Here is a 56,235-nt window from a genome sequence, read left to right on the forward strand (position 1 = left end):
TCGGTCAACGGACCGAAGAACCCGAAGGAGACTGAACCTGCCCCGATGGCCGCAGCCGTATCGATCACCCGGTGACCATAGGCGAGATAGTCGTCACCATGAACAGGATCGATGACGCTGCGACGCGCAGTCGAGATCCCCGGCATGGTCAGGCCGAGATCGCGCGTCAATGCGACGAAGCTTTCGAGCCGTGCCGGTGACAAATCGGCAAGACGGATCCAGCTGTCGGTCGGGTCGAGTTCGGTGAAACCGGCATCGACGACGTCATCGAGCGTCAGTGCCCACTCCTCGACCGACTGGTCCTGAACCGAGCGGCCGTCTGCCAGCATGTTCGGATACTGGATCATGGCGGCAGCGATCGGCCAGGTGTCACGGTTCCATTTGCGCGGCGCGTTTGCCATGGCGTTTCCCCAATTTTTTGAAGTTTGGTGCGGCGGCTCCGTCAAGCCGCCGCGCTACCGTCGCCCGGCGATGTTGCATCATCGTCCTTGCGCTTGCGAACCAGGGCGATCAGTCCGAAGACGACAGGCGACAGCAGCATTGCCAGGCCAAGCGCCATCAACGACGAAACCAGCGCATTTGACCAGAAAATATTCAGCGATCCGCTCGACAGAAGCATCGACTGGCGGAAGGCATCCTCGGCCTTGTCGCCGAGCACCATGGCCAGAACCAGCGGCGCCAGCGGATAGTCGAGCTTCTTGAAGACGTAGCCCAGCACGCCGAAGCCGATGACCATGAAGATGTCGGAGACGGAATTTGCCACCTGATAGGCGCCGGAGAAGATGACGGCGACGATGATCGGGCCGATGATCGAGAACGGCACGCGCAGGATCGAGGCATAGAGCGGCACGGTGGCAAGCACCAGGATGACGGCGACGACATTGCCGAGATACATCGAGGCGATCAGGCCCCAGACGAAGTCGGGCCGGTCGGTAAACAGCATCGGACCGGGGGTCAGGCCCCAGATCATCAGGCCGCCCATCATGACGGCAGCCGTGGCCGAACCTGGAACGCCGAGCGCCAGCATCGGCAACAGTGCCGAGGTTCCGGCCGAATGGTCGGCGGTCTCGGGTGCTACGATGCCACGCGGGTCGCCCTTGCCGAACTTCGACTTGTCGCGCGCCGAACGACGGGCGACGCCATAGCTCATGAAGGAGGCTGCGGTCGGGCCGGCAGGCGTGATGCCCATCCAGATGCCGATGATGGTCGAGCGCGCGATCGTCAGCCAATAGCGCGGGATCTCGACCAGCGTACGGCCAATTTCGGCGAGCCTGACGCGCGCCTTGATGCCTTCGAAGCGCAGCCCCTCTTCCGTCGTCAGCAACAGTTCGCCGATGCCGAAGAGGCCCATGACGGCGATCAGGAAGCTGACGCCCTTGATCAGGGTCGGGATGTCGAAGGTCAGGCGCAGATCGCCGGAGATTGTGTCCATGCCGACCGATGCAAGCGCAAAACCAACCATCATCGACACGAGCGTCTTGAACGGCGATTGCGCCCCCATCGAGATGAAGCTTGCAAAGGCGAGGAAGTAGACCGCGAAATATTCGGGCGAGGAAAAGCGCAGCGCGAAATTCGCGACCCAGCCCGACAGGAGCGTGATCATCACGACGCCGGCAAGTGCGCCGATGCCGGCCGAGACGAAGGCCAGCGTCAAGGCGCGGCTCGCCTGGCCTGCCTTGGCCATCGGATAGCCGTCGAAGGTGGTTGCGACCGACGAGGGCTCGCCTGGAATATTGAACAGGATGGATGTCGTCGAGCCGCCGAACAGCGCTCCCCAATACATGCAGGAGAGCAGGATGATGGCGGAGATCGGATCCATGGAGAAGGTCAGCGGCAACAGCAGCGAGACGCCGTTGGGCGCGCCCAGGCCGGGCAGAACGCCGACCAGAATGCCGAGCGTGACGCCGACCATCATCAGCAGGATGTGATTCCAGCTGAGGATGTGGCCGAAGCCATCGATCAGAAGACCGATATTTTCCATGTCATTCCTCCCGGGGAAACTTTAAGCGGTCGGGATCAGTAGATCCCGAACCATGCCTCAACCGGCCCCTTCAAAAGCGGAACCTTGAAGCCGATCTCGAATACGATGAAGAAGAAGAGCGAAACGGTAACGCCCGCCGGCATTGCGATCCACCACTTGTAACGCCCCTGGAAGAGCATCGCGCCGGCGATATAAAGCGCCGTCCCGACATAGAGCCCGAGCCAGGCGGAGACGCCGGCAAAGGCGACAAGAGGCAAGAGGAATGAGGCAACGACGCGGGCGCGGGCACCGTCGATGAAGATGTCACCCGTGCCGCGATGCTTCACGAATGCACCGATCGCATTCGCAATGCTTCCCAGAATGATCAGAACGCCGATGTAGAATGGAAAGTAACCGGCCTCGGGGCCGAAATCGCTCCATCCGGCGCCGACATCGGAGGCGCCATAGCAGACGGCTGCGCCAAAGATACCAGTCAACGCCGCTACGCCAAGCTCCACCGCGAAGCGGGAGAGCCCATTCGCACTGTTCTCACTCATGATCGTGACCTTTCAAACCGGTTGACGGGCGCTCCCGTTAAGCGCGTCATACTTGACGCGCGGCGCTGTCGAGGCGCCCGTCCCGATATATCGCCTGTTTTAGTTGGCGAGCCAGCCTTCGCGCTTCAGAACTTCGCCGACTGCGGCGCCGTCCATTTCGATGGCGGCCTTGAAGTCGTCGCCAGCGATGTAAGCGGGAGACTGCGAGGTATCGGCAAGATACTTCGCCCACTCCGGCGTTTCGGAAACCTTGCGCATCAGGTCCGCATAGAACTTGACGGCATCGGGCTCCACGCCAGCCGGCAGCCAGACGGTGCGCGGCATGGAGTAGTTGTCGATGGCAATGCCCGTCTCCTTGCAGGTCGGGATGTCGCTCCAGCCCTTGTCGCCGGCAACCTTGGCGTCGTTCGTCAGCTTGACGCTCTTGAAGACGCAAAGCGGCTTGACCATGCCGGCCTGCCACTGGCCGAGGTTTTCACTCGGGTTGTTGACGTTGGCGTCGAGGTGTTCGCCGGCGAGCTGAACAGCCGCTTCGCCGCCGCTCTTGAACGGGATGTAGTTGATGGTCGCGCCGGTCGCCTCGTTGATCATCGAGGTGAGGATCTGGTCGACGTCCTTCGACTGGCTTCCGCCGATCTTCAAGCCGCCTTCCTTGGCCTTGGCAGCAAAGTCGGCAGCCGTTGCGTAAGATGCCTTGCCGTTGACCCAGAGAATGAATTCGTCGGAAGCAAGTGCTGCAACCGGCGTCAGGTCCTCGGCCTTGTAAGGCACCTTGGCGCGGACCGGCAGCAGGTAGGCATTGTTGGTGCCGAATGCCAGCTTGTAGGCGTCGCCCTTGTTGGTCGCCGTGTAGACGAAACCTTCAGCGCCGCCGGCGCTGCCCTTGTTGGTGACGACAACAGGCGCCTTCATCAGTTCGTACTTGCCGATGATCGCCTGGATCGTGCGGGCAAAGATGTCCGTGCCGCCGCCCGGGCCGGCTGTAACGACGAATTCAACCGGACGGTCCGGCTCGAAGGCCGATGCCGGAGCGGCGACGCCGAATGCGGCTGCCATGATGCATGCGAGTGAAACGGATTTCTTCATGTCTAATCCTCCCGTTGAGTGAGATGCGGCGCAAGACCTCCTCCTGCGCCGGTAGTGCTTGAAAGCGTGCGAAATCAGGCGGCGGCCGAAAGGGTAGCCTTTTTCTTCGCCATGCGAACGGCGAGCAGAAGCGCCTCGCGGCTTGCGCCGACATCGGCAATACCCTTGCCGGCAATGTCATAGGCCGTGCCGTGTGCGGGGGTGCAGAGCGGGAACGGCAGGCCGCCCATCATCGTCACGCCCTTGTCGAAACCCATGAGCTTCATCGCGATCTGACCCTGATCGTGGTACATGGTCAGGACGGCATTGAAGCCTTCCTTGAGTGCGCGCACGAAAACGGTGTCGGCCGGGAACGGGCCGTCGACGTTGTAGCCGAGCACCTTGGCCTTCTCGACCGCCGGCTCGATGATGTCGATCTCTTCCATGCCGAAGCTGCCGCCGTCGCCGGCATGCGGATTGAGGCCTGCAATCGCGATCTTCGCCTCCTCGTAGCCGGCTTCCTTGAGGCAGGCCTGGGTCAGTTCGACCTCGGCCAAAATGCCTTCGACCGAGAGATTATCGGCCACTTCCTTCAGCGGAATGTGCGAAGTGACGCGCGCATTCCAGACCTTTTCGAGGACGTTGAATTCGCGAACCTTGCCGGTGAAGCCGAGCACGTCGGCGACGAAACGGATTTCGTCGTCATAGCCGGGATAGGCAAAGCGCATGGCCTTCTTGTTGAAGGGCGTGAAGCACACGGCCTCGGCCTTGCCGGCGTGGGCAAGCTCCAGCGCGGTGCGGAAGTTGCGTGTTGCAAACGTGCCGCCGGCGAGCGTCGCTTCGCCGCGATCAACGTCTGCCGGATCGAGATGACCGAGATCGACGAATACGTGGCGGGCGGTTCCGGCCTTGTCGAGATCCCCAAGCGTCGAGGGTTCGAGATCAAGCGTCAGGCCGGCGGCCTTGGCGCCTTCGTCCAGAATGCGGCGATCGCCGATCGTGATGATGTGTGCGGCCTCGCGAATATCGGGAAGGGCCAGCAGCCGCGCGGTCAGCTCGGGGCTGATGCCGGCGGGATCGCCCATGGCAAGCGCGATGACAGGACGCGCGCCGTTACCGGCAGCACCATTGGTCGTCATGTGAGATGTCCTCCACTTCATGCTTTTCGCAGGCTGTCATACGTTATTCAAAATTCTGCATCAAGTCTTTTGTATTCTGTATGCAGCATTTTCTGTTGACGATGACGAGCCCTGTCTCCATGCTTCAATCAGATAGTGCTGATTCAATCGGCACGCACGGGGAACGGATGGCCGACACGCGGCCACCAAACGCAGAAGCAAAATGATGAACGAAATCACACCACTGGAGAGACGCGCCGACGGCGGCCCCGGCCCGATCAGGCGAACCGCTCTGCATGACACTCTTGTCAGCCACCTGCGCGACATGATCATCGAAGGTGACCTTTCGCCCGGCACGCGCCTGCATGAGGGCCAGCTCGGCGAGCAGCTCGGCGTGTCCCGTACGCCCTTGCGCGAAGCCATCAAGTACCTGGCGAGTGAGGGATTGGTCGAACTCGTGCCCAGTCGCGGCGCCGTCGTGAAGCGCTTCAGCGCCAAGGACGTGCACGACATGCTGACCGTGTTGCAGACGCTGGAGGAACTTGCGGGCAAGCTTGCCTGCGATGCGGCAAGCGACGCCGGCATTGCCGAAGTCCGCGCGCTACATGACGAAATGGTCCGTCGCTACAAGGTCGGCGACCGGCTGCAATACTACAAGCTCAACCAGCAGATTCACTCGGCGATCGTCCAGCTCGCCGAAAATGCGGCGCTCGCCGACATGCACAGCGTCTTGCAGACACGGCTGAAGCGCATCCGCTTCATCGGCCACGAAGGCCCGGAAAAATGGGCGGCCGCGGTTGCCGAGCATGACGAGATGATCGTTGCGCTCGAAGCCCGCGACAAGGCCAAGCTGTCCGAAGTGCTCGGCCGTCACCTGATGAACGCCTGGGAGCGCGTTCGCGCTTCGGTTTGAAGAAGCGTCGCAGTCGCGTTCTAAGCTAACGGGCTCTTTCTTGCCCTGGGTCCTATTCTCAGGATCGACCCCATATATTGAGCGGCCCCGCCCCGTCCGTCGCCCCACCCCATGTATGGCGGCGCCGAGATGACATGTCCGTGATCCAACTTGATGCGTATCCGGGATACGCATATTTTGGCGAGGAAGGGGATCGGCGATGGCGTCTCGAGACAGGATGAAAAGGCACCCTGAGCGTAGTGGCGCAGCTGACCTCGTTCGAGCGGAAGTGCTGGTTCCGCGCGATCGACGCAATGATATTGTCAGCGCCGCCGCAGGCATGCGCGAAGATCACAGAATGCGCAAGGATCGTTTAGCGGAATATCTCAAGCTGGCGGCCGAGCGTTATGGCTTGCGAATATTCGACAATATCGACGTCGAGAGGCTCGACGATGTCCCAAGTCGGTCACGGGTCGTAGCGAATGCGCTCATCGAAAGAGGCGACGCCAGAGCCTTTGCGATGGGAAGGAAGATGTTGTCCATACTTGACGACATTGAGACCCACGCCGTTTGACGCTTTCACTCCACGGCAGAGACAGCTCGGTCGCGCTCAAACCTTAGGGCCGCAAAAACTGCGCTCAATCGCTTCAGTGAAGTCCGCCGACGCCCAGCAATCGCTCGACGGCGTCGTGGTCGCTTGAAAGCGCCTGCGGCGTGCCTGCCCAGGCAATGCGTCCGCGCTCCAGCACGATGGCTTGATCGGCGAAATCGAGCGCGCTCTGGATGCGCTGCTCGACCAGTACGATGGTCATGTCGCCGGTCTTGGCGAGTTCGGCAAAGGCCTTCATTAGTTCCTCGCAGATCACCGGGGCGAGCCCCTCGAGCGGCTCATCCAGCAGCAGGACCGACGGACGACCGAGGATCGAGCGGGCCGTCGACAGCATCTGCTGCTCGCCGCCGGAAAGCTGGCTGCCGAGGTTTCGCCGCCGCTCGTGAAGCCGTGGAAACATGTCGTAGGCTTCCTGCAGCGCCGCCTTCGGCCGGCCCTTGAGGCCGACGAACAGGTTCTCCTCGACCGTTAGTGTCGGAAACACGCAACGCGCCTGTGGCACGAACCCTAAGCCCTTGCGAGCGCGTGACGCGCTTGGCAGTGCTGTCACGTCAGCATCACCCATGCGAATGCGCCCGTCATAGCGTTTCGTCTGGCCGGCAAGCGTCGCCAGCAGCGTGGTCTTGCCCATGCCGTTGCGGCCGAGAACGGCCAGGCGCGCGCCCGCTGGAACCGAGAACGAAATACCTTCGAGCACCCGCGTCGGCCCATAACCGGCGGACAGATTTTCCACCTCAAGCGGCGTGGCTGGCATTGGCATAGCTCCCCAGATAGGCTTCTCGCACCCGCGGATCCTGGGTGACATCAGACGGCGAACCGTCAAAGATAATGGCGCCAGCCGCCAGAACGACGACGCGCTTGGCAAAACGGAAGACCAGATCCATGTCGTGCTCGATCATCAGCACGGCCAGATCCGCCGGCAGGTCGGCGAGCGCCTGCTCGATGCGACCGGTATCGCTCTGCGGCACGCCGGCGGCCGGCTCGTCGAGCAGCAGCACCTTCGGCTTCAAGGCAAGCGCCACGGCGATTTCAAGCAGGCGCTGCTGGCCATAGGCGATCTCACTGACCTTGCGATGCATCAGTTCGCGAAGCCCGAGCTTGCCAAGCAGTTGCCCGACTTCATCCATCACATCAGGCATCGAGAGAAAATTGCCGAACAGACGACCGGAGCGGCCGTCACGCTGCAAAACGGCGAGCGCAACGTGCTCGGCCGGCGTCATATCGAGAAACAGGCGGGTGACCTGGAAGGAGCGCACCAGCCCTCTCTGCACCCGTCCGATGGCATCGATACGGGTGACCGTCTCGCCGCCAAGGCGAACCTCGCCGGAATCAGGGGCGAGATTGCCTGTCACCAGATTGACGAATGTCGTCTTGCCGGCGCCGTTCGGGCCGATCAGCGCCACACGGTCGCCCGGTGCCATACTGAGGCTTACGTCATTGGTGACTGCCAGGCCGCCGAAGGCGCGCTTGAGGTTGCGAACTTCAAAGATGGGCTGCATCATCTTGCCTCCCGGCGGCGGCCAACGAAGGCGGCTGCCGTCCCGTAAAGCCCCTTCGGCGCGAAGAGGACGACAGCAATCAGCAGAGCGCCGACCATCGTCAGCCAGTGGAACGGATTGGCGGCGGAAACGACGTCTTCGAAGAACATGAAGACAATGGTGCCCGTGAGCGCGCCGAACAGCGAACCGGTGCCTCCGAGAACAAGCATCACCAGGCTTTCGGCCGACATGGTGAATGAGAGGCTGTCGAGACCGACCACCTGCGTCGAGATGGCGTTGAGCGCACCGCCGACACCGGCGACGGCCCCGGAAATGACATACATCTTCATCAACGCGCCCTTGGGCGACGCCCCCATCGAGCGGATGCGGATGGGATCCTCCTTGATCGCCCGGCACAGCATGCCGAACGGCGAGCGCACGATCAGCCGCAGGACGGCGAAGACAAGCACCAGCAGCACGACGCCGAAGACGTAAGCCGTGCGTCCCCACAGGTCAAACTCGTAAAGACCGAGCAAAGCGCTCGGCGCGATGCCGGACAGGCCATCACTGCCGCCGGTCCAGGACGACGCCTTGTTGGCGAACTCATGGAAGAGGTGGATGAGGGCGATCGACAGCACCAATTGCGGCAGGCCGTGCGCGCGCAGGATCACCACGCCGCAAAGGAGGCCGGCAACGGCGCCGGCGGCGATGCCGAAGGCGAGCATCGCGAAGGGATCGTTGATGCCGTAATGCGCTGAGACGATCCCCGCGGCATAGGCACCGGCGCCGAACAGCGCCGCGTGCCCGAGCGTCGCCACCCCGCAATAGCCGGTGACGAGGTCAAGCGAGAGCACCAAAAGCGCAATTGCGATGATGCGCGTCAACAGCGCCAGGTTGTTGGGAAACAGGAAGTAGCCGACGATAGCGAGCGCCAGAATGACGCCGAGACCGATCAGGTCGCCGCCGCCGAAGCGGCGCTTGCCCGCCGTCTGTGCAATCAGGTCGTTGGTGGTGGTCATGGTCATCCCTTGGCTCTCCCGGCAAGTCCGCGCGGGAAGACGCAGATGATTGCGATGACGGCCAGATAGAAGAAGAATTCGCCGAACTCGGGCATCAGGTAGCGGCCGGTCGTGTCGATGCCGCCGAGCAGCAGGCAGGCGACAAGTGCGCCGGGGATCGAGCCCGCACCGCCGACCGACACGACGACCAGGAACGTCACCATGTAGCGCAGCGCATAATAGGGTTCGACCGGCAGAAGTTCGGCACCGACCACTCCACCGAAGGCGGCAAGGCCAACGGCAACCGCGAAACTCACGGCATAGACGATCTCGGTGCGCACGCCGAGTGCAGCGGCCATGGCGGCATTGTCGACCGAGGCCCGCAACTTGACGCCGAACGCCGTCCTTTCAATCGCGTACCAGAGGGCGATGGCTACGGCGAGGCCGCAAAGGATCGCAAAGAGCCGATGCGTGGCGATCGCGCGGAAACCGAGATCGACAGAGCCCTGCAGTTGCCCCGGCAGCGGCACGGTCTTCAGCGTCGGCCCGAAGACATAGTTGGCGATGCCGATGATGCAGAAGGTGATGCCGATCGTCATCAGCACCTGGGTCAGTTCCGGCGCCCCATAGATGCGACGATAGAGCAGACGCTCGATCGGGATGGCGATCACGATCGTGCCGAACACGGCAAGCACGATGGCAAATCCATAGGCAAGGCCGAGGTCGCGCGCCGCATAGGAGGCGATGTAACCGCCGATCATGGCAAATGCGCCATGCGCAAGGTTGACGACGCGCATCAGCCCCATGGTGACGGAAAGCCCGATGGAGATGACGAAGAGCACCATGCCATAGGCAAGGGCATCGATCGCGATGCTGAGGACTGTTTGCATGGGGCTATCCGATGCCTTTCGTTATCACTGACGGCTGAGCGGCGGGACGAGACGAACCCATCCCCGTCAAACAGCTGCACCCGCATGGTTCGTTTCCGCCTTCAACGGAGGCACCGAAACGCTCCATCTTTCCATTTCAGGTATTCCCGGATGGAAAAACGCATCGCGCCTTTCCAGGAAATGCGTCCCTATCTTAGGCATTCCCTGACGGAAAACCGCTTCGCACTTTTCCTGGAAATGCATCCCTATCTTTTGCATTCCCTTCACGGAAAACCGCTTCGCACTTTTCCTGGAAATGCTTTGGGGCGCCCGGATCGCTCTATTCGCCGGACGCCGGTGTTTTGCGGCCAATGTGGGCGGGGCTCAACGGGAACCCAAATTGCCCAAAAGCCTATTTCAGCGCCGCCAGACCGGGATCGCCCTGCTTCTCGAAGGTCTGAACTTCCTTGTTGTAGTAGGTGCCGTCATCAGCCTTGGTTACCTCGCGCAAATAGATATTCTGCGTGATGTGGCGCGATTCCGGATCGATGGAAACCGGGCCCCTCGGGCTCGTCCAGGAAAGACCCTTGACTGCATCGACGGCCTTCTGCGCGTCCTGCTCGCCGCCGGTCGCCTCGATCATCTTGTAAATCACATGCATGCCATCATAGGCGCCGACCGAGGGGAAGGAGAGTTCGGCCGGATTGCCGATGGCCTTTGCGGCCGCTTCGACAAAAGTCTTGTTTTCCGGACTGTCGTGCGAGACGGCGTAGTGGAACGTCGTCTGGATGCCGAGCGCCGCTTCGCCAAGCGCCGGCAGATCGGATTCCTGCGTCAGGTCGCCTGGAGCAAAGAACTTGATGCCGCCGCTCTTCAGGCCGTTTTCGTTATAGGCTTTGACGAAACCAAGCGTGGTCGGGCCCGACGGCAGGAAGGCGAAGACGCCTTCGGCACCAGAGTCCTTGATGCGCTGCATGATCGGCGAGAAGTCGTTGGTGGCAAGCGGCATGCGAATGGCTTCGACGACCTGTCCACCGGCCGCCTCAAAACCGGCCTTGAAGGCATGTTCAGCATCGACGCCCGGGCCGTAGTCGCTGACCACCGAGATGACCTTGGAGACGCCCGCATCCTTCGCCACCTTGGCGATCGGCGTCGAGGTCTGCCAGGTGGTAAACGAGGTACGCACCACCAGCGGGCTTTTGGTCACGATCGCCGACGTCGCCGCGTTCATGATCACCAGCGGCACGTTGGCCTGTTCCAGAAGCGGCGTGACGGCCATTGCATCGGGGGTGAAATAGAAGCCGGCCAGATACTGCACGCCTTCCTTGACAACCAGTTCCTGGGCAAGCGCCTTGGACTGCGCCGGATCGGCCTGCGGCACGTCGCGATAGATGATCTCGATATCATCGTCGCCGACCTTGCTGCCGTTCAATGCCATATAGGCGTCGATGCCAGCCTTGAAGTTCTTGCCCTGCAGCGCGAAGGGACCGGAAAAGGGTCCAACGACGCCAATCTTGATCGTGTCCGCATAGGCAGCACCACTCAAGGCCAAGGCCGCAAGCGCGGCCAGAATTGTCCGTTTCATATTTCCTCCCTGTGGCACCGTCCACTCCCGCTGCGGGCCGTCATCGCAAAGCAATTCGATTTTGATGTCTGTCAGTTTGCCATGCGAAACGGTGATGCAAAAATGAAATATGGGGTGGAAATCATAATTCAACAGTTATGTTTTGTCTTGGTTTTCGGTGAGCGTTTAACTATGGCACTAGCACCGGAGACCTGGGTCCAAAGCGTGTTGAACAAAGCGCTGCCCGGCGAAGACAGAGATTTAGCGCTTAACCCAAGGTGCGTACCGATTCCTCCCGGCACCGGCAGAATCTCGCCGCGTGACCAACCTTTGAATTCGAGATCTTCGGTGCGGAATACTTCTCAGGGAGCGCACTTCCACGCATGAATTCACGCAGGAAATTCGTGCTGCGGCGAAGCGAGCGCAGCTTCTACGCGATCCTGCAATAGCAGCGGTGACTTCCAGCTCCACGAGGAGAGCGATGGTCGATAGCGCACCATCTGGCGCAGCGATCAACTGGTTCGCGTTCGCAGATCGGTTCAATCAAAAAAATTGAACACTTCATTCGTTCGCACAAACTTTGGTTTGGCGGCAGTCGTTCCGACCACCTGGGAAGAAGCCTAACGCCAATGCGCGCTCGGCCGTTCATAATACCGTAATCGAACTTTCATCGTTTCATCATTCGATTTGGCAGGGAATGTCACACTCAACTGTTAGCAAGCGCTCCGGCTCATTCGTGTCGCCGATTTTGGTGACCGCCATTCTGCAAGGAGCGTTTGCAATGAGAGACTCCGCCACCACGTTCGCACTTATCAGCCTGATGGCAACCGCCGCGTTTGGCCCTTCACCAGCAGCAGCTGAAACGACGAAATTCGAATTCTGGTACGGTCTTTCGGGTGATCTTGGAGAGCGGGTTCAGGAAGCGTGCAAGAAGTTCAACGATAGCCAGCCCGAATTCGAAATCGTCTGCACCACGCAAAACGGATACGACACGACCCTGCAAAACACTATTGCGGCATACCGCGCCAAAAAACAGCCCGCGATCACGCAGATCTACGATGCCGGCACCCTGGACATGATGCTGTCCGGCGCGTTCGTGCCGGCCAAGAAGCTGATGGCCGACAACGGCTATACGATCGATTGGAACAATTATTTCGGCGGCATCGCCAACTATTATGCGACCGCTGGGGGCGAACTGAATTCCTTCCCCTTCAATTCCTCGACTGCAATGTTCTATTACAACGTCGATGCGTTCCAGAAGGCCGGCGTGGACTTCAAGCCCGACACCTGGGAACAGGTCGAGGAAGCGGCCCGCAAGCTGAAGGCCGCCGGCTTCGAATGCCCGCTCGCTTTCAACTTCGACACATGGCCGCTCATGGAGCAGTTTTCGGCCATTCATAACCAGCCGATCGCCACCAAGGCGAATGGTTACCAGGGGCTGGATGCCGAACTCGTCGTCAACAAGACCAAGTTCGTCGATCACGTGATGTTCTTCAAGAAAATGGCAGACGAGAAGCTCTTCGTCGTCAAGACCAAGCAGCTTGGCATGGATACCGTCCCTGCCTTCACGTCCCAGACCTGCCAGATGATACAGACCTCGATCGCCGACCATGGCACCATCGGCAAGTCCCTTCCCGAGGGCGTGAAGTGGGATGTCGCCATGTTGCCGGTATGGAAAGGCACAGAGCGTCAGAATTCGCTGGTCGGCGGCGCATCCCTTTGGGTGCTGGCTGGCCGTCCGGAAGCGGAATACAAGGGTGCAGCAGCATTCCTCAACTACATCGCGACACCGGAAATGGCCGAGTGGTGGTCGACGGTGACGGGATACATTCCGGTAACGAAGACCGGTTTCGACGCGATGAAGTCCAACGGCTTCTACGACAAGGCGCCCTACAAGGGGCGTGAATTTGCCATCCAGAGCCTCTCGTTCACGCCGACGTCGGAAAATACCCGTGGCATTCGCCTGGGCGGCTTCACTCAGATCCGCAAGGAATTCGCAACGGCCCTCGAAGCGATCTTCATGCAGAATGCAGACGTGCAGGCCGAGCTCGACAAGACGGTCGAACGTGGCAACGCAGTGCTGCGTCGCTTCGAGAAAACCTACGCCGGTCAGACGCTGAACTAAAATCTGATCCGTCGGGAGCCTGCCTGAGCGATGGCAGGCTCCCATACCTGTTCTTACGCACGGAATTTGCACACATGGACAAGCGCGCGGCCTTTCGTAGCTGGTGGCTGCCCAGCCTATTCGCCCTGCCGCAGATCATCCTGATCCTGTTCTTTTTCTACTGGCCGGCGGTCGCGGTGTTGCGCTGGGCATTCACGCTCGAACCGCCCTTCGGTGGAACTGCGGAATTCGTCGGACTTGCCAATTTCAAGGAAGTGTTCGCCGACCCGCTCTACTGGAATTCCGTTGGGGTCAGCCTGGCGTTCGCCCTTTGTGGCACCTTGGCTACGATCTTTATCGGCCTTGTTCTTGCCCTGGCGGTTGACCGCCAGCTACCGGGTTCCGCGCCCTTCAGGTTCCTCTACATCCTGCCTTACGCGATTGCGGGACCTGCTGCCGGCATGGCCTTCCGTTTCATCCTGTCGCCAGAGCGCGGGCTGATGGCATCGGTCAACGCCGCCTTTCCGGACTTCTGGAACCCAGCCAAGTATGGCAGCCATGCCCTTATTCTCGTCATCGTCGTGTTTGCCTGGAAATGGGCGGGCTACACTTTCATCTTCCTTCTCGCAGGTCTGCAGTCTGTCCCGCGGTCGCTCATCGAGGCTGCAGCGATGGACGGCTGCGGCCCGATACGCCGCGCGCTCGACATCCAGATACCGATGCTTGCGCCCACGCTTTTCTTCCTGCTCGTGATCATGATGACCGAAGGTTTCGTCGGTGCGGACACTTACGGCATCGTCGCGCGTACGACGGATGGCGGCCCGAACCACGGCACGGATGTGATGGTCTTCCGCATCGTCGAGGAGGCGTTCCGTGGACTGAACTACTCCGGCGCGTCGGCCCAGAGCCTCGTGCTCATCGGCCTCATCATGATCTTCACCTTTATCCAGTTCCGCTTCATCGAGCGCCAGGTCCATTACAAGTGAGGCAGTCATGATTCAGCGGACCCCTTTCGCAAACGCCCTCACCTATGGCGTGATGATCTTCGGCTTCCTCCTGCTGATAGGTCCCTTCATCGTCATCGTGTCGGGCGCGAGCCAAACGTTTCAGCAGGTCAACGCCATACCCTTCAGTTTCCTGCCGCAGGATCGCCTGTTTGAGAATATGAGCGCCGCCTGGACGCGGGCGAACCTCGGGACGGCGATGTTGAACAGCTTCGTGATGGCCAGCCTCGTGACTGTCGGGAAGGTCGCACTGTCAGCGTTGACTGCCTTTGCCATCGTATTCTTCCGAACCCCGCTGAAGGGCTTCTTTTTCTGGATGGTGTTCATCACGTTGATGCTGCCGCTTGAGGTGCGTGTCGTGCCCACCTACGCAGTCGCTGCCGATTTGTTTCAGCCCGTACGGCTTCTCATCTCCGCTGCGACTGGTTTCGAGGTGTCCCTCGACTGGAACCTTCTCAACTCCTACGCCGGTCTCACGCTGCCGCTAATCGCAACGGCCACCGGAACATTCCTTTACCGCCAATTCTACCTAACTCTACCCGATGAACTGGCCGAGGCCGCGCGAATGGACGGGTCGGGCCCGGTCCGTTTTTTTATCGATATGCTCTTGCCGCTCTCGCGCACCAACATGCTCGCTCTGACCACGATCATGTTCGTCTACGGCTGGAACCAGTATCTCTGGCCGCTCCTGATGGTGACGGACCCTGCCTATAAGACCACGATGATGTCGCTGGTCGCACTCCTGCCGGCCGACAACGGCACGCCGGATTGGAATGTGACGCTCGCCGGATCGCTGATCATCATGCTGCCCCCATTGGTCGTCGTTGCCGTCTTGCAGCGCTGGTTCGTACGGGGCCTGGTGGCCACCGAAAAATGAAACCGCTTCCCCCATCTGCAGAATAAAAGAGGTCCTCGTTCATGGCTGACATCGCAATTCGCGCCGTGCGTAAATCTTACGGCAAGACCCCCACCTTGCATGGCATCGACCTTGTTTTTGCGTCGGGAGAATTCGTGGTGATCCTCGGCCCATCAGGCTGTGGCAAATCCACACTTCTCAGGATGATCGCGGGACTGGAGGAAATCACCGCGGGTGAGATCGCCATCAACGGACGGGTCGTTAACAGGCTTGAACCGCGCGAACGCGGTTGCGCCATGGTGTTTCAGAATTACGCCCTCTATCCGCACATGACGGTCGCGGGAAACATCGGCTATGCCCTGAAAGTCGCTGGCGTACCAAAGGCAGAGCGCCTTCGCCGCATCGAGGAGACCGCCAAGATCGTCGGGCTCGCCGACTATCTCGATCGCAAACCCGCGGCCCTCTCCGGTGGCCAGCGGCAACGGGTTGCCATGGCGCGCGCGATCATCCGCGAACCGAACGTATTCCTTTTCGACGAACCGTTGTCGAATCTCGATGCCAAGCTTCGTGTCACCATGCGCGCCGAGATCCGCAAGCTCCATCAGCGCCTGTCGGCAACGTCCGTTTTCGTCACGCATGATCAGGTAGAAGCGATGACTCTCGCAGACAAGCTGGTCGTCATGAACAAGGGCGTCGTCGAACAGGTGGGCCAGCCGCTTGACATCTACCACCGCCCAGCAAGCATTTTCGTCGCCTCCTTCATCGGTTCGCCGGCGATGAACCTGTTTGACGCTCACATCAACGTCGATGACGCCTGCCTTGCGTTCAGCGGCACGAAGATGCCGATCGACAGGGCTCTTGCCACACGCTTGGGTGAAAGACGTGTGACCGTGGGCATTCGTCCGGAACAGTGTGTTGTTGCCACTGGGGCAAGAGGCATCTCGATGAAAGTGGACTTTGTAGAAGAGCTCGGAGCTGGCCGCGTCATCCACTCGGAATTGGATGGCCAGCCCTTTGCAGCCTGTGTCGATGAAGAGACGTACGTAAGGCCTGGCGACCGGATCGCGCTGGAACTGCCGCTTGCACATTTGCATTTGTTCGACCGAGAGACTGGTCGGCGTATCGAGCTTGAAGTCGAGCCTCGCAGTGGCCGCAATGCGCGGCAGGTGCTCGAAGCAGTCTGATCATCGCAACATCGAAGGAGATGGAAATGAACGAGTTCATATCCGCTATTGGCTTTTGCAACCGGACGGGCAAGGGAGATCTGTCGAGCCTTGACGCTTCTTTGCGCGAAATCGCCGATACGGGCGCGGATGCCTGCGAGATCGGGATCTATGGCGAGGAGATCATCAGCCGAGGTCGCCTCATCGAGGATCGGCTCCAGCGCGTCGCCGACATCACGCGCAAGTACCGTTTCAAGAAGCTTTCGCTGCACGGTCAGATCGTATCCAACTTCATGGATCGCCAGCATCACGATTTGCAGAAGAAGGTCGTGAGAGCGATGCTCGAGCTGTGCGATCGGCTCGGCGCGGGAATCCTTGTCCATCACTCCGGCGCGGCGCAGCTTGCCGCCGGAGAGAGCGCCGCTGATCTCGACAAGATGGAACGCGACGCACTCGCAGAGATGTCGGATATCGCAAAAGGATATGGGGTACGCATCGCGCTTGAAAACATTTTCACGACGGAAACGGGACAGTATCGGCAAACACCGAGCCAGGTCGCCGAAACAGTCCGTTCGATCGGCTCCGACAACGTCGTTGCGCTTATCGACTTCTCGCATGCCTACATCGAGGCCACGCATCGCGGGCTGGATTTTCGCGAGCAATTGCGGGCAATGGCACCGGTGGCAGGCCACCTGCATGTTCACGACAGTTTTGGGCTGCCCTACTCCATGAACCGCTTCTATCATCCAGCTGAGGCGACGGCACTAGGCATCGGAGATTTGCATCTGCCAATTGGTTGGGGCGATATTCCTTGGGATGACATCTTCGCCGAACTGATCTTCCTTCCAGACACGGCATTAATCATGGAAATAAACGCCGAGCGTTTTGCCGATCAGCAACCTGCGAGCCTGGAACGGGCAAGGCGTTTGGCTACCGTGGTGGGCCTTCGATCAGCTGCCTGACGAAGTTCCGGATAGCGCGTTACCATCCATGTTGATTGGTTGTCCGGCCGCACATGTGCGGCGGGACAACTGCACCATCCCTAGAAGCGCGTTCGTCAGACGGCCCGTTTGATCGCTATTACGAACCGATACAGACCGACGCACGGCGGAACTCAATCCGGCACGCCGGCGCTTTCCGGGGCGCAGTTTCTGACTTGGCAGTGATCAGAAAGCGATACTGCTCCGCTCACTCCGAAAGCAGCACCCGCGTGAGGGCGTGTCCGACGTCGGCGAGGCCGTCGATAACGTTGAAATGATGTTTGTCCGGTTCCGCGGTCGCGGCCGTTGTTGCACCCAGTCCGGTCCAGATATTGGCCAGCAGAGCGCTCTGGCGCAAGAACTCGGCCCGTTCGCCGCCCCCGACCCAGCAGGTGATGCGGGCATTTGCCATGGGGCGCAGCAGAGCCGGGCTTTCCGAAAGCGCCTCGCTCTCGTCGATCGCAAGCCTCTCGTTCATCGTGGTTGCCATGATCGGACGCAGGTCATGAACGCCCGAGATCGAGACGACGTTTCGAATCCGCTGCTGTACATGCGGCGCCAGCGGCGCGGTCGTCGTGATCATCCGGCTGACGAGATGCCCTCCGGCCGAATGCCCGGTCAAATTCAGCGGCCCATCGACCAGCTTCGAGGCCTCGCCGATGGCCGCAGCTACCTCTTCGACGATCCCAGCGATGCGAATTTCGGGGCAAAGCGTGTACGAGGGGATGGCGACGGCGTAGCCGCTGGCAACAGCGCCGGCGGCCAAATGCGACCAAAAGCTCTTATCGAGTTGCAGCCAGTATCCACCATGCACGAAGACGACAAGGCCCTTGGCTGAGCCATCAGGGAAAAACAGGTCCATGCGGTTTCTCGTCCGCTCGCCATAGCGGAGGTCGAGTTTTGCACGCCCCGCTGCCCGAAGGGCACTGCGAAAGGCTTCGGCTGGCTTGACCCAGGCTTCCGGCCATAGGTCGCCACGAGCGATATTCGAGCCATTCGCATAGGCGTCGTCCCAATCGGTAATGCGGCGTTCCAGCATCGATTTAATCCTCCTAGTTTTCTCCTCAGGCGTAGCAATCGCCTGCCAGACCGGTAAACACAATGCCATCATCCAAAAAAAACTTTAGGCTTGAAATAGTTTTTGAGCGGTGCGATGCTGCCCCATGTTCAGCCGAGAAGTGGAGGTCTCGCTGTGCCTATCACGATCATTGGAGTCGTCTCAGCGACGACGCGCTTCATCGGCAACGATCCGGCGACGCCCGCAACCGGTTTGCACGGCCGGGCTCCGCACGAACGCAAGAATTATAGCCGGCTTTAAAAATGCCTGAGCAACAGGCAGGAACGGAACAGGGGATTAGCCGCCACATGCTTGGACCGACTTCACACGTCGATACGTTTACCCGTGACCATCTGCCTCCGCCGGAAGAATGGCCAGACTTCCTTCTCGAAGGCTTCGACTATCCGGACCACCTCAACGCCGCCGTCGAACTGACCGACGCCATGGTCGCCAAGGGCTTTGGCGACCACACCGCCCTGATCGGCAACGGTCGTCGGCGAACGTACAAGGAACTTTCCGACTGGACGAACAGGCTGGCCCATGCGCTTGTCGAGAATTACGGCGTCAGACCCGGCAACCGCGTGCTCATACGCTCCGCCAACAACCCCGCCATGGTCGCCTGTTGGTTGGCGGCCACCAAGGCCGGCGCCGTCGTCGTCAACACGATGCCGATGCTCAGAGCCGGCGAGTTGACCAAGATCATCGACAAGGCCGAGATCAGCCTGGCGCTCTGTGACACACGTCTGATGGACGAGATGATCGCCTGCGCAAAGGATAGCCACCACCTGAAACAGGTCGTCAGCTTCGACGGGACCGCAAACCACGACGCTGAACTTGACCGGATTGCACTCGACAAATCCGTCCTCTTCGAGGCGGTGCACACCGGTCGGGACGACGTGGCGCTTCTCGGTTTCACCTCGGGCACGACCGGGATCCCGAAGGCAACCATGCACTTCCATCGCGATCTGATGATGATCGCAGACGGCTACGCCAGTGAAGTCCTAGGGGTCACACCCGACGATATCTTTGTCGGCTCGCCTCCACTTGCATTCACCTTCGGCCTCGGTGGCCTTGCGATCTTTCCCTTACGCTTCGGGGCGGCAGCAACGCTTCTTGAGCACGCGACGCCCGCGAACATGGTGGAGATTATCGAGAAATACAAAGCAACGATCTCGTTCACCGCCCCTACCGCCTATCGGGCGATGATGAAGGCGATGGACAACGGCGCGGACCTTTCGTCCCTGCGGGTTGCAATTTCGGCCGGCGAGACACTGCCGGGCCCCGTCTTCGAGGAATGGACGAACAAGACTGGCAAGCCGATCCTCGATGGGATCGGCGCGACAGAGATGCTGCACATCTTCATTTCCAACCGGTTCGAGGACCGCAAGGCCGCCTCGACCGGGAAGCCCGTCGGTGGCTACGAAGCACGGATCGTCAACGACGAGATGCAGGAAGTTCCTCGCGGCACGATCGGCAAGCTTGCAGTGCGCGGCCCGACCGGCTGCCGCTACATGGCCGATCCGCGCCAGCGTGACTATGTCCGCGATGGCTGGAATCTCACGGGTGACGCCTTCTATCAGGATGAGGACGACTTCTTCCATTTCGCCGCCCGATCCGACGACATGATCATAACCGCGGGCTACAACATCGCCGGCCCAGAAGTCGAAGCGGCCTTGATCTCGCATCCGGAAGTCGTTGAGTGTGCCGTCGTCGGTGCACCCGACGCCGAGCGCGGCGAGATCGTCGAGGCCTATGTCGTGCTGTCGGCCGGCGTGTCGGCAGACGAGGCGACGATCAAGCGCTTGCAGGATCACGTGAAGGCGACGATCGCGCCCTACAAATATCCACGGTCGGTAAAATTCCTGGACAGCCTGCCGAAGACAGCCACGGGCAAGATCCAGCGGTTCCGATTGCGGTTGGAGAACTGAAATGAGCGAACCATACGATCCTTCCAAGGAAGGCGCCCAGATGTCGTTTAAGGGGCGCATGTCCTACAGCGACTACCTCATGCTGGAGAAAGTGCTGGACGCACAGGAGCCGCTCTCAAAGGCTCATGACGAGATGCTGTTCATCATTCAGCATCAGACGTCTGAACTCTGGATGAAACTCGCGCTGCACGAGATCAACGCGGCTGTCCGGTCGATCCGTGAAGACCGGCTGGAACCCGCCTTCAAGATGCTGACGCGCGTGGCGCGCATCTTCGAACAGTTGAACAGCGCCTGGGACGTGCTTCGCACGATGACGCCCAGCGAATACACGCAGTTCCGCGAGTCTCTGGGGCAGTCATCCGGCTTCCAGTCGTGGCAATACCGGGCGATCGAGTTCCTCGCCGGCAATCGCAACGTCGCCATGCTCGGACCACACACGCATCGTCCCGAGATCCTTAAAAAGCTGGAAGCGATCTTAGCCGCACCGTCGCTCTATGACGAGGCGATCCGGCTCCTGTCTCGCAAAGGGTTCGATGTCGGCGAGGAAGCAGACAGGACGGATTGGCGCGAAACGCGCACGGAAAGCGACAAGGTCTTTGCGGCCTGGCAGACGGTCTACCGCGATCCCGAGCGCTACTGGATGCTCTATGAGCTCGCCGAGAAGCTGGTCGATTTCGAGGATTACTTCCGTCGATGGCGCTTCAACCACGTCACGACGGTGGAGCGCATCATCGGCATGAAACGCGGAACCGGGGGAACATCCGGCGCGTCCTACCTCAAGAAGATGCTCGAGGTGGAACTCTTCCCAGAGCTCTGGCATGTGCGCACAGGTCTCTGATAGAACACAACTCAAAAGGGAACCTACTAGGAGGAGAACAGCATGAACCGCATTCTGGCAGCGAGCGTTTTTGGCCTCGTGCTTGCGACGTCGAGCCTTGCCTACGCCGAGCCGGTGAAAATCGGCGTCATCACCACGCTTTCGGGCGGCGGCGCCGGTCTCGGCATCGACATGCGCGACGCATTCACGCTTGCGATCAAGCAATCGGGCAACAAGGACGTCGAGCTGGTGATCGAAGACGATGCCCAGAAGCCGGAACTTGCGGTGCAGATCGCCGAAAAGATGATCCAGGGCGACAAGGTCGACCTGATGACAGGGATCATCTGGTCGAACCTCGCCATGGCCGTCGTTCCGAACGCGGTAGCACAGGACGTGATCTATCTCTCGCCCAATGCCGGCCCTTCGGCGCTTGCCGGTGCGAACTGCAACCCGAACTATTTCAACGTCGCCTATCAGAACGACAACTTCCATGAGGCGATGGGACAATACGCCAACAAAGACTACAAGAACGCCTTTGTCCTGGCGCCCAACTATCCGGCCGGGAAGGACGCGCTGACCGGCTTCAAGCGCTACTACAAGGGCGACCTTGCCGGCGAGATCTATACCCAGGTCGGCCAGACGGACTATGCCGCAGAGATCGCCCAGATCCGCGCCTCCGGTGCCGATAGCGTCTATTTCTTCCTGCCCGGCGGCATGGGCATCGCTTTCATGAAGCAATATGCCCAGTCGGGCGTCGGCATCCCGGTTATGGGGCCCGGGTTCTCCTTTAGCCAGGACGTTCTGCCGGCGATCGGCGACGCGGCCCTTGGCGTCAAGAACTCGGCGACCTGGTCCAAGGATCTCGACAACGAAGCCAACAAGAAATTCGTCGAAGCCTTCAAGGCCGAGTACAAGCGCCTGCCCTCGATCTACGCGGCGCAGAGCTGGGATACGGCGAACCTGATCCTCGCAGCGCTTTCAAAGGCGAGCGTCAAGGACAAGGACGCCTTCCGTGCGGCGCTCAAGGCAGCGGATTTCAAGTCCGTGCGCGGCGAGTTCGCCTTCAACAACAACAACCACCCGATCCAGAACATCTACGTTCGCGAGGTGGTGAAGGAAGATGACGGCGTTCTGACCAACAAGATCATCGCGACTGCCTTCGAGCATCACAAGGATGCCTACGCCGAGAAGTGCGGGATGTAAGACTTGCACCTGTCGTCGCCCGGGTGCTCGGCTTTCATGCTGACATCCGGTCGATGATCCATGCGCCCCTCACACCAAGCTTGGACCGGTCTCTTGTTCACCGCACTCCTGATCGAACAACTGCTCAACGGGCTCCAGCTCGGCGTGATGCTGTTTCTGATGGCCGCCGGCCTGACGCTGATTTTCGGCGTCATGGGTCTGATCAATCTCGCCCATGGCTCGCTCTACATGATCGGCGCCTTCGCCTGCGCCACCGTCGCAGCCGCGACCGGCTCCTTCTGGCTGGGGCTGATCGCCAGCCTCACGGCCGCCGCCGGCGTCGGTGCGATCATCGAGGTCGCCGTCATCCGCAGGCTCTACGACCGTGATCATCTCGATCAGGTGCTTGCCACCTTCGCGCTGATCCTGATCCTGTCCGAAGGTGCGCGCTGGATTTTCGGCTCGTTCCCGCTCTATCTCGATATACCGCCCCTGCTTCAGGGCGCTGTGCCGCTCCCTGGCGGCGGTCAGTATCAGCTCTATCGCCTGGCGATCATCGGCGTCGGCATCGCGGTGGCCGTCGGCCTTTATCTGCTGATCTCCAGGACCCGGCTCGGCATGCGCATCCGGGCGGGCGAGTCGGACCGCGAGATGATCGCAGCGCTCGGCGTCGATATAGCCACGCTTTACACAGTCGTCTTTGCGCTCGGCGCAGCCCTTGCAGGCCTTGCCGGCGCCTTGGTCGGGGCGCTGCAGTCGGTGCAGGTCGGAATGGGCGAACCGGTGCTTATCCTCGCCTTCGTCGTCATCGTCATCGGCGGCATAGGCTCCATCAAGGGTGCGCTCGTCGGCGCTGTGATCGTCGGGGTCGTCGATACCATGGGCCGCTTCCTGCTGCCCTCGCTGCTGGCTTTGACCATGCCCGCATCGCAGGCAACCACGATCGGGGCGGCGCTGGCCTCGATGCTGATCTATGTCGTCATGGCCCTCATCCTCGCCTTCAGGCCGAGCGGCCTGTTTGCCGCGCAGTCGTGAGGTCCCGATGAACCGCGAAACGACAGTCAATCTGCTTCTGGCGCTCCTCCTACTCGGCGCACCGCTTGTCGCCGTCGGCATGGGCGAACCCTTCTATGTGACGCTTGCAACCCGCGTCGCCGTGCTGGCACTTGCCGCCGTCGGCCTCAACCTGGCGCTCGGGCTCGGCGGGCTGCTTTCCTTCGGCCATGCAGCCTTCTTCGGCCTCGGCGGCTATGTCGCGGGTATCCTTGCGACGCACGCCTTCAATGGCGAACCGCTGTTCGCCGACATTCCGGCAACGACGTCGATGCCACTCATCTGGATAACGGCGGTGGTGGTCGCAGGGCTCGTTGCGTTGCCCATCGGTGCGATCAGCCTGCGCACGACAGGCGTCTATTTCATCATGATCACCCTCGCCTTCGCGCAGATGATCTACTATTTCGCAATCTCCTGGCCGGCCTATGGCGGCGAAGACGGCCTGTCGATGTCGGTGCGCAACGCCTTTCCCGGCGTCAATACCGCCAAGCCCCTGCCCTATTTCCTGGTCTGCTACGCCGCGCTGATGGCAACGCTTCTCCTGTTCCGCATCGTCGAGGGTTCACGCTTCGGCAGCGCCCTGCAGGCAGCGCGACAGAACGGCACCCGCCTTGCCGCCGTCGGCATCGCGCCCTTCAACATCCGGCTCGTCGCCTTCGCGGTCTCCGCGATGATCACCGGATTTGCCGGTGCGCTCTATGCCGATCTCAATCGCTTCGTCGGCCCTTCGATGCTGTCGTGGCACATGTCGGGCGAACTGATCGTTCTCATCATTCTCGGCGGCAAGGGCCGGCTGTTCGGGCCCGTCGCCGGCGCCATGATCTTCGTGTTCTTCGAATATGTGCTCGGCGGCATCACCGAGCGCTGGCAGTTCTTCCTCGGCCTCATCCTGCTCGGCATCGTGCTTTTTGCACGCGGCGGGCTGCTGGGCCTGCTCTCGGGAAAGCCGCGCCATGTCTGAGCCAATTCTTGAAATCCGCGACCTCAGAAAATCCTTCGGCGCGCTCAAGGCCACCGACGGGGTGAGCCTCGAGCTTCACCCGGGACAAATCCATGCGCTGATCGGTCCGAACGGCGCCGGAAAAAGCACGCTGATCCACCAGATCGCCGGCTCGCTCAAGGCCGACAGCGGGACGATCCGCTTTCTCGGTCAGGACATCAGCGGGCACGACATGGCCGCCCGTGCGAGGCTTGGACTTGCGCGCAGCTTCCAGATCTCCTCGCTGGCGCAGGAGTTCTCGGCCCTTCGCAACGTCATGCTAGCGGTGCAGGCAAGCCGTGGCAGCAGCTTTCGTTTCTTTCGCCAGGTGGTCGATGACAAGGACCTGACCGAACCGGCAATGGCGATGCTGGAGCGCGTCGACCTCGCCGCGCGCGCCCATGTACCCGCAGCCGAACTCTCGCACGGAGAACGCCGGCAGCTTGAAATCGCCATTGCGCTGGCGCTTTCGCCGAAGGCCTTCCTCTTCGACGAGCCGATGGCCGGCATGGGGCCGGAGGGCTCCAAACGGCTGACGTCTTTCCTCGATGGGTTGCGCCAGCAGGCACCGATGCTGCTTGTGGAGCACGACATGGACGCGGTCTTTGCACTGGCGGATCGGATATCCGTGCTTGTCTATGGCCGCATCATCGCGACGGGCACGGTCGAGGAAATACGCAGCGACCCGGAAGTGCGCCGCGCCTACCTGGGAGAAGCCGCGTGAGCCTGCTGGAACTGAAAGGTCTCGAAACCTTCTATGGCGCTTCCCAGGCGCTCTTCGGCGTCAATCTCGATGTGCGGGAGGGCGAAGTGGTTGCGCTCATGGGCCGCAACGGCATGGGCAAGACGACGACGATCAACTCCATCCTCGGCCTTGTGCGCCCGCGCTCAGGTGTGATCAGCTTCGCGGGCAAGGCGATCTTCGGCATGCGGCCGCACCGGATCGCCAGACTCGGCCTTGGCCTCGTGCCCGAAGGACGGCGCTGCTTCCCGAACCTCACCGTCATGGAAAACCTCGTTGCCACCGCTCGTGGCAGCGAGTGGACCTTGGAGAAGGTGGTCGCGCTCTTTCCCCGCCTCGGCGAACGGCGCGACCAATATGCCAATACGCTTTCCGGTGGCGAGCAGCAGATGCTTGCCATCGGCCGGGCGCTGATGACCAATCCCAGCCTGCTCATTCTGGACGAGGCGACCGAGGGCCTGGCGCCAGTGATCCGGCAGGACATCTGGTCGGCGATCCGTACGCTGAAGACGGCCGGCCAATCGATCCTCGTCGTCGACAAGACGCTTTCGGAATTGCTACCCCTCGCCGACCGCTGCTTCGTGCTGGAGAAGGGCGCGACGGTGTTCACGGGATCGCCGGCAGCGCTGACGCCGGCGCTTCAGGATCGCTATCTCGGCGTCTAAGCTTTCAGTCAGGCGGCGGGAATGCCGCCACCAAGCACGACGGAATAGGCCACAGCGTCGATATTGCCGCCGGAAATCACGCAGACGATGTTTCCCTTAAGGTCCGGTCGGGCGATCGCGGCGGCAAGTGAGGCGGCGCCCGCACCTTCTGCCACGATCTTGGCCTTCCTGAACAAAAGCCGCATCGCGTCTGTCACCTCAGCGGGACTGACGGCAATGGCCCCGTCGATCAGTTCGCGTGCGACCGGCCAAAGCTGCGGGACCAGCGACGGAGCGCCGATGCTCTTGATGAAGGACGGGCGGGTTTCGATCATCACAATCCGCCCCGCCTCAAGTGCGGCGCAAACCGGGGCGGCGCTGTCGTCTTCGACCGCAAAGACGCGTGCCGGCCGGGAACCGGTCTTGATGGCACTGGCGACCCCGGTGGTCATGCTGCCGCCGCCATAGGGGGTCAGCACCACGTCGACATCGGGCAGGTCCTCGACGATTTCCATGCCGATCGAGCCGTTGCCGGAAAGCACCGCCTGATCGGTCACCGGATTGATCAGCAGTTCCGGCGCATCCGGCCTGTCCGCGCTGACAATGTAGTCCCACCAGGTCTCCGCGCTCACGAAGCGCACCTCCCCGCCAAGGTCGCGCACGCCCTCGATCTTGGTCTGTGGCGCTCCGCGGTACATATAGGCGACCATCGGAACACCGATGAGGCGCGCGGCCCAGGCCATGCCGTAGGCCATATTGCCGGAACTCGTGACCGCGACGCCGCCCCGCAGAGCAGCAGGGTCGCGCGACAGCACTGCATTCAGCGCTGGGCGGAGCTTGAAGGCGCCAATCGGAGAAAGCGTCTCCAGTTTCAGGAAGATTTGCCGGTCCGAAAGTCCGAGGTCGAGCCTGACCAGCGGCGTGCGCGCGACGTGGGGAGCGATGCGGCCACGCGCCTCGGCGATTTCGTCCAATGTCGGCCGGTGTGGTGCAGCGGTCATTGCGAAAGTCCCCCTGGGCGGCGCGATCTTTATCGGCGTCTCAGTGTGACGCTGCGGGCGGTATGCCGCCCGCAGCTTGTCGATGCTATCAGATCAGGTCACGGCCGCACGAACGGCAAAGCGCGCATCCTGCCATGTACCGGTGCGCAGGATCTCTTCCAGAATTTCGACCGCCTGCCAAACGTCGGCGTAGCTTACATAGAGCGGGGTGAAACCGAAACGAATCGTCGACGGCGCGCGGAAGTCGCCGATGACGTCGCGGGCGATAAGCGCCTGCATAATCTCGTAGCTGTTGGGATGGCTGAACGAAACCTGGCTTCCGCGCCTCGCGCCGTCACGTGGGCTCTCGAGCTCGAGGCCGTAGGCGCCGCATTTCGCCTCAACCAGCGTGATGAAGAGGTCGGTGAGCCGGATGCTCTTCTCACGCAACTTGGTCATGTCGACCTCATCCCAGACGTCGAGTGCGCCCTTGAGCGCCCGAAGCGACAGGATCGGTTGCGTTCCGCAAAGGAAGCGGCGGATCCCCTCGCCGGCCGCGTAGTGCTTCTCGAAGGCAAAGGGGCGCGCATGCCCCCACCAGCCACTGAGCGGCTGGCGGATATCGCCATGGTGACGCGTCGCGGCATAGATGAATGCTGGTGCTCCGGGACCGCCGTTCAGGTACTTGTAGGTGCAGCCGACGGCAAAATCGACATCAGCGCCGTCAAGATCGATCGGCAGCGCGCCTGCCGTATGGCAGAGATCCCAGATGATCAGCGCGCCATGCTCATGCGCCTTGCGCGTCAGCGCCGCCATGTCGCGCAGTTCGCCGGACTTGTAGTTCACGTGGTTGACCAGAACCACGGCAACGTCACTGTTGATCAGGTCTTCGATCTCGGGCGCGTCGACCCCTTCGAGACGCAGCGCCGCACCCGGACGCGTCGAGACCACGCCCTCGGCCATGTAGAGGTCGGTCGGGAAACTGCTGCCTTCGCTGACGATCACCGAGCGCTCCGGCCGCAGCGCCATCGCCGCATGCAGGGCCTTGTAGATGTTGATCGATGTGGTGTCGCAAACGACGGTCTGGCCGGCCGCCGCGCCAATCAGTCGGCCAACCCGGTCCCCGAGCGCAAGCGGCATCTCGAACCATCCGGCCGTGTTCCAGCTTCGGATGAGATCCTGGCCCCATTCCTCCGTCGCCGCCATGCGAAGCTCGTCGAAGGCAGCGGTCGAAGCAACGCCGAGCGAGTTGCCGTCGAGATAGATGAGGCCCGGTGGCAGGATGAAACGATCGCGCATCGGACGTAGCACGTCGGCCGCATCCATCGCCTCGATCGCTGCAAAATCAGGAACTGCACTCATGAAGATGGTCCTTGGTTATTCACGAACGGTTTCGCGGGCTGGTGCCGGCCCGCGGCTTCGCTTGAGGCTCGGAAGAGCCAGCATGGCGAGAACGAAGAGGCCAGTCGCAAGTTTCAGATCCGGTGGTGGCATGCCGGCGGCCAGGCAGAAGGAGACGAGCTGATAGTAGACGACCGCGCCGACAAACGGGGCGGCGAGTTGGCGCAACACGCTTTGCTTTCCGACGATCGCCTCGCCGATCATCAGCGCCGCGAGCCCATTGATAAGGATGCCGAGGCCCATGTTGACGTCGGCAAAGCCCTGCGACTGCACCATCAGCGCTCCGCCTGCCGCCGAAAACGCGCCGGCAAGCCCGACGCCGCCGATCGTCGCCAGCCAGACGTTGATGCCCTGCGCTTCCGCCATGTCGGGATTGGCACCGACGGCCCGGATCGCCGTTCCCTTCTCGGTCCTGAAGAAATGATAGAGCAGGAAGAAGACGATGAGTGCGATGAGGCCGGCGACAACGATCTTGCTTGCCGGGAAACCCGGCTGCAGCCCTGGCACCCAGTCGAACATCGTCGGCGCCCCGAAAACCGATAGGTTCGACCGGCCCATGATGCGCAGATTGATCGAATAGAGCATCGTCATCATTAGGATGCCGGCAAGCAACGTGTGAATGCGGAATCTCAGATGGATGAACGCCGTGCAGCAGCCGGCGACAAAACCGGCGAGGAGTGCGATGGCGATCGCGGCGAGCGGCGACATGCCGGCCGCCATCAGTACACCGCAGACGCAACCGCCAAGCGGGAACGCGCCCTCGCTGGTCAGATCCGGGAAGCTCAGCATGCGAAACGGGATCATGATCCCCAGCACGACGAAGGCAAGGATCAGGCTCTGGGCCAGCGTGACGGGAACGAGCGAGACGAAACTCGCGATTGTGTTTTGAATAATATCCATGATCGTCAGCTCGCCAGGAACATGCGGTCGGTTTTGACGGAGAAATGGCCGATCAGGTCCGGCACCGTCGTCTGGGCCTTGTCCTTGCCATCGATTTCGAGGCGGACGCGCCCGGCATCGAGCATGACGACCTTGTGGCCGAAATCCACGGCATGCTGCATGTTGTGCGTCACCATCAGCGTCGTCAGCTTCAAGGCTTCGACGGCGCGGATCGTTGCTTGCATGACGATGTCGGCAGTGCGCGGGTCGAGCGCCGCGGTGTGTTCGTCGAGCAGCAGCAGCTCCGGCGAACCGCCGACCGCCATGATCAACGACAAGGATTGCCGTTGGCCACCCGACAGTAGCTCCACGCGCGTGTCGAGACGCTTTTCGAGGCCGAGGCCCAGAAGCGACAGGCGCTCCTTGTAGGCGGTGAGCCTTGCCGCGTTCAGCCCGCGGCGCAGGGTGCGCTTGTTGCTTCGAAGCTCGGCGAGCAGCATGTTTTCGGCCACCGTCATGCTGGCGGCGGTACCGCGCATCGGGTCCTGGAACACGCGCGCAAGCCGCATGGCGCGTTTGTGCACGGGCGTCGCCGTCACGTCGTCCCCATTGATGACGATCTGGCCGCTATCGAGCGCGAGCGCCCCGGAGATGGCGTTGAGCATGCTGCTCTTGCCGGCGCCGTTCGAGCCGATGACGACGCCGAACTCGCCTGTTGCAAGGCTGAGGCTGAGGCCGTCGAGTGCGACCTTTTCGTCTGCCTGCCCCTTGTAGAAGACCTTGCGGGCCGATCTGATTTCCAGCATTGGCTCCCCCTCATAACCCATGAAGTGACGGCGCTCCCGACGCCGTCACCTATTCGCCCAAAATCAGTCGACCAGGCAGCCGCAATCGGCGAGCGATGCCGGTATTGCGATGCCGAAGGCCGCCGCCGCTTTCTTCGAGATCAGCGGTGCATGGTCCTCATAGCTCGGACGCGACGGCGCGATCGTCTTCGGGTCCTTGCCCCCAAGGATCTCCGCGGCAATCTTGCCGGCATTCATGCCGACCTGCTCGTAGTTGACGGCAAAGCTTGCCGGCACGACGCCGTCGCGCACAGCACCATCGTCGGAGTTGACGATCGGGATCTGCGCCTGGCGTGCAGCCGCCGAGACGGCGCCGATTGCCGGCTGGAGCAGGTTGGATGCGGGCGTATAGATCACGTCGGCCTTGCCGGCGAAGGAGGCAATGCGCTGCTGGATGTCGTTGACGTTGTCGACGCCAACGGCCACGACCTCAAAGCCGGCGGCCGGTGCAGCCGCCTTGATCTTGTCGAGCAGAGCCGTGTCGTTCGCCTCGCCAGGGTTGTACGGCACGCCGAAGCGCTTGGCCTCCGGAAGGAGCTTGCGGGTAAAGGCCATCACGGCAGCCACGTCCTGAAGGTCCGTCGCGCCAGTCATGCCGTCGTCACCCGCCCCCCAGGACGGAACCAGCTTCGCGGCCACCGGATCGGTGACGGCGGAAAAGACAACCGGAATACCGGATCCGGCGAGCGCCTTTTTGGCGATCTGCGAGACCGGCGTTGTGATCGTGTAGATCAGTTTCGGCTGCTCGGCCTGCAGTTTGGCAATCATCTGCGGAACAAGCGAGGCGTCGAAGTTGGTGTGGCTTTCAGTGTAAACGACATCGGTGCCCTCGACGAAGCCGTTTTCAGCCAGTGCCTTCTTGAAGCCGGCGATCGACGCACTCAATTGCGGATGTTCGCCGAAATTGGCGATGCCAATACGGATCGGATCAGCAGCGGCCGTTCCCGCTCCCCACGCCAGCGCGCCGGCGACAACCAATCCCGAAAGCCAAGTCCTCTTGCTCATACATCCCTCCCAGAATTTGACGAGCGTTACCGCCCTCCTCGGCGGCGTGGGTGGATGATGGAGACGGTCAGACTTCTTGTCAAATAAATATATATATTTTCATCAGAGTCGCAGAACTATATATATTTGTATCGATCCGATGCGGGCGTTAAGGGAACTTGATGCAAGACCACGAACAGTCGACCAAAACCGAATTGGCCTACCGGCTGCTGCGACGCGATATCCTGGCGACGCGTCTCAAGCCTGGCGCGCCGATGAAGCTGAGTGTGCTGCGCGAAAGCTACGGAATCGGCTGGACACCTCTGCGCGAAGCACTGTCGCGTCTGGAGGCGGAAGGCCTGGTCACGGCCATCAGCAACCGCGGCTTTGCCGTTGCTCCGGTTTCACGCGAGGAACTGGACGATCTCACACGCGCGCGCCTGGCCGTCGAAATGCCGTTGCTTCTCGAGTCGATCGAGAACGGCGACAGCGCATGGGAATCGGCCGTCGTCACCGCGCATTACCGGCTGTCCCGCTGCAAAGTCTCGGTCGAGCATTTCTCCGAAAGCGAGATCGACGAGTGGGACGAAAAGCACGCCGCCTTCCACGCAGCACTGATCGGTGCGGCACGATCGAACTGGTTGACCCGCTTCCAGTCAACGATTTCCGATCAGCTTCGTCGCCACCACCGTTTCCTCAGCCTGGCCCCGACATTGAGGGCTGCCGCAGGGATGAGCAAGGGATACGAGGAAGCGGTCGCCGCCTTGCAAGACGCGATGGCGATCGAGCATCACACTGAGCTGATGGAGGCGGCACTTGATCGAGATTTCGAGCGCGCCAGGACGCTGATGGCCGACCACATCGGCTTTACCGTCAATGTCTATGTCCAATCCGAGGACGGTGGCCGTTCTCAATCTTCCGGGCACCCGTCGTTGCCGGGGGTTGCGTCCAAATGACGGCCCAACGCAGCCTGTCCAAGAGCCGGAAACATCTCTAATAAGGGCAAGGCGGCAGTATACGCCTGCAGCTTTGCGAAAGTGGACGTTTGGTATGATGGGTGAAGACAAGTTCGACATCTCGCCGGAATGGGTGGATGGCGAGACCAAGGCCCTCGAGGCTCCCGGCGATCACCGTGTCGAGCTCAGGCTCTGGCTGCGTCTGCTGACGTGCTCGACACTGGTCGAGAGCGAAGTCCGCCGGCGGCTCCGGGAAGAATTCGACTCCACCCTGCCACGTTTCGACCTGATGGCCCAGCTCGAGCGAGCGCCTGATGGCATGGTGCTGGGGGAAGTCTCTAAGCGCATGATGGTCTCACCCGGCAACATAACGGTTCTTGTGGAACGGCTGACCGAGAGCGGTCACATCAGCCGTACGACACTGCCGACGGATCGACGTGTACAGATCATCGCGCTGACGCCCTTCGGCCGCGCCGAATTCGAGAAGATGGCGGCAAGGCATTCCGACTGGATCTCCGACCTGTTCGCTGGACTTTCAGCGAAGGAGGGCGGTGTGTTGATGGACGAGCTTGCCAAGCTCAAGCGATCCATCGTTGCTGCGTTGGCCCGGAACACTTAAGGCACTGCGCCTTTCTTTCCGCCGTCTCCCGAGATGCTCCGAAACGGTTCGCCACTCGCGCACCGCACTCCGGACGCATGTAGCGTCGTCACATTTGTCGAAACAATTTTAAGCTTGAAATTTCTCTGGAACGAGTCCACCCTGCTCCTCGCAGTCCGGGATGACGGTCGACGCCATCTGGACGGTGACACACGCAGCCGGAGCTCGGGAGGAGAACGACATGCGGATCGTCTGTATCGGTGGCGGGCCAGCCGGCCTCTATTTTGCGCTGCTGATGAAGCGCCAGCACCCGGAACACCGCATAACGGTCGTCGAGCGGAACCGCGCCTTCGACACCTTCGGGTGGGGGGTGGTCTTCTCGGATGCGACGATGCAGTCGATGCGCCAATGGGATCCGGAGACTGCCGAGGCGATCGAGGTCGCTTTCAACCACTGGGACGACATCGAACTGGTTTTCAAGGGCCGTAAGATCAGGACGACGGGCCACGGCTTCGTCGGCATCGGCCGCAAGAAGATGCTCAATATCCTCCAGGATCGCTGCCTCGAACTCGGTGTCGAACTCGCGTTCGAGCACGACGTCGAAAGCGACGAGGAATTCGCCGATGCGGACCTCATCATCGCCTCCGACGGCGTCAACTCGAGGATCCGCAATAGATACGCCGACGTATTCCAACCCGACATGGTCGTTCGGCCAAACCGTTATGTCTGGCTCGGCACGGACAAGCGCTTCGACGCCTTCACCTTCGACTTCCAACGCACCGAACACGGCTGGTTCCAGGCGCATATCTACCGCTTCGATGAGAACACCTCGACCTTCATCGTCGAAACCACGGATGACGTCTTTCAGGCCCATGGTCTCGACCATATGGACCAGCAGCAGTCGATTGAGTTCTGCGAAAAACTCTTTGCCGAGACGCTCGACGGCCATAGGCTGATGACCAATGCGCGGCACTTGCGCGGCTCTGCCTGGCTGAACTTCGGCCGGCTGATTTGCGAGAAGTGGAGCCACTTCAACGGCAATAGCCACGTCGTCCTGATGGGGGACAGCGCCCACACGGCGCATTTCGCCATCGGCTCGGGCACCAAGCTTGCGATCGATGACGCCATCGAGCTTACCCGACAATTCGATATCCTCGGCCACGACGAAGCCAACATCCCGGCTGTGCTCGCGGCTTACGAGGAGATACGCCGGGTTGATGTCGCCCGCATCCAAAATGCGGCGCGCAATGCGATGGAGTGGTTCGAAGTCGCCGGCACGCGCTATGCCGATACGCTGGAGCCGGAGCAATTCATGTATTCGATGCTGACCCGCTCACAGCGTATCAGCCACGAGAATCTTCGCCTTCGCGACAAGGACTGGCTCGAAGGTTTCGAACGCTGGTTCGCCGAACGTGCCGGCGCCGAGCCGGCGTCGAATGGCACGGTTCCGCCGCCGATGTTCACGCCTTTCAAGCTTCGCGGCCTGACGCTCAGGAATCGCATCGTCGTTTCGCCAATGGCGATGTATTCGGCGACCGACGGCGTGCCCAACGACTTTCACCTGGTGCATCTCGGTGCGCGCGCCATGGGCGGCGCAGCCCTCGTTTTTCCTGAAATGACGTGCGTGTCGCCTGACGCCCGCATCACGCCCGGATGCTTGGGACTCTGGAACGCCGAACAGACGTTGGCCTTCAAGCGCATCGTCGATTTCGTGCACCAGCAGACGCCTGCCAAGATCGGCATCCAGCTTGGGCATGCCGGAAGAAAAGGTGCGACCAAATTGGCCTGGGAGGGGATCGACCAGCCCTTGAACGAGGGCGCCTGGCCGCTCATTTCCGCGTCGGCCCTGCCTTACCTCGCGCATTCGGATACGCCGCGCGAAATGACCCGAGCCGACATGGACCTCGTCGTCGCCGACTTCGTGCAGGCGACCGGACGCGCCCGTGACCTCGGTTTCGACATCCTCGAACTGCACGTGGCGCACGGCTACCTGCTGTCGAGCTTCCTGTCGCCGCTCACCAACCTCCGCACGGACGACTATGGCGGCGACCATGCGTCCCGCGCCCGCTTTCCGCTCGAAGTGTTCCACGCGATCCGCAAGGCGTGGCCCGAGGACCGACCGATGTCGGTGCGCCTTTCGACGCATGACTGGCACGAAGGCGGCAACACTCCTGACGATGCGGCGATTTTCGCCCGCCTGTTCAAGGAAGCCGGCGCCGATATGATCGACTGCTCCTCCGGTCAGGTGGTGAAGGAAGAAAAACCTGTTTACGGCCGGCTGTTCCAGACACCATTTTCCGACAAGATCCGCAACGAGATCCAGGTTCCGACCATCGCCGTCGGAGCGATTTCCGAAGCCGACCACGCCAATTCCATCATTGCGGCCGGCCGTGCCGACCTCTGCGCAATTGCGCGTCCGCATCTGGCCGACCCGTCCTTCGTCATGCACGAGGCGGCGAAGATCGGCTATGACGGGCAGCCCTGGCCAAAGCAATACCACTCCGCCCGCGCGCAATATGTGAACAATCTGGCGCGCGCCGCAACGACGGTAGGCAAGCCATGAACCGCAGACACGCCCTCGTCACGGGCGCCGGAAGCGGCATCGGCAAGGCGATCGCGCTAGCACTCGCAGCCGATGGCCATATCGTCAGCCTTGTGGGGCGCCGCGCCGCGCCGCTCGAAGCCGTGAAAGAGGAAATCCACTCATCAGGCGGCGAAGCCCACGTCCACCATGAGTTCGATGTGACCGACCCGGCAGCGGTCGAGCAAGGCATTTCGGCTGCGATTGCGAAGAGCGGAGAGATTGCGGTTCTCGTCAACTGCGCCGGCGAGGCTCCTTCGGCGCCGTTCGAGAAAACCGATCTTTCACTCTGGCAACGAGTGCTCACGGTCAACCTGACCGGGGTGTTTCTTGTGACGCAGGCAGCCCTTGCCTCCGTGCGCCGGGCCGGCAACGGCCGGATCGTCAATGTCGCAAGCACCGCGGGCCTCACCGGTTACGCCTATGTTTCAGCCTATTGCGCCTCGAAACACGGCGTCATCGGCCTGACGCGGGCGCTGGCGCTCGAACTTGCCCGCACCGACGTGACCGTCAATGCCGTCTGCCCGGGGTTCACCGACACGCCGCTCATCGACGGTGCGCTTGACACGATCAGCGAGAAGACTGGCCGTTCGCGCGAGGAGGCGCGCGCCAGCCTTGCCCGTTCCAATCCGCAAGGGCGCCTGGTGACGCCCGACGAGGTCGCACACACCGTCTCCTGGCTCGTGTCGGAGAAGGCAACCGCGATCACCGGCCAGGCCATCCCAGTGGCGGGCGGCGAAGTTCTCGGAGGATAGACATGACAAACCCGATGCAGGCCAAGAAGCGCGCCTTCAAAGACCATACGGCCAAGCACTTCCTGTTCGAAACGGACGCTGACGGCCGGGTCGCCACGATCACGCTCGACCGTCCGGAAAAGAAGAACCCACTGACCTTCGAAAGTTACGAGGAGCTTTGCGATCTCTTCCGGGCGCTTGGTCGCGCCAGCGATGTGCGCGCCGTGGTGCTGACCGGCGCCAGCGACAACTTCTCCTCCGGCGGCGACGTCTTCGAGATCATCGAGCCGCTGACGCGCATGTCGATGCCGGATCTGCTTGATTTCACCCGCATGACCGGCGAACTGGTGCGCCAGATCCGCGCCTGCCCGCAGCCCGTCATATCAGCCGTCGACGGCATCTGCGCCGGTGCCGGCGCGATCCTGGCGATGGCTTCCGACTTCCGCGTGGCAACGCCGGAGGCGAAGACGGCGTTTCTCTTCACCCGCGTCGGGCTGGCCGGCGCCGACATGGGCGCCTGCGGCATCCTTCCCCGCATTATCGGCCAGGGCCGTGCCGCCGAACTGCTCTTCACCGGCCGGGTCATGACCGCGACCGAGGGCCACGCCTGGGGCTTCTACAACGCCCTCCACGAGCGTCCGTCGCTGCTTGCCGAGGCGCAGAAATTCGCACGCAGCATCGCCGACGGCCCGTGGCTCGCCCATGCTATGACGAAGAAGATGCTCGACCAGGAATGGGCGATGGGCATCGATCAGCTGATCGAAGCGGAAGCGCAGGCCCAAGCGATCTGTATGGCGACCGGCGACTTCCGCCGCGCCTTCGAGGCCTTTGCCGCCAAGGCGAAGCCGGAATTCAAAGGGAATTGAGCATGAGTTCCCATGAGACGGCTTTGCGCCCACCAACCCGCGACCATCTCGACTGGCCATTCTACGAGGATAGGCATCGCGCGCTTGCCGCCGAATTGGACGGCTTCGTTGCCGGCGGCGGTCTTGGCGAAGTCGATCACCGGGATGTGGATGCCGCCTGCAAACATCTGGTCGCAGCGCTCGGCGCTGCAGGCGTACTTCGCCATTGCGTGCCGAAGGCGTTCGGCGGTACGAGCGAAGACATCGACAGCCGATCGCTTTGCCTCATCCGCGAAACGCTCGCCTATACCGACGGGCTTGCCGACTTCGCCTTCGCCATGCAGGGGCTGGGGACTGGCGCGATCAGCCTTTCCGGCTCCGAGGCGCTGAAGCAGGCCATCCTACCCAAGGTCGCCCGCGGCGAGTGCATCTCCGCCTTTGCGCTTTCCGAACCCGATGCGGGCTCGGATGTTGCGGCGATGGCCTGTGCGGCGCGCCGCGACGGCGACCATTTCGTGCTCGACGGCGAGAAGACCTGGATCTCGAACGGAGGCATTGCCGACGTCTACACTGTCTTTGCCCGCACCGGCGAGGCGCCCGGCACGCGTGGCATATCCGCCTTCGTGGTCTTTGCCGACACGCCGGGCTTCACGATCGCCGAGCGCATCGAGACGATTGCGCCGCATCCGCTCGCCCGGCTTCGTTTCGACAATTGCCGTATTCCGTCGTCACAGCTTCTCGGCAGCCCGGGCGAAGGCTTCAAGATCGCCATGCGCACGCTCGACATCTTCCGCCCATCCGTCGCTGCCGCCGCGATCGGCTTTGCCCGTCGCGCGCTCGACGAGGCGGTGGCACATGCGAAGAACCGCAAGATGTTTGGCGCAACGCTTGCCGACCTGCCGACCGCGCAAAGCACACTCGGTGACATGGCAACGGCGATCGACTCCGCAGCCCTTCTGACTTGCCGCACGGCGTGGCAACGCGACGTGCAAAAGCGGCCGACGACTCGCGAGGCGGCAATGGCCAAGATGACGGCGACGGAGAATGCGCAGTGGGTCATCGACCAGGCGCTGCAGCTCTTCGGCGGTCGGGGGGTACGCGTCGGCGAGATCACAGAGCGGCTCTATCGTGAGATCCGTGCGCTGCGCATCTACGAAGGCGCGACCGAAGTTCAAAAGCTCATCATCGGCCGCGAGCTGATGAAGGGCACGGCACGATAACGGTGGCGTCACCACCTCGCTCGCCAACCACGCTTCCCTTGCATGGCCGGACGATATCCGAGCCGCACTGACGCAACATCTGGAGACAACCAATGCACACCATCCTGCAACCTGAAGGTTGGGCAAAGCCCATCGGCTATGCCAACGGCGTCACTGCGAAGGGCCGCACTCTCTTCGTCGGCGGTCAGATCGGCTGGAACGAGCGCTCCGAGTTCGAAACCGATGATTTCGTCGAGCAGGTCCGCCAGACTCTGAAAAATGTGGTCGCGGTGCTCGCCGCCGGGGGGGCGGAGCCGCACCACATCACGACGATGACCTGGTACTTCACCGACAAGCAGGAATATATCGGTAACCTCCGCGGTATCGGCCAAGCCTACCGCGACATCATCGGCAGGAACTTCCCTGCAATGGCGGCAATGCAGGTGGTCGCGCTGGTCGAAGACCGGGCCAAGATCGAAATCCAGGCCACGGCCGTCATCCCCGATTGAGGATTGCCGACATGCCAGAGATCAGATTTTCGCAGAGCGTTTCCGCCCGTCGGGAAGACGGTGCTCTCGTCGTCACCATCGACAACCCGCCCGTCAACGCGCTGTCGGCGCATGTCAGGTCCGGCCTGATGGCTGCTTTGGATCATGCTACTGACCTTCCGACGATTACCGGTCTCGTGATCACCGGTGCGGGCAGCACGTTTATCGGCGGTGCTGATATCAAGGAGTTTGGCAAACCTCCCATGGAGCCGATGCTTCCCGAGGTGATCGATCGCATCGAGACTTTCGAAAAGCCGGTCGTCTGCTCGGTGAATGGCTCCGCCCTTGGCGGAGGCTGCGAGGTGGCGCTCGCCTGCCACGGCCGCATAGCTGGAGAAAAGGCCGCGTTCGGACTGCCCGAAGTGAAGCTCGGCATCGTTCCGGGTGCTGGCGGGACACAACGCCTGCCACGGCTGATCGGCACGATCGCGGCCATCGATCTCATCGGAACGGGGCGCACCGTCAACGTGAGCGAAGCTGTCGCACTCGGCCTTGCCGATGGCACCGCCGCGGACCCTGTAGCCGCCGCCCTTACGCTCCTGCGCGAACTGGGTGCAAAGTCGCTCCGTCGCACCGGCTTGATGGCGGTCCCGACGGTGGACGCAGCAGCCGTCAGCGCGGCGGAGGCGAAGGTCCTGGCGCGAGCCCGCGGCCAATCCGCTCCGGTCGAGGCGGTACGTCTCGTCAAGGCGGCCGGTCAAGTCGATCTGAAACAGGGATTGGCGGAAGAACGCGGCACATTCCTGCGTTTACGCGACTCCGTCGAGTCCGCTGCCCTGCGGCACGTATTCTTTGCCGAACGCGCCGCCGGCAAGGTCGAAGGCTTAGAGACAGTCTCGCCACGCAGAATCGAGACAATTGCGGTGGTCGGCGCGGGGCTGATGGGGGCAGGCATTGCGGTCTCGGCCCTGACCAGCGGCTGTCGCGTCATCGCTTTGGAGCAGACAAAGGAAGCAGCCGCCGACGCGCGCACCCGCATTGCCGAGACACTCGACAAAACCGTCCGCTCCGGACGGATGGACGCGGATGGACGCGACGACTGCATCGTCCGATTACAGACCACCGCTGAAGCGGCAGACCTCGTCACCGCTGATCTCGTCATCGAAGCGGTGTTCGACGACCTCCAGGTCAAGATGGACTTGTTTCGCCGGCTCGACGGCATCCTTGCGCCAGGCACCATTTTGGCGACCAACACCAGCTACCTCGATCCCGACGTGATCGCCGCGGCGACGACCGATCCGTCGCGGGTGGTCGGATTGCACTTCTTCTCGCCCGCCAATGTCATGCGGCTTGTCGAAGTCGTCGATTGCGCCAAGACCGCGCCCGATGTGCTGGCGAGTGCACTCGCCTTCGTCAAACGCCTGGGCAAGTTACCCGTCGTCTGCGGCGTTACCGAGGGCTTCATCGGCAACCGCATCTTCTCCGCCTATCGTCGCGAGGCAGAGTTCATGCTCGAGGATGGCGCCGTGCCCGACGAGATCGACGCCGCCTTGGAAGCTTACGGTTTTCCGATGGGCATCTTCGCCGTCAATGACATGGCCGGATTGGAGATCGCCTGGGCGCGCCGGAAGCGGCGGGCCGCGACGCGGGATCCTGCCGCACGTTATGTCGAGATCGCCGATAGGCTTTGCGAGGCGGGCCGTCTTGGCCGCAAGAGTGGCCGCGGCTGGTACGCCTACCCCAACGGCGAGCGCACCGTCGATCCGGAAGTGACGGCGATGATCAAGGCGGCGCGCGCCGCCAAGAACATAACGCCGCGAGCCATCACTGCCGAAGAGATCATGGGCCGGCTTTTGAAGGCGATGGTCGATGAAGGAACGGCGCTGCTGGCCGAAGGCATCGCCGCGCGCCCCGGCGACATCGATCTGGTGATGATCAACGGTTACGGCTTTCCGGCCCACAAGGGCGGGCCGATGTTTACCGCGCAGCAAGGCAAGGACCTGAAATCATGAGCGAGGCCTATATCATTGATGGCGTCCGCACGCCCATCGGCCGATACGGCGGCGCTTTGTCGGTCGCCCGTGCCGACGACCTCGCCGCGCACGTAATCCGCGAGGCGCTGGCGCGCCTCGCGTCCGTACCGGCCGAAGCGATCGATGAGGTCGTCTTCGGTTGTGCCAACCAGGCGGGCGAAGACAACCGCAACGTGGCCCGCATGGCCGCCTTGCTTGCCGGATTGCCGGACGCGGTTCCTGGCACGACGATCAACCGGCTTTGCGGCTCGGGGCTGGATGCCGTCGGTTACGCCGCACGCGCGATCCGGCTCGGCGAGGCGGAAGTCGTGATTGCCGGTGGCATCGAAAGCATGTCGCGCGCGCCTTTCGTCATGCCGAAGGCCCAAAACGCCTTCCAACGCAGCACCGAAGTACACGACACAACGATCGGCTGGCGGTTCGTCAATCCGGTCATGCAAGAACGGTACGGCATCGAGTCCATGCCGGAGACCGCCGAAAACGTTGCAGCCGAGTTTGATATCTCGCGCGCGGACCAGGACGGCTTTGCACTCCGCAGCCAGGCCCGCGCTGCGGCTGCGCAAAAGAATGGCCGCTTCGCGCGCGAAATCGCCCCCTATCCGATCAAAGGGCGCAAGGGCGAGACGACGCACGTCTTAGAGGATGAGCATCCGCGCGAGACAACGTTCGAGAAGCTCGCCAGCCTGCCGACGCCGTTCCGCACCAATGGCACCGTGACAGCCGGCAATGCATCCGGTGTCAACGACGGCGCGGCCGCACTTCTGCTTGCCTCAGGCTGCGCGGTCGAACGCTACGGCCTCACGCCACTTGCTCGCGTCGAGGGGATGGCAACGGCGGGGGTTCCTCCACGCGTCATGGGTATGGGCCCCGTCTTTTCCACCAGAAAGCTCCTGGACCGTCTCGGTGTTAGCATCGGCGATATCGATATCCTCGAGCTCAATGAAGCCTTCGCAGCCCAGGCTCTCGCCTGCATGCGGCAGCTAGGCCTTGCGGATGATGCCGCCCACGTAAATCCCAACGGCGGCGCCATTGCCTTGGGACATCCTCTCGGCATGTCCGGTGCGCGCCTTGCGCTGACCGCAGCACTGGAACTTGAACTTCGAGGAGCAAGGCGAGCTGTCGCCACCATGTGTATTGGCGTTGGACAAGGCATCTCGATGTTACTGACGCGACCGTGATGCCGACGGATGCTCCTGCATTACGGCCTGGCGTGTCTCACGGTCTGCGCAGATCGTCAGTCCATGTTGTAGAAATAAAATCGAGAACGCCCCATTCAGGCAGTTGATACCCGTGCGGCCTGGCGGCACCCTTTTTGGGTAAGCGACGTAGCCGATCTTTGTGAAAGAACGCGGTTATCGGTCGCCGCCTTTCGCGATCCGAGCGAGCACGAGTTTGAGAGGGACCTAGGGCTCGGAAACTGGTTATCGTGTGGTGTTCGAAGCCATGATAGGAGCTCTTTCATTACCGTTGCGCAAAACGCCGGCATCGGACGCCGTCTAGTCACGGCCACTCCGTTGTGAAGACTAGTTCTGTTCCTTTCCCTTCGACAGATACTGAGCTGTGGTGAGGTAATAGTTCCGGGCGGTGGCATTGATCTGGCGCTCGCCCAACTCGGTTAGTGCCCGGGCCTTGATCTCGTTGGCTGCTATGTTCGCAGGGTCAATGGCCAGTACATAATCGATCATCTCGGCCGCCCATTGGAACTCCTTTGCTTCGACTGCCTCCCTGGCACGAGCAATCATCTGCTCTGCCCCTCCTGTCATTACGAGCATTTTGCGGGCACGCTCCGCAGGTGGCAGAGGGTTCAGATTGGTGGCGTTCCCATCGAACCATCCGACATAATCGGCGTAAATGCCGCGTACGGTCCAAGCGACACTGCCGTAGTACTCTTGCAGGTATGGACTCGTTGCCAGCTCAGGAGAGAGTTTCACCTCTTGCACAAGCTCGTCCGGCGTCTTTCCCTGCTTGATGCCGGCAAGGGTCTGGTCGAGGACGGTCTTGATCCCGTCCCTATAGTCGACGAGAGCCTTGCGCACCTCGTCCTTCCCGAGGATCGGACGCATGTGACCCTGGACCAGGAAGGTGGCGTTCAAGGCGAGCATCCTGTCGAGGCTGGCGATCCACTTCTCCGGGGGGCGCAGCTTAAGGCCACGAATCGGCGAAAGGTTTGGGTACGATTTGAGAAAATCGTCTCCGGGGATTAGCACGCCCTTGTCGGCGATCCAGATGGCCGTGTTCTCGGGAGATTCTCCTGGCGTATGGATGAGCTGCATCCGGACCCCCGCCACCTCGATGGTCTCGCTGTCACCACTGAAGGTGCGGGTCGGCGGCAGGTAGCCCTCCCGCGTATGCGGTGTCACACGGCCGTATTCGAGCTGCGTGCCTGCGTTGATGAACAGGTTGTCGGGTAGCTTCGTGCCGAAAGCGTCGCCGCCGTCGCGCGGTCCCCTTCCGAACTCTGGACCGGATTCCACCAGCGTCTGATGGCTGTAAATTTCGGGTTTGTCAGTCCCGACAAACACCTTCGCGCCGCCAGAATGGTCCGGGTGATTGTGGGTGTAGATGATCGCCCGGACAGGACGGACCAGGCGATCCCCAAAGGCGTCCACGATCGCCTCCGCGTCGACAGGGTTCGCGGATGTGTCGACGATAATCGAGCCCTTGTACCCCTGGATCAGCGTGACGTTGCTCGCCGAGTAGCCAACGGCGGCGAAGACGCCATCCGTGATTTTAATGATCTCCTTCCGGAATTCGGAGGAACTCTCCCGTAGTTGCTCACGTCCGGCAAACTCATCTTCAAAAGGGTGCGACGACAGGCCAAGAATTGAAACGACCATCAAAGCTACTCCTACCCCAGGGCTCCATCATCCTGGCATGCCTCCAGGAATGGCGGCGACTGGCAGTCCGTCGAGCCGCTGCAGTTGCTGCTGCAAAGGGAGGTAATAGATACCACATGGGAATGGTACCTTTCATTTTGAGAATCCTCGTGTTGGTGCGCTCGCCGAAGGCGGCATAGCCGGTCTGTTGGGCAAGGTTGCCATCGGCACCGGTGACCAGGCGGACCGACGCCAGGCGGTCGCGATACAGGAAAGCCTACGTGACGGCTCCTGTCTGGGCGGTGGCGATGCCCCTCATATCGGGATGCGGATAGCGGTGGCAGTCAGCAGATCCGCAGCATTGTAGAGATAGGGTTGTTTAGCACTGCCAAACTGCAGTGGCGCAGGGGTATACGCTCGACTAGCCGCCTGTGACGCGCGGCATGCGCGTCCTCCCGACCCACACTTTGGACAGCGCTTTCCCTGTCTTAAACGCCCCGTCGATTGCCCCATAGCAAGACGTGCAACTGCGGCAGCACCCGCGCATCGAACCATTTGTCGCCGGTTACCTTGTCGACCAGCCAGAGCATGCGGTTCATGACGCCATCGATGTCCACCGTCGCACTGTCGTCGTCCGGCGGTGGTGGGGTGTGGTTTCCCGGCTGCAGATAGACCGGCAGCGCCGGGTATCTCCCGGCCATATCCTTGGCATAGGCGTAGTCGTGATCATCGAAAACGACGATCTTGAGCACCGTCATCGGCCGACCGGCCGCCATCGCAAGACACTCGTCGAGTTTCTCGAAATCAGTTTCCATGCCGCTCGACGGCGGCTTCGGGCTGACGACGAGGACGTCCAGGTCGGCGAACCAGTCCCTGGCGACGCTGCCTTGCGTCTCAAGCGCAAAGCGATAGCCCTCGCCATGGCCGCGATCGATCAATGGCCCGAGCGGCTGGATGGCGGGGTTTCCACCGGAAAGCGAGACTGTCAGCGGCACGCCGCCCGATAGCCGTCTCACCTCCATCCAGATCTCCTCGACCGACATCGGTTGCCACTGTTCGCGATACTCGCTGTCAACGGCGTGCAGTGTATCGCACCAGGAACAGCGGTAGTCGCAGCCGCCTGTGCGCACGAACACCGTCGGCTGGCCGATCAACACGCCCTCACCCTGGATTGTCGGCCCGAAGATCTCGCTGACGCGGATCGCAGCGCCCGTCATGGCCGATATTCCGCCCAGGTCTTCGGCGTCTCGCTGACGCGAACTGCCGACGTTTCCGGCAGTCGCTCCTTGCACCAGTCGTAGAAATGCCTGGCCAGGCACTCCGACGTCACCCGGTCGTGACCGAGCACATCATTGAGATGACGGTGGTCGAAGCTGCCGTCGATGTAGTGCTTGAGCGGGGCGAGGTCGTGATAATCCCGCACGAAGCCGTCGTCGTCGAGATCCGCGGCGGCAAGCTCGACCTCGACGATGTAGTTGTGGCCGTGCAGCCGCGCGCACTGGTGATCGGCGGGCAGATGGCTCAACTGATGCGAGGCGGAGAAGTGGAATTCCTTGGTGATGCGGTACATCAGCGAACCTCCTCTGCCGAGAAGCGGCTGGTGGCAGCGCGCCAGAAATCCGGATCGGCATACTCGGTCGGGTCATCGACGCCGGCGAGATGGAAGGCCTCGCGCCGCTCGACGCAGGTGCCGCAGCGACCGCAATGGCGTGCACCGCCCTTATAGCAGGACCACGTCTCGCCAAAAGGCGTGCCGTGCTTGGCGCCGTCCGTAACGATGGCGGCCTTCGGGACATTGACATAGGGTGCAAGGAGCTGAACGGTGCCGTAGCCCTCCAACGCCTCGTCCTGCATTTTCTGGAACGCATCGATGAAGCCCGGACGGCAATCTGGGTAGATGAAATGGTCCCCGCCATGGACGGCAACGGCGACGGCGTCGGCCTTTTGCGCCGAGGCGAGGCCGAAGGCGATCGCCAGCATGATGGCGTTGCGGTTCGGCACCACCGTAGCCTTCATCGTCTCTTCGGCATAATGGCCATCGGGCACGTCGACGTCATCGGTCAGCGCCGATCCGGTCAAATGCCGGCCAACGCCGGTGATGTCGATGATCTGGTGTGGAACGCCAAGCCGGTGGGCACAGGCCGCGGCGAAGTCGAGTTCCTTGCGATGGCGCTGGCCGTAATCGAAGGAAAGAATGCCGACGAGTTCGTGCTCGGCCGCGATCCTGTGCGCGAGCGAAACGGAGTCCAATCCGCCGGAGCAGATGACGATAGTTCTCATAATAATGGGTCCCTTGTTTTGACCGGGTGGGCTGCGACCGGATGCGGGCCGCTTCTAAGCCATTGCTGCGGTTTTGACCAGCCCTTAGCGGTGAGCCTTGCTTGCGGCGGCGGCGGCGCCATTCCAATCGGTCGGAACGAAAGACGAGCAATTTTATCCTCTGCGCAAAATGAAAAATCACTTCGGCCGATTTCCGCCGCGTTTCAAAGAGGCTAACGTCTCGCCATCACCGCCTGATGGCGGTGAGCTCCGGCCCCCGTCGTTGGCGACAAGTGCCAAAGGGTGGCGGAGTTCGGTATTGGAGGAGTTCTGGAATGCTGATCGACGGAAAAGTCTTCATTGTGACCGGTGGCGGATCGGGTCTTGGCGCCGGCGTTGCCCGCCTGCTGCACGGCAAGGGCGCTCGTGTCGTCCTTGCGGATATCAACGAAGACGCCGGGCGGGCGATGACCGAGGCGCTTGGGAGCAATGCTCTTTTCGTCAAGACGGATGTCACCAGCGAGACCGATGGCGCAACTGCAGTCGCCACCGCCGTCGATACCTTCGGCCATCTCAATGGGCTGGTGAATTGCGCCGGCATCGCGCCGGGCGAAAAGGTACTTGGGCGCGACGGCCCTCATCGGCTCGACAGCTTTGCGCGTGCGGTCGGCATCAATCTGATCGGCACATTCAACATGGTCCGCCTCGCGGCGGCGGCGATGGAAAAGGAAACACCCGGCGAAGACGGCGAGCGTGGCGTCATTATCAACACCGCCTCTGTCGCTGCCTTCGACGGGCAGGTCGGCCAAGCTGCGTATTCCGCCTCGAAGGGCGGTGTCGTCGCCATGACGCTGCCGATTGCCCGCGAACTGGCACGGCACGGCATCCGTGTCGTGGCGATCGCGCCGGGCATCTTCGAAACACCGATGATGGCCGGTATGCCGCAGGAAGTACAGGACTCGCTCGGCAAGAGCGTTCCCTTCCCCCAGCGCCTCGGCAAGCCGGAGGAATTTGCGGCCCTTGTCCAGCATATCTGTGAAAACCGGATGCTGAACGGCGAAGTCATCCGCCTCGACGGTGCGCTTCGCATGGGCTCACGCTGAGACCTCGCGTCCGCCAGGCCGGATGCGCGTTGCGTCCGGCCAAATGCGCTACTGTCTGAACCGGCAGCGTGTTTCGAGCGGTACGGCATCCCTTGGACGCCGTGTTTGTCGCGCGGCGCCACAAGCATTTCCGTACAGCATCTGAAAATCAGGCGCCGGAACGCTCACCGTGCACCGCCCGCGATTGAGCCGGGGCTATGACATAGGCGCAACGGCGCGCGCCGGCGAGAATATGTTCGGTGCGCTCGACCGCGACGTCGCGACCGAGAATGTCGCGGAAGATATTGATCTCCGCACGGCAAAAGCCCTGGCAACTGGCAGCGGCGGCGCAGATCGGACAATGGTTCTCGACGAAGAGAAAAGTGCCGTCGTCCGCCTCCTCATATCCGGCCATGTAACCTTCGGCGGTTCGCAGGCGCACGAGCTTCTCCACCCGATCACGCAGGCTCCTGGCGCCGTCGAGCGCTGCGCGATAGCCGGTTCGTGTGTCCTCCTCGCGTGCCGCGATGACCCGATCGATGGCAGCGTCGCCGAGCGTCTGGCGGATCGTGCGCAGCAATTGCACGGTCAACTCCGCATGGGTATCGGGAAATTCCGCATGGCCCGACGCGGTCAGCCCCCAGAACTGCGAGGGACGGCCGACGCCCCGCGCCTCCGACCAGGAATTTACAAGCCCCTCCTCGGCCAGGCGCACGAGTTGCTGGCGCGCCGCCTCACCTGATATCGACAGGCGCTTGCCAAGTGCTGCCGCCGTCTGCGGCCCATGCAGCTTCAGCGCCAGCAGGATGCGTTCGGCCGGCGAACGTCCCCGGCTTTGATCCGGATTTAACAAGTGATCGCTTGACATATTATTGCCCGGAGATTTACAAAGATTTGTCTTGTTAAATACACGCCGGATGGATCTCGCACAAGACATTCGCTGCGTTCCATCCGGCCGAAGAGGATTTCAACCATGGCTTTCGAACTCCCCTCCCTACCCTTTTCCATCGGCGCTTTGGCCGAAGCCGGCATGAGCGCCGAGACGCTGGAATTCCACCACGGCAAGCACCACCAGGCCTATGTCACTGCGCTCAACGGCTTCGTTGAAAAGGACCAGGCCCTCGCCGGCCTTTCGCTGGAAGACATCGTTCGCCATGCCAACGGCAAGGCGGAGTTGGCGCCGGTCTTCAACAATGCCGGACAGCATTGGAACCACATTCTGTTCTGGAACAATCTCTCCCCCAAGGGCGGGCGCATTCCGGACAGTCTTGAGAAGAAGATCGTGGAGGACTTCGGCAGCGTCGCCGCCTTCAAGGACGCGTTCAAGACTGCGGCCACCAGCCAGTTCGGTTCCGGTTGGGCCTGGCTCGTGCTCGACGCCAGCGGCAAGCTCAAGGTGACGAAGACCGCCAACGGCTCAAACCCGATCGCCACAAATGAGGGCAAGGCCCTGCTCGGTCTCGATGTGTGGGAACACAGCTACTACATCGATTACCGCAATCGCCGCCCCGACTATGTCAGCAATTTCCTCGACCGGCTGGCGAACTACGAGTTTGCCGAGGCTGAGCTTAAGTCCGCCTGATCACGCCTACCGTGGCGCCGCGCCGGCGGCGCCACGCCCATGCCTCAGCCGGATTGCGCCCATGACCCAGACCGTCTCTGTCGATATCGACGCTCACGCCGAACGTGCCGTCACCAGACCTCAGTTTGCCGACACGATGGCGCGGCTGGCGTCCACAGTCTGCGTCGTCAGTTCCGGCAGCGGCTCCGAGTGCCTGGGCCGGACAGCGACCGCCGTCTTCTCGCTTTCCGCGAGCCCTCCGTCCATCGTCGTCTCGATCAAGGCGGGTAGCGCGCTTGCGGACACCATCTCGAAGCAGGATGGGTTTGCGCTGGCGATGCTCGCACAGGGGCAGGAGCTGGTTGCCGATGCCTTCGCCGGCCGGGTCGCGGCAGCCAGTCGCTATCTCGTCGGCATCTGGGCGGATTGGCCCTCCGGCCGTCCGCGTCTTCTCGGTGCCGCCGCCGGGCTCGACTGCGTGCTCAGCGCTTCCATCCTCGTCGGCGACCACCGGCTCTTTGTCGGAACGATCATCGCCACGGAAACCGCCGCCTACGCCGACCCGCTGCTCTGGAGCGAGCGGCAATACCAGGCACTGGAGAGACCTGCGCCCTTTGCCGCCACGTCCGGCGGACGCCCATTGCCATCGGCCACCTCGTGCCCAACAATCTGAACGGCGCGAACGGACACCCATTTGGGAGCGACCATGCGACAGGTGCTTGAAAAACTTCTGGACGACGGGCGTGATGACGCGCTCTTGCGCTTCACCCTCGGCAGCATCTGTCTGCAGGAGACGGATGCCGAGACCGCCCTTGTCCACCTCAGGCGTGCAATCGAATTCGATCCCAGCTATTCGGCCGCCTGGAAGCTCATCGGCGCGGCGATGCTGAAACTGAACCGCATCGAAGAGGCGCGGCGCATCTGGACTGAGGGGCGATCCGTGGCCGAGAAAAAGGGCGACCTGCAGGTGGCGCGCGAGATCAACGTCTTCCTCAAGCGGCTGGACAAGCAGTGTGCGGCCGCGAACAAAGGCTCGCCCTAACGGCTCAAAGCATGTCGCGCAAAAGTGGCGATACCGACATGCGCAAAACAAGAACCTGAAGCGCAGTCGCGACTTCTAGGGATTGCGATGCGCTTAAGCGTCAGGCGGAGCCAAGCCGCCTGATATTGCCGGCAAGCTCGGCTGCTAGACGCAACGCCGCTGCGGTTGCCCCCGCCATCTGCGGCATGATCAGCCATTCGAGCGTCCAGGCAGCACCGGAGCGCTCCTGCTCGTGCACCAGCGCATGATGGATGCCGGAAAGCTGCGTCGCATTGAACCGAGCAAGCGCCACCAGAACCTCGGCGGCAACCGGGTTCTGCTTGTGCGGCATCGCCGAAGATCCACCGCCACCGGCAAGTTCGATTTCATCGCCCTGCTGCGCCATCAGCGCGACGTCCTGCCCGAATTTGCCGAGGCTGCCGGTGACGAGCGACAGTGCGTTGGCAAAGTCGGCAACTTCGGAACGCTGGCTGTGCCACTGCGGAAAGTCGGCAAGCGCCAGTTCCTCGGCCAGCGTGGCGCGAACATCGTCGGCCCTGTCTTTCAGCTTGTCGAGCGTGCCTGCCGCACCGCCGAACTGGACCGCAAAGAGGTCGCGATCCATCGCCTGCAGCCGATCCTTGTGATCGAGCAACGGTTCGATCCAGGTGCGCAAGCGATCGGATACCGTGATTGGTATCGCCGCCTGCATGCGCGTGCGGCCCATCAGCATCCGCTCGCCCCATTGATCGTCACATTCCTCCAGCACCGAAACGACATCGCCAAGACGAGTGCCGAAGAGTTCGGCAACAGCCTTCATGCGCAGCATCAAGCTCGTATCGATGACGTCCTGGCTGGTCGCCCCAAAATGCACATGCGTTGCAGCCTCACCACCGACGGCCGCACGCAACTGTCGAACAAGTTCAGGAACGACGACGCCGTCGACAGCCATGGCCCGCCTGAGCGCTGCGACATCGGGAGAAAACCCGCGACAGGCCTCGGTGATGCGGTCGGCAGCACTTTCCGGGATGACGCCATGGATCGCTTCCGCGCGCGCCAGCGCCGCCTCGAAGGAGAGCATCGCATGAATGTCGGCGGCAGTCGAAAACTCGGCGGCGACCGCCTCGTCGCCCAGAAGGCCGGAGAGATAGGGATGGTCGAAAGCGGAATAGGTCATGGTCCCCCCGATTGATGTCGCGATGCCCGCTCGCGCTTGAACGGAATGCCACGTTCTGCCTTCCGCCGTCCATGCAGCAAGATGCAACGGATCGGCCTCGCGCGTGACATTCCGGTTTCAGATGTCGAGGAAGACCGTTTCCTTCTCACCCTGCAGGTGAATGTCGAAGACATAACTAGGGGCGCTGCCGGTCGCGACAAGCGTCGCGACACGATGGCGATGCTCGACGCGCAAAAGCAAGGGATCGGCGGCGTTCGCCTCGGCTTCATCGGGGAAATACATCCGTGTGTGCAGGCCGATATTGATACCGCGCGCGACGATCCAGAATGTGATGTGCGGCGCCATCGGCCGGCCGTCCTTGAACGGCACGCGCCCCGGCTTGATCGTTTCGAAACGGAAGACGCCGTCTTCTGCACCGGTCGGACACCGCCCCCAGCCGGAGAAGCTCGGATCGGCGGCGCCGCGCATTTCCGAGGGCGAATTGTGGAGCCCCGCCGCATCCGCCTGCCAGATTTCCACCAGCGCATCCCGAAGCGGCGTCCCCGTACCATCAAGCACCCGGCCGCTGACGGTGATGCGTTCGCCGAGCGTGTGTTCGCTCACCATTGTCGTGCCGAGGTCGGCGTCATAGACGCCGCCAATGCCACAGAAATTCGGCGTGAGGCCGATATGCACGTAGGGACCGGCGGTCTGCGACGCGGTTTCCTTGAGATAGCCGAGCGCCTGGACCATCAATTGCCCTCCATGCGGTTTTCAAACATCGTCGAGCGGCGACCGCGCAAGACGATATCGAACTTGTATGCCCGCGCATCCATCGGAATGGTGTTTGCCCAATCGAGCGGCGCGATCAGTTGCTCGATCGCACGGCGATCGGCGATCGTGTTGACGATCGGACACTTCCAGATCATCGGATCGCCCTCGAAATACATCTGGGTGATCAATCGCTGCGCAAAGCCGTGGCCGAAAACCGAGAAATGGATATGGGCAGGGCGCCAGTCGTTGACACCATTCGGCCAGGGATAAGGCCCGGGCTTGATCGTGCGGAAGGAATAGAAGCCTTCCTCATCGGTGATCGTGCGACCGCAGCCGCCAAAATTCGGATCGAGCGCTGCGAGATAGCTTTCCTTCTTGTGGCGATAGCGCCCGCCGGCATTGGCCTGCCAGAATTCAAGAAGAGCGCCGGGAACAGGCCGGCCGCGTTCGTCAAGTACGCGCCCATGAACGATGATGCGCTCGCCGATCGCGCTTTCGCCCGGCTTGGCGAAGTTGTGGATGAGATCGTTGTCGAGATCGCCCAGAATCGAATGACCGAAGACCGGGCCAGTGATTTCGGAGATCGTGCCGTCGAGCGACAACAGCGCCTTCTGCGGCGAGCGCAGCACGGAGGTCTTGTAGCCTGGCGTCAGCGCCGGCGCATGCCAGTTCCTGTCGCGGGGAAAAAAGGCCCCGGTCTCCGGCTTCCGGTCGGCTCTATCGGACATCTCGTTGCTCCCGTCAGGCCGCCTTGCCGGCGTCCATTTCCGCAAAGACCTGTTTGACGATCTTGATTGCGTGGTTGGCCGCCGGAACGCCGGCATAGATCGCCACGTGCAACAGCGCCTCGCAGACATCGTCACGGCTGGCGCCGGTATTGGCGGTCGCACGCACATGCATGGCAACCTCTTCGTCCTGGCCAAGTGCTGCCAGAAGCGCGATGGTCACGATCGAGCGCTCGCGTTTCGTCCAGGTCGGTCGCGACCAGACGTGTCCCCAGGCCGCCTCGGTGATCAGTTCCTGGAACGGCCGGTCGAAATCGGTCGAGGCCGATTGCGCACGGTCCACGTGGTTGTCGCCAAGGACGGCCCGCCGCGTCGCCATGCCCTGGCGATAGCGGTCGGAGGGCGCGAAGGCATCACTCATGGCTGTTGTCTCCATGCGTTACAATCTCGAAAAAGGCGCGCAATACCGCAGTCAATGCCTCCGGCTTTTCAACGCAAGGGATATGCCCGGCATCGCGGATAACCTCGTAGCGGGCGCCGGGAATAAGGCGAGCCGTGCGAAGCACCACATCCGGCGGCGTCGATCCGTCCTGGTCGCCGACGACGCAAAGGACGGGCACGGCGATGCGCCCAGCCGCTTCGGTATAATCGGCATCGCGGATCGCACCGCAGGTGGCGGCATAGCCCGTTACCGACTGGCGGATCAGCATGTTGCGGTAGCCTATCAACGCTGCATTTTCAGGGCGTCGGAACTCAGGCGTGAACCAGCGTTGAAGGATGCCGTCGGCGATCGCCTCAATGCCATGGGCTTCGATGGCCGCGATGCGCTGCGCCCACAGTTCCGGCGTGCCGATCTTGTGCGCGGTATCGCAGAGAACGAGGGCCCGCACGAGATCCGGCCGCCGTTGATAGAGCGACTGGGCGATCAATCCGCCGACCGAGAGGCCGCAGACGATTGCCTGTTTGACCGCGAGCATGTCGAGCAGGCCGGCAAGGTCATTGGCGTGGTCTTCGATCGCGTAAGGGAGCGGACCGATATCGGAGAGACCGTGGCCGCGCTTGTCGTAGAGAACGATCGCATAGTCGCCGGCAAGGCGCACGATGACGTCACGCCAGATGCGAAAGTCGGTGCCCAACGAATTGGCAAAGACCAGCACCGGCCGCTCGGCCGTGGCGCCGATGACCTGATAGTGGATTGTGATGTCGTTGATGCGGGCAAACTGCACGGCGCTTCTCCTCTGCAACCAAATTGTCTGTTTAATCTGGTTAGGTAAAATGATATTTCACGGCATTCCATTAACTCACGAGTTATGAATTCCATGGTCAACGCTCGGGTCAAGTTTCGTCATCTGCAGACTTTTGTCGAGGTCGCACGGCAGAAGAGCGTCATGAAGGCGGCCGAACTCCTGCATGTCAGCCAGCCGGCTGTTACCAAGACGATCCGCGAGCTGGAGGAGGTTCTGGGCGTTGCCGTTTTCGAGCGCGAGGGACGCGGCATCAAGATCACCCGCTATGGCGAGGTCTTTCTTCGCCATGCCGGTGCGGCGCTAACGGCACTGCGCCAGGGGCTCGATTCGGTCTCGCAGGAGCGCTCCGGTGATGGCTTGCCGGTGCGCATCGGAGCATTGCCGACGGTCTCGACGCGGATCATGCCGCGGGCAATGTCGCTGTTCCTGAAGGAGGATACCGGCGCACGGATCAAGATCGTAACCGGCGAGAATGCCGTGCTTCTCGAACAGTTGCGGGTCGGCGATCTCGACCTCGTCGTCGGCCGGCTGGCGGCGCCGGAAAAGATGACCGGCTTTTCCTTCGAGCACCTCTATTCCGAACAGGTGGTTTTTGCCGCTCGAGCCGGTCATCCCTTACTTTCCGGCGCGCAATCGGCCTTCGCCCATCTCGGCGACTACCCGGTGCTGATGCCGACGCGTGCCTCCATCATCCGCCCCTTCGTCGAACACTTCCTGATTGCCAACGGCATACCTGGCCTGCCGAACCAGATCGAAACGGTCTCCGACGCCTTCGGCCGCGCCTTCGTGCGCGCCAGCGACGCGATCTGGATCATTTCGGCGGGTGTCGTTGCCAGCGACATCGAGGATGGCACACTTGCGGTCCTGCCGATCGACACCAGCGAGACCAAGGGCCCGGTTGGCCTGACGATGCGCGCGGACTCCATTCCGTCGCTGCCGCTTTCCATCCTGATGCAGACCATCCGCGAGGCGGCAACGGCTATCGCGCCGAAAGCCTGACGGTCGTCCGGTAACGGATACCGAGCCACCTTTACAAAACCTCCTCGTCAGCCGAGATTGCGGCCCTCATCCGTTCACCGAAACCACCATGCGATCGATCCAATGCAGCTCGAAATCTTCGCCGGACACCACATTGCCGACATGCTGGATTGGTTCCCGACCGCCGAAGCGCTCATTCAATGGGGCGGGCCTGGGCTCCGCTTTCCGCTTGACGAGACGCAGCTTGAGGAGATGCAGGCTTCGACATCCGGGGATGCACCGACGCGCTGGATGTTTGCCGGCATTGTCGACGACAATCTGGCCGGTCACGCCCAGGTCGCGCTCGACTGGGAAAATGGCGTCGGTCGGCTCAGCCGCGTGGCGATCAATCCGCGGCTTCGTGGCCAAGGCCTCGCCCATCCGTTTCTCCAGCGCATCATCGCGCGCTTCTTCGCAGACGCCCGCTTCGAGCGACTGGAACTCAACGTCTATACCTTCAACACGGCCGCAATCCGCACCTATCTGAAGCTCGGTTTTATCGGGGAAGGCGTTCGGCGGTCGTCGGCCAGGGTTGGCGATATCAGGTGGGACACCGCCATTTACGGCATGCTGCGCAGCGATCTCGCGGCGAACAACCTGGCTTAGAACGGCAGCCCGACATAATTTTCGGCAAGCGCTGTCGAGGCCGCGCGCGAATGGGTGAGATAGTCGAGTTCCGCCTCCTGGATCTTCTGGTCGAAATCGCCGGTATCCGGGAAACGGTGAAGCATCGTGGTCATCCACCAGGAAAAGCGCACGGCCTTCCACACTCTCGCTAGGGCATGCGTCGAATAGGCCTCGACCCCGGCATTCGAGCGGTCCTGGTAATGTTCCAGCAGCCCTTCGAAGAGGTAGTGCACGTCACTTGCCGCAAGGTTCAAACCTTTGGCACCGGTCGGCGGCACAATATGCGCGGCGTCGCCAACCAGGAACAGCCGCCCGAAACGCATCGGCTCGGCGACGAAGGAGCGGAGCGGCGCGATCGATTTTTCGAACGACGCGCCGGTGACCAACGCCTCGGCATGGTGCGCCGGCAATCGCCGCCTGAGTTCGTCCCAGAAGCGCTGATCCGTCCAATCCTCGATCTTCTCGTCGAGCGCGCATTGCACGTAATAGCGGCTGCGGGTCTGCGAGCGCATCGAGCAAAGGGCAAACCCACGCGGATGGTTGGCGTAGATCAGTTCATGGCTGACCGGCGGGACATCGGCAAGAATGCCGAGCCAGCCGAAGGGGTAGACTTTTTCGAAGGTGCGGATCGCCTTTTCAGGAACCGACTTGCGGCTGATCCCGTGAAAGCCGTCGCAACCGGCGATGAAATCGCAATCGATACGGTGACTTATGCCGTCCAGTTCATAGGTGACGTATGGATTGTGGCCATCGAAATCATGCGGCTCGACATTTGCCGCAGTGTAGATCGACGGTGCGCCGGTGAGCGCGCGCTCTTCCATCAGGTCGCGCGTCAGTTCCGTCTGGCCATAGACCATCACGCGCTTGCCGCCGGTCAGGTCGTAGAGGTCGATGCGATGATCCCGGCCATCGAAGGCGAGCGAAAAGCCGTCATGCGGCAGGCCCTCGGCATGCATGCGCTTGCCGGCCTTCGCAAGGTCCATCAGGTTGACCGTTCCCTCTTCCAGAACACCGGCCCGCACCCGGCCAAGAATGTAGTCCTTGCTCACGCGATCGAGGATGACGTTGTCGATGCCGGCACCAGTCAGCAATTGCCCGAGCAGAAGGCCCGATGGACCTGACCCGATGATGACGACCTGTGTGCGCATGCATTCCTCCCAAAACTGACTTTTGACAAGACTCTGCTCGGGAGAGCCACCAGGCTCAATGGACATTTCGGTCAGGAAATTGCACTAATCGAACATCACCAACGGATGCGGTCGATGAAAAGGACGGTTCCAACCTACCAGCTTTACGGCGAACAATCGCTGGAACGGCCGGATTTCTGGCTGCATTGTGAGACGATCCCGTCGCGCAGCAGCCAGCATCATTGGGAGATCGGGCTGCATCGCCATGAGAGTTTCTTTCAGATCCTGTACATTGCCGGCGGATCGGGAGACGCGGTGTTCGGCGACACGGCGCACCCCATTCGCCCACCGGTGATGATCACCGTGCCGCCGGCGATCAGCCATGGCTTCCGCTTTTCCCGTGACATCGACGGGTTCGTGTTCACGGTCCTCGCAACGCATCTCAGGGTATCGCCCGGCGAGCGCAGCCGCCTCGGCGCCTGGATGGCGACGCCGCGTCTCACCCGCCTCGACGGCGGCGACGACAGCCGGTATGTGGCATTGACCCTTGCCCGGCTGGGTGCGGAGTGGGAAGCCAACCGGAGCCACCGCACCGATCTGCTCGACGCCTATCTAACGTCGGCGTTGACACTGGGCGCCCGCCTCGATGAAGCGCAACCCGTCGAGGACGACGCCGCCGA

At 61.9% G+C, this 56,235-nt stretch carries 57 protein-coding genes (2 of these 57 only partly in view); 30 read left to right on the top strand and 27 right to left on the bottom strand.

The genetic code is table 11. The annotated features are described in order from the left end of the window. The 5 genes from ASD00_RS03435 to ASD00_RS03455 all read right to left on the bottom strand — a co-directional run. On the bottom strand, positions 1-401 hold the start of the coding sequence (locus ASD00_RS03435; protein WP_025429082.1) for a sugar phosphate isomerase/epimerase family protein. It extends 538 nt beyond the left edge of the window; the window shows 401 of its 939 coding nt (coding positions 1-401); the start codon lies at positions 399-401; its stop codon lies off the left edge, out of view. A 41-nt stretch (positions 402-442) separates the two neighbouring features. Beyond that, positions 443-1,981, bottom strand: a complete 1,539-nt coding sequence (locus tag ASD00_RS03440; protein WP_057204669.1) for a tripartite tricarboxylate transporter permease — start codon at positions 1,979-1,981, stop codon at positions 443-445. 35 nt (positions 1,982-2,016) lie between these two features. Continuing rightward, the gene (locus tag ASD00_RS03445; protein ID WP_057204671.1) at positions 2,017-2,517 is read right to left on the bottom strand and encodes a tripartite tricarboxylate transporter TctB family protein; all 501 of its coding nucleotides are present in this window, start codon (positions 2,515-2,517) and stop codon (positions 2,017-2,019) included. A gap of 99 nt (positions 2,518-2,616) precedes the next feature. Further along, the gene (locus ASD00_RS03450) at positions 2,617-3,603 is read right to left on the bottom strand and encodes a tripartite tricarboxylate transporter substrate binding protein (RefSeq protein WP_025429085.1); all 987 of its coding nucleotides are present in this window, start codon (positions 3,601-3,603) and stop codon (positions 2,617-2,619) included. Positions 3,604-3,677: 74 nt separating this feature from the next. Next, positions 3,678-4,721 (bottom strand): 4-hydroxythreonine-4-phosphate dehydrogenase PdxA, encoded by a 1,044-nt coding sequence (locus ASD00_RS03455; protein WP_057204673.1) that lies wholly within the window; start codon positions 4,719-4,721, stop codon positions 3,678-3,680. A 205-nt stretch (positions 4,722-4,926) separates the two neighbouring features. On the opposite strand from ASD00_RS03455, the gene ASD00_RS03460 reads away from it, so the two are divergent. Together ASD00_RS03460 and ASD00_RS03465 are read left to right on the top strand one after the other, a co-directional pair. Continuing rightward, positions 4,927-5,613 carry a GntR family transcriptional regulator gene (locus ASD00_RS03460; RefSeq protein WP_025429087.1) on the top strand — a complete coding sequence of 229 codons (687 nt, stop codon included), beginning with the start codon at positions 4,927-4,929 and terminating at the stop codon, positions 5,611-5,613. Positions 5,614-5,812: 199 nt separating this feature from the next. Next, complete coding sequence (locus ASD00_RS03465) at positions 5,813-6,166, top strand: hypothetical protein (RefSeq protein WP_025429088.1); 354 nt, start codon at positions 5,813-5,815, stop codon at positions 6,164-6,166. Positions 6,167-6,239: 73 nt separating this feature from the next. Here the strand turns inward: ASD00_RS03465 and ASD00_RS03470 are convergent, their stop codons facing one another. The 5 genes from ASD00_RS03470 to ASD00_RS03495 all read right to left on the bottom strand — a co-directional run bounded on the left by ASD00_RS03470 (position 6,240) and on the right by ASD00_RS03495 (position 11,132). After that, entirely contained in the window at positions 6,240-6,956 is a 717-nt protein-coding gene (locus ASD00_RS03470; RefSeq protein WP_057204675.1) for an ABC transporter ATP-binding protein, read from the bottom strand. Further along, complete coding sequence (locus tag ASD00_RS03475; protein ID WP_025429090.1) at positions 6,937-7,701, bottom strand: ABC transporter ATP-binding protein; 765 nt, start codon at positions 7,699-7,701, stop codon at positions 6,937-6,939. Before ASD00_RS03475 ends, ASD00_RS03470 begins: the two co-directional genes overlap by 20 nt. Continuing rightward, a complete protein-coding gene (locus ASD00_RS03480; RefSeq protein ID WP_107027535.1) occupies positions 7,701-8,705 on the bottom strand; it encodes a branched-chain amino acid ABC transporter permease in 1,005 nt (334 codons plus the stop codon). The genes ASD00_RS03475 and ASD00_RS03480 overlap by 1 nt, the downstream gene beginning before the upstream one ends. Further along, positions 8,702-9,568, bottom strand: a complete 867-nt coding sequence (locus tag ASD00_RS03485) for a branched-chain amino acid ABC transporter permease (RefSeq protein WP_025429092.1) — start codon at positions 9,566-9,568, stop codon at positions 8,702-8,704. Before ASD00_RS03485 ends, ASD00_RS03480 begins: the two co-directional genes overlap by 4 nt. A 391-nt stretch (positions 9,569-9,959) precedes the next feature. Then, positions 9,960-11,132, bottom strand: a complete 1,173-nt coding sequence (locus ASD00_RS03495; protein WP_057204677.1) for an ABC transporter substrate-binding protein — start codon at positions 11,130-11,132, stop codon at positions 9,960-9,962. A gap of 760 nt (positions 11,133-11,892) precedes the next feature. On the opposite strand from ASD00_RS03495, the gene ASD00_RS03500 reads away from it, so the two are divergent. The 5 genes from ASD00_RS03500 to ASD00_RS03520 all read left to right on the top strand — a co-directional run bounded on the left by ASD00_RS03500 (position 11,893) and on the right by ASD00_RS03520 (position 17,200). After that, the gene (locus ASD00_RS03500; RefSeq protein WP_057204679.1) at positions 11,893-13,236 is read left to right on the top strand and encodes an extracellular solute-binding protein; all 1,344 of its coding nucleotides are present in this window, start codon (positions 11,893-11,895) and stop codon (positions 13,234-13,236) included. Between the two features lie 74 nt (positions 13,237-13,310). After that, a complete protein-coding gene (locus ASD00_RS03505; protein WP_057204681.1) occupies positions 13,311-14,201 on the top strand; it encodes a sugar ABC transporter permease in 891 nt (296 codons plus the stop codon). A gap of 7 nt (positions 14,202-14,208) precedes the next feature. Next, entirely contained in the window at positions 14,209-15,096 is an 888-nt protein-coding gene (locus ASD00_RS03510) for an ABC transporter permease subunit (protein ID WP_025429097.1), read from the top strand. A 41-nt stretch (positions 15,097-15,137) separates the two neighbouring features. Continuing rightward, a complete protein-coding gene (locus ASD00_RS03515; protein ID WP_057204684.1) occupies positions 15,138-16,259 on the top strand; it encodes a sn-glycerol-3-phosphate import ATP-binding protein UgpC in 1,122 nt (373 codons plus the stop codon). Positions 16,260-16,285: 26 nt separating this feature from the next. Continuing rightward, positions 16,286-17,200, top strand: coding sequence for a TIM barrel protein (locus tag ASD00_RS03520; protein ID WP_057204686.1), 915 nt, complete (start codon positions 16,286-16,288; stop codon positions 17,198-17,200). 226 nt (positions 17,201-17,426) lie between these two features. Here ASD00_RS03520 and ASD00_RS03525 read toward each other — a convergent pair whose 3' ends face one another. Continuing rightward, a complete protein-coding gene (locus tag ASD00_RS03525; RefSeq protein WP_057204688.1) occupies positions 17,427-18,257 on the bottom strand; it encodes an alpha/beta hydrolase in 831 nt (276 codons plus the stop codon). A 326-nt stretch (positions 18,258-18,583) separates the two neighbouring features. Here ASD00_RS03525 and ASD00_RS03530 point away from each other — a divergent pair, with 326 nt between their 5' ends. The 7 genes from ASD00_RS03530 (at position 18,584) to ASD00_RS03560 (ending at position 25,641) form a co-directional block, all read left to right on the top strand. Beyond that, positions 18,584-20,203 (top strand): benzoate-CoA ligase family protein, encoded by a 1,620-nt coding sequence (locus ASD00_RS03530; protein ID WP_057204690.1) that lies wholly within the window; start codon positions 18,584-18,586, stop codon positions 20,201-20,203. A gap of 1 nt (position 20,204) precedes the next feature. After that, positions 20,205-21,041 carry a tryptophan 2,3-dioxygenase gene (gene kynA / locus ASD00_RS03535; protein ID WP_057204692.1) on the top strand — a complete coding sequence of 279 codons (837 nt, stop codon included), beginning with the start codon at positions 20,205-20,207 and terminating at the stop codon, positions 21,039-21,041. 42 nt (positions 21,042-21,083) lie between these two features. Then, positions 21,084-22,223, top strand: coding sequence for an ABC transporter substrate-binding protein (locus tag ASD00_RS03540; RefSeq protein WP_025429103.1), 1,140 nt, complete (start codon positions 21,084-21,086; stop codon positions 22,221-22,223). A gap of 93 nt (positions 22,224-22,316) precedes the next feature. After that, positions 22,317-23,237 (top strand): branched-chain amino acid ABC transporter permease, encoded by a 921-nt coding sequence (locus ASD00_RS03545; RefSeq protein ID WP_156585445.1) that lies wholly within the window; start codon positions 22,317-22,319, stop codon positions 23,235-23,237. A gap of 7 nt (positions 23,238-23,244) precedes the next feature. Beyond that, positions 23,245-24,216 (top strand): branched-chain amino acid ABC transporter permease, encoded by a 972-nt coding sequence (locus ASD00_RS03550; RefSeq protein WP_025429105.1) that lies wholly within the window; start codon positions 23,245-23,247, stop codon positions 24,214-24,216. Beyond that, positions 24,209-24,958, top strand: a complete 750-nt coding sequence (locus ASD00_RS03555; protein WP_057204696.1) for an ABC transporter ATP-binding protein — start codon at positions 24,209-24,211, stop codon at positions 24,956-24,958. The genes ASD00_RS03550 and ASD00_RS03555 overlap by 8 nt, the downstream gene beginning before the upstream one ends. Continuing rightward, positions 24,955-25,641 (top strand): ABC transporter ATP-binding protein, encoded by a 687-nt coding sequence (locus tag ASD00_RS03560; protein WP_057204698.1) that lies wholly within the window; start codon positions 24,955-24,957, stop codon positions 25,639-25,641. The genes ASD00_RS03555 and ASD00_RS03560 overlap by 4 nt, the downstream gene beginning before the upstream one ends. Positions 25,642-25,649: 8 nt before the next feature. Here the strand turns inward: ASD00_RS03560 and ASD00_RS03565 are convergent, their stop codons facing one another. The 5 genes from ASD00_RS03565 to ASD00_RS03585 form a co-directional block, all read right to left on the bottom strand. Continuing rightward, the gene (locus tag ASD00_RS03565; protein WP_057204700.1) at positions 25,650-26,621 is read right to left on the bottom strand and encodes a pyridoxal-phosphate dependent enzyme; all 972 of its coding nucleotides are present in this window, start codon (positions 26,619-26,621) and stop codon (positions 25,650-25,652) included. 93 nt (positions 26,622-26,714) lie between these two features. Continuing rightward, positions 26,715-27,962, bottom strand: coding sequence for a kynureninase (gene kynU / locus ASD00_RS03570; protein ID WP_057204702.1), 1,248 nt, complete (start codon positions 27,960-27,962; stop codon positions 26,715-26,717). A gap of 15 nt (positions 27,963-27,977) precedes the next feature. Beyond that, a complete protein-coding gene (locus ASD00_RS03575) occupies positions 27,978-28,901 on the bottom strand; it encodes an ABC transporter permease (RefSeq protein WP_025429110.1) in 924 nt (307 codons plus the stop codon). Between the two features lie 5 nt (positions 28,902-28,906). Beyond that, a complete protein-coding gene (locus tag ASD00_RS03580) occupies positions 28,907-29,686 on the bottom strand; it encodes an ABC transporter ATP-binding protein (RefSeq protein WP_025429111.1) in 780 nt (259 codons plus the stop codon). A gap of 63 nt (positions 29,687-29,749) precedes the next feature. Further along, on the bottom strand, positions 29,750-30,730 hold the full coding sequence (locus ASD00_RS03585) for an ABC transporter substrate-binding protein (RefSeq protein WP_025429112.1): 981 nt from the start codon (positions 30,728-30,730) through the stop codon (positions 29,750-29,752). Between the two features lie 161 nt (positions 30,731-30,891). On the opposite strand from ASD00_RS03585, the gene ASD00_RS03590 reads away from it, so the two are divergent. The 9 genes from ASD00_RS03590 (at position 30,892) to pcaF (ending at position 41,321) form a co-directional block, all read left to right on the top strand. Continuing rightward, positions 30,892-31,665 carry a GntR family transcriptional regulator gene (locus ASD00_RS03590; RefSeq protein WP_025429113.1) on the top strand — a complete coding sequence of 258 codons (774 nt, stop codon included), beginning with the start codon at positions 30,892-30,894 and terminating at the stop codon, positions 31,663-31,665. Between the two features lie 94 nt (positions 31,666-31,759). Continuing rightward, positions 31,760-32,284, top strand: coding sequence for a MarR family transcriptional regulator (locus ASD00_RS03595; protein WP_225906420.1), 525 nt, complete (start codon positions 31,760-31,762; stop codon positions 32,282-32,284). A 220-nt stretch (positions 32,285-32,504) separates the two neighbouring features. Further along, the gene (locus ASD00_RS03600) at positions 32,505-34,826 is read left to right on the top strand and encodes a bifunctional salicylyl-CoA 5-hydroxylase/oxidoreductase (RefSeq protein WP_057204704.1); all 2,322 of its coding nucleotides are present in this window, start codon (positions 32,505-32,507) and stop codon (positions 34,824-34,826) included. Beyond that, the gene (locus tag ASD00_RS03605; RefSeq protein WP_025429116.1) at positions 34,823-35,599 is read left to right on the top strand and encodes an SDR family NAD(P)-dependent oxidoreductase; all 777 of its coding nucleotides are present in this window, start codon (positions 34,823-34,825) and stop codon (positions 35,597-35,599) included. Before ASD00_RS03600 ends, ASD00_RS03605 begins: the two co-directional genes overlap by 4 nt. Positions 35,600-35,601: 2 nt before the next feature. Continuing rightward, the gene (locus tag ASD00_RS03610; protein ID WP_057204707.1) at positions 35,602-36,444 is read left to right on the top strand and encodes an enoyl-CoA hydratase family protein; all 843 of its coding nucleotides are present in this window, start codon (positions 35,602-35,604) and stop codon (positions 36,442-36,444) included. A 2-nt stretch (positions 36,445-36,446) separates the two neighbouring features. Next, positions 36,447-37,643, top strand: a complete 1,197-nt coding sequence (locus tag ASD00_RS03615; RefSeq protein ID WP_057204709.1) for an acyl-CoA dehydrogenase family protein — start codon at positions 36,447-36,449, stop codon at positions 37,641-37,643. A 92-nt stretch (positions 37,644-37,735) separates the two neighbouring features. Then, positions 37,736-38,131: a RidA family protein gene (locus tag ASD00_RS03620; protein ID WP_057204711.1), complete on the top strand. Its 396-nt coding sequence runs from the start codon at positions 37,736-37,738 to the stop codon at positions 38,129-38,131. 11 nt (positions 38,132-38,142) lie between these two features. Beyond that, positions 38,143-40,122, top strand: a complete 1,980-nt coding sequence (locus ASD00_RS03625) for a 3-hydroxyacyl-CoA dehydrogenase NAD-binding domain-containing protein (protein ID WP_057204713.1) — start codon at positions 38,143-38,145, stop codon at positions 40,120-40,122. Beyond that, entirely contained in the window at positions 40,119-41,321 is a 1,203-nt protein-coding gene (pcaF, locus tag ASD00_RS03630; protein WP_057204715.1) for a 3-oxoadipyl-CoA thiolase, read from the top strand. The genes ASD00_RS03625 and pcaF overlap by 4 nt, the downstream gene beginning before the upstream one ends. Before the next feature lie 345 nt (positions 41,322-41,666). On the opposite strand, the gene ASD00_RS03635 is transcribed toward pcaF, so the two are convergent. The 4 genes from ASD00_RS03635 to queC form a co-directional block, all read right to left on the bottom strand. Then, the gene (locus ASD00_RS03635; protein WP_057204717.1) at positions 41,667-42,980 is read right to left on the bottom strand and encodes an alkyl/aryl-sulfatase; all 1,314 of its coding nucleotides are present in this window, start codon (positions 42,978-42,980) and stop codon (positions 41,667-41,669) included. Positions 42,981-43,447: 467 nt separating this feature from the next. Further along, entirely contained in the window at positions 43,448-44,176 is a 729-nt protein-coding gene (gene queE / locus ASD00_RS03640; protein ID WP_057204719.1) for a 7-carboxy-7-deazaguanine synthase QueE, read from the bottom strand. Continuing rightward, complete coding sequence (gene queD / locus ASD00_RS03645) at positions 44,173-44,529, bottom strand: 6-carboxytetrahydropterin synthase QueD (RefSeq protein ID WP_057204722.1); 357 nt, start codon at positions 44,527-44,529, stop codon at positions 44,173-44,175. The genes queE and queD overlap by 4 nt, the downstream gene beginning before the upstream one ends. Next, positions 44,529-45,239, bottom strand: coding sequence for a 7-cyano-7-deazaguanine synthase QueC (gene queC / locus ASD00_RS03650; protein WP_025429124.1), 711 nt, complete (start codon positions 45,237-45,239; stop codon positions 44,529-44,531). The genes queD and queC overlap by 1 nt, the downstream gene beginning before the upstream one ends. A 314-nt stretch (positions 45,240-45,553) precedes the next feature. Between queC and ASD00_RS03655 the strand changes: the two genes are divergently transcribed. Further along, positions 45,554-46,321, top strand: a complete 768-nt coding sequence (locus tag ASD00_RS03655) for a 3-hydroxyacyl-CoA dehydrogenase (RefSeq protein WP_057204724.1) — start codon at positions 45,554-45,556, stop codon at positions 46,319-46,321. Positions 46,322-46,469: 148 nt separating this feature from the next. Here ASD00_RS03655 and ASD00_RS03660 read toward each other — a convergent pair whose 3' ends face one another. After that, positions 46,470-47,168, bottom strand: coding sequence for a metalloregulator ArsR/SmtB family transcription factor (locus tag ASD00_RS03660; protein WP_057204726.1), 699 nt, complete (start codon positions 47,166-47,168; stop codon positions 46,470-46,472). Between the two features lie 105 nt (positions 47,169-47,273). On the opposite strand from ASD00_RS03660, the gene ASD00_RS03665 reads away from it, so the two are divergent. The 3 genes from ASD00_RS03665 (at position 47,274) to ASD00_RS03675 (ending at position 48,903) form a co-directional block, all read left to right on the top strand. Then, entirely contained in the window at positions 47,274-47,882 is a 609-nt protein-coding gene (locus ASD00_RS03665; RefSeq protein ID WP_057204728.1) for a superoxide dismutase, read from the top strand. Positions 47,883-47,943: 61 nt separating this feature from the next. Next, positions 47,944-48,534 carry a flavin reductase family protein gene (locus tag ASD00_RS03670; RefSeq protein WP_057204730.1) on the top strand — a complete coding sequence of 197 codons (591 nt, stop codon included), beginning with the start codon at positions 47,944-47,946 and terminating at the stop codon, positions 48,532-48,534. A 33-nt stretch (positions 48,535-48,567) separates the two neighbouring features. Next, a complete protein-coding gene (locus tag ASD00_RS03675) occupies positions 48,568-48,903 on the top strand; it encodes a tetratricopeptide repeat protein (RefSeq protein ID WP_057204732.1) in 336 nt (111 codons plus the stop codon). A gap of 100 nt (positions 48,904-49,003) precedes the next feature. Here ASD00_RS03675 and ASD00_RS03680 read toward each other — a convergent pair whose 3' ends face one another. From ASD00_RS03680 to pcaD, 5 genes are all read right to left on the bottom strand, one after another. Beyond that, on the bottom strand, positions 49,004-50,059 hold the full coding sequence (locus ASD00_RS03680; protein WP_057204734.1) for a 3-carboxy-cis,cis-muconate cycloisomerase: 1,056 nt from the start codon (positions 50,057-50,059) through the stop codon (positions 49,004-49,006). A gap of 117 nt (positions 50,060-50,176) precedes the next feature. Continuing rightward, positions 50,177-50,791: a protocatechuate 3,4-dioxygenase subunit alpha gene (gene pcaG, locus ASD00_RS03685; protein WP_057204736.1), complete on the bottom strand. Its 615-nt coding sequence runs from the start codon at positions 50,789-50,791 to the stop codon at positions 50,177-50,179. Further along, complete coding sequence (gene pcaH, locus ASD00_RS03690) at positions 50,791-51,540, bottom strand: protocatechuate 3,4-dioxygenase subunit beta (protein ID WP_057204738.1); 750 nt, start codon at positions 51,538-51,540, stop codon at positions 50,791-50,793. The genes pcaG and pcaH overlap by 1 nt, the downstream gene beginning before the upstream one ends. A 13-nt stretch (positions 51,541-51,553) precedes the next feature. Then, positions 51,554-51,958: a 4-carboxymuconolactone decarboxylase gene (pcaC, locus tag ASD00_RS03695; protein ID WP_025429133.1), complete on the bottom strand. Its 405-nt coding sequence runs from the start codon at positions 51,956-51,958 to the stop codon at positions 51,554-51,556. Continuing rightward, positions 51,951-52,763 (bottom strand): 3-oxoadipate enol-lactonase, encoded by an 813-nt coding sequence (gene pcaD, locus ASD00_RS03700; protein WP_057204740.1) that lies wholly within the window; start codon positions 52,761-52,763, stop codon positions 51,951-51,953. The genes pcaC and pcaD overlap by 8 nt, the downstream gene beginning before the upstream one ends. A gap of 93 nt (positions 52,764-52,856) precedes the next feature. On the opposite strand from pcaD, the gene pcaQ reads away from it, so the two are divergent. Continuing rightward, positions 52,857-53,783 (top strand): pca operon transcription factor PcaQ, encoded by a 927-nt coding sequence (gene pcaQ, locus ASD00_RS03705; protein ID WP_057204815.1) that lies wholly within the window; start codon positions 52,857-52,859, stop codon positions 53,781-53,783. A 102-nt stretch (positions 53,784-53,885) separates the two neighbouring features. Then, a complete protein-coding gene (locus ASD00_RS03710) occupies positions 53,886-54,407 on the top strand; it encodes a GNAT family protein (protein WP_025429136.1) in 522 nt (173 codons plus the stop codon). On the opposite strand, the gene pobA is transcribed toward ASD00_RS03710, so the two are convergent. Beyond that, positions 54,404-55,576: a 4-hydroxybenzoate 3-monooxygenase gene (gene pobA, locus ASD00_RS03715; protein ID WP_057204742.1), complete on the bottom strand. Its 1,173-nt coding sequence runs from the start codon at positions 55,574-55,576 to the stop codon at positions 54,404-54,406. The two genes, ASD00_RS03710 and pobA, sit on opposite strands and share 4 nt — an antisense overlap. Positions 55,577-55,690: 114 nt before the next feature. On the opposite strand from pobA, the gene ASD00_RS03720 reads away from it, so the two are divergent. Beyond that, positions 55,691-56,235, top strand: partial view of a helix-turn-helix domain-containing protein gene (locus tag ASD00_RS03720; RefSeq protein ID WP_057204817.1) — the 5' portion only. 343 nt of this gene lie beyond the right edge of the window; 545 of the gene's 888 nt are visible here — the first part of the coding sequence; its start codon is at positions 55,691-55,693; its stop codon lies beyond the right edge, outside the window.

Source organism: Ensifer sp. Root31 (assembly GCF_001424825.1).
In the GTDB taxonomy this organism is placed as follows: Bacteria; Pseudomonadota; Alphaproteobacteria; order Rhizobiales; family Rhizobiaceae; genus Ensifer; species Ensifer canadensis.

Coding starts and splice junctions, on each gene's coding strand:
- queD (WP_057204722.1), bottom strand. CDS start 44,529: ATGTACCGCATCACCAAGGAATTCCACTTCTCCGCCTCGCATCAGTTG.
- ASD00_RS03440 (WP_057204669.1), bottom strand. CDS start 1,981: ATGGAAAATATCGGTCTTCTGATCGATGGCTTCGGCCACATCCTCAGC.
- ASD00_RS03665 (WP_057204728.1), top strand. CDS start 47,274: ATGGCTTTCGAACTCCCCTCCCTACCCTTTTCCATCGGCGCTTTGGCC.
- ASD00_RS03495 (WP_057204677.1), bottom strand. CDS start 11,132: ATGAAACGGACAATTCTGGCCGCGCTTGCGGCCTTGGCCTTGAGTGGT.
- ASD00_RS03580 (WP_025429111.1), bottom strand. CDS start 29,686: ATGCTGGAAATCAGATCGGCCCGCAAGGTCTTCTACAAGGGGCAGGCA.
- ASD00_RS03500 (WP_057204679.1), top strand. CDS start 11,893: ATGAGAGACTCCGCCACCACGTTCGCACTTATCAGCCTGATGGCAACC.
- pcaH (WP_057204738.1), bottom strand. CDS start 51,540: ATGTCCGATAGAGCCGACCGGAAGCCGGAGACCGGGGCCTTTTTTCCC.
- pcaQ (WP_057204815.1), top strand. CDS start 52,857: ATGGTCAACGCTCGGGTCAAGTTTCGTCATCTGCAGACTTTTGTCGAG.
- ASD00_RS03485 (WP_025429092.1), bottom strand. CDS start 9,568: ATGCAAACAGTCCTCAGCATCGCGATCGATGCCCTTGCCTATGGCATG.
- ASD00_RS03460 (WP_025429087.1), top strand. CDS start 4,927: ATGAACGAAATCACACCACTGGAGAGACGCGCCGACGGCGGCCCCGGC.
- ASD00_RS03465 (WP_025429088.1), top strand. CDS start 5,813: ATGGCGTCTCGAGACAGGATGAAAAGGCACCCTGAGCGTAGTGGCGCA.
- ASD00_RS03710 (WP_025429136.1), top strand. CDS start 53,886: ATGCAGCTCGAAATCTTCGCCGGACACCACATTGCCGACATGCTGGAT.
- kynA (WP_057204692.1), top strand. CDS start 20,205: ATGAGCGAACCATACGATCCTTCCAAGGAAGGCGCCCAGATGTCGTTT.
- ASD00_RS03675 (WP_057204732.1), top strand. CDS start 48,568: ATGCGACAGGTGCTTGAAAAACTTCTGGACGACGGGCGTGATGACGCG.
- ASD00_RS03540 (WP_025429103.1), top strand. CDS start 21,084: ATGAACCGCATTCTGGCAGCGAGCGTTTTTGGCCTCGTGCTTGCGACG.
- kynU (WP_057204702.1), bottom strand. CDS start 27,962: ATGAGTGCAGTTCCTGATTTTGCAGCGATCGAGGCGATGGATGCGGCC.
- ASD00_RS03605 (WP_025429116.1), top strand. CDS start 34,823: ATGAACCGCAGACACGCCCTCGTCACGGGCGCCGGAAGCGGCATCGGC.
- ASD00_RS03635 (WP_057204717.1), bottom strand. CDS start 42,980: ATGGTCGTTTCAATTCTTGGCCTGTCGTCGCACCCTTTTGAAGATGAG.
- ASD00_RS03450 (WP_025429085.1), bottom strand. CDS start 3,603: ATGAAGAAATCCGTTTCACTCGCATGCATCATGGCAGCCGCATTCGGC.
- ASD00_RS03660 (WP_057204726.1), bottom strand. CDS start 47,168: ATGTCAAGCGATCACTTGTTAAATCCGGATCAAAGCCGGGGACGTTCG.
- ASD00_RS03615 (WP_057204709.1), top strand. CDS start 36,447: ATGAGTTCCCATGAGACGGCTTTGCGCCCACCAACCCGCGACCATCTC.
- ASD00_RS03680 (WP_057204734.1), bottom strand. CDS start 50,059: ATGACCTATTCCGCTTTCGACCATCCCTATCTCTCCGGCCTTCTGGGC.
- ASD00_RS03575 (WP_025429110.1), bottom strand. CDS start 28,901: ATGGATATTATTCAAAACACAATCGCGAGTTTCGTCTCGCTCGTTCCC.
- ASD00_RS03670 (WP_057204730.1), top strand. CDS start 47,944: ATGACCCAGACCGTCTCTGTCGATATCGACGCTCACGCCGAACGTGCC.
- ASD00_RS03600 (WP_057204704.1), top strand. CDS start 32,505: ATGCGGATCGTCTGTATCGGTGGCGGGCCAGCCGGCCTCTATTTTGCG.
- pcaG (WP_057204736.1), bottom strand. CDS start 50,791: ATGGTCCAGGCGCTCGGCTATCTCAAGGAAACCGCGTCGCAGACCGCC.
- ASD00_RS03655 (WP_057204724.1), top strand. CDS start 45,554: ATGCTGATCGACGGAAAAGTCTTCATTGTGACCGGTGGCGGATCGGGT.
- ASD00_RS03510 (WP_025429097.1), top strand. CDS start 14,209: ATGATTCAGCGGACCCCTTTCGCAAACGCCCTCACCTATGGCGTGATG.
- ASD00_RS03455 (WP_057204673.1), bottom strand. CDS start 4,721: ATGACGACCAATGGTGCTGCCGGTAACGGCGCGCGTCCTGTCATCGCG.
- ASD00_RS03475 (WP_025429090.1), bottom strand. CDS start 7,701: ATGCAGCCCATCTTTGAAGTTCGCAACCTCAAGCGCGCCTTCGGCGGC.
- ASD00_RS03625 (WP_057204713.1), top strand. CDS start 38,143: ATGCCAGAGATCAGATTTTCGCAGAGCGTTTCCGCCCGTCGGGAAGAC.
- ASD00_RS03610 (WP_057204707.1), top strand. CDS start 35,602: ATGACAAACCCGATGCAGGCCAAGAAGCGCGCCTTCAAAGACCATACG.
- ASD00_RS03555 (WP_057204696.1), top strand. CDS start 24,209: ATGTCTGAGCCAATTCTTGAAATCCGCGACCTCAGAAAATCCTTCGGC.
- ASD00_RS03525 (WP_057204688.1), bottom strand. CDS start 18,257: ATGCTGGAACGCCGCATTACCGATTGGGACGACGCCTATGCGAATGGC.
- queE (WP_057204719.1), bottom strand. CDS start 44,176: ATGACGGGCGCTGCGATCCGCGTCAGCGAGATCTTCGGGCCGACAATC.
- ASD00_RS03595 (WP_225906420.1), top strand. CDS start 31,760: ATGATGGGTGAAGACAAGTTCGACATCTCGCCGGAATGGGTGGATGGC.
- ASD00_RS03550 (WP_025429105.1), top strand. CDS start 23,245: ATGAACCGCGAAACGACAGTCAATCTGCTTCTGGCGCTCCTCCTACTC.
- ASD00_RS03530 (WP_057204690.1), top strand. CDS start 18,584: ATGCTTGGACCGACTTCACACGTCGATACGTTTACCCGTGACCATCTG.
- ASD00_RS03445 (WP_057204671.1), bottom strand. CDS start 2,517: ATGAGTGAGAACAGTGCGAATGGGCTCTCCCGCTTCGCGGTGGAGCTT.
- pcaF (WP_057204715.1), top strand. CDS start 40,119: ATGAGCGAGGCCTATATCATTGATGGCGTCCGCACGCCCATCGGCCGA.
- pobA (WP_057204742.1), bottom strand. CDS start 55,576: ATGCGCACACAGGTCGTCATCATCGGGTCAGGTCCATCGGGCCTTCTG.
- pcaC (WP_025429133.1), bottom strand. CDS start 51,958: ATGAGTGATGCCTTCGCGCCCTCCGACCGCTATCGCCAGGGCATGGCG.
- ASD00_RS03480 (WP_107027535.1), bottom strand. CDS start 8,705: ATGACCATGACCACCACCAACGACCTGATTGCACAGACGGCGGGCAAG.
- ASD00_RS03470 (WP_057204675.1), bottom strand. CDS start 6,956: ATGCCAGCCACGCCGCTTGAGGTGGAAAATCTGTCCGCCGGTTATGGG.
- ASD00_RS03590 (WP_025429113.1), top strand. CDS start 30,892: ATGCAAGACCACGAACAGTCGACCAAAACCGAATTGGCCTACCGGCTG.
- ASD00_RS03505 (WP_057204681.1), top strand. CDS start 13,311: ATGGACAAGCGCGCGGCCTTTCGTAGCTGGTGGCTGCCCAGCCTATTC.
- ASD00_RS03620 (WP_057204711.1), top strand. CDS start 37,736: ATGCACACCATCCTGCAACCTGAAGGTTGGGCAAAGCCCATCGGCTAT.
- ASD00_RS03565 (WP_057204700.1), bottom strand. CDS start 26,621: ATGACCGCTGCACCACACCGGCCGACATTGGACGAAATCGCCGAGGCG.
- ASD00_RS03520 (WP_057204686.1), top strand. CDS start 16,286: ATGAACGAGTTCATATCCGCTATTGGCTTTTGCAACCGGACGGGCAAG.
- ASD00_RS03515 (WP_057204684.1), top strand. CDS start 15,138: ATGGCTGACATCGCAATTCGCGCCGTGCGTAAATCTTACGGCAAGACC.
- queC (WP_025429124.1), bottom strand. CDS start 45,239: ATGAGAACTATCGTCATCTGCTCCGGCGGATTGGACTCCGTTTCGCTC.
- ASD00_RS03585 (WP_025429112.1), bottom strand. CDS start 30,730: ATGAGCAAGAGGACTTGGCTTTCGGGATTGGTTGTCGCCGGCGCGCTG.